Below are 56,863 nucleotides of genomic sequence, written 5' to 3' on the forward strand. Positions count from 1 at the left end.
CTCATGAAGCGCGACACGAAGACGATCTCCGTGTCGTCCAGCATGGTGAGGTTGATCGTCTCCTCGGTGGTCTTGCTGAGATGCATCAGGTAGGGCATCGAGCGCTCGAGCAGCCCGTTGCCACGCAGGTAATGGTGCCCGAGGTCGAGCGTCTTGACCGTCAGCTCGAACCGCTTCGTCTCCGGGTCCTTGTGCAGGTAGCCCAGCTTTTCCAGCGTGTGGGTGAAGCGCTGCGCCGCGCTCTTGTCCAGCCCGACGATGGACGCGATCTGGGTCAGGCTCATCGTCGGGCGCGCCGCGTCGAACGCGTTCAGCACGCGGAACGCCTTCTCCACGGACATCACCATCAAGGGATCGCCGGCGCGGGCGGCGCCCTCCTTCACCGACGCGCCCACGTCGACGGTTGCGGATTCCGTGTCTGACTGTCGGGAAGACGGACGGCGCGGAGCCATGGCGTTCGGTCCTGTGGTTCGTGTGCGAGAGATACCGTTGACAGGTCTAGCAAAGCAAGCCAAGCTATTCAATACCAAGTATCGTATTGCAATACGACGCGCCGCCCCGACGGGCGCCGGAACGTCCGCAAGGCGCGCGAAACGCCCCGCTTACAGGAGTGGTCCCGTGTTCAAATTCATCCTCACCGAGGTCCGCGGCCCGGTCGGCATCATCACGCTGAACCGCCCGGAGATCCTGAACGCCTGGAACGCCGCGATGCGCGACGAGCTGGTCGTCGCCTTCGACCAGTTCGAGAAGCAGGACGGTGTGCGCGCGATCATCCTGACCGGGGCCGGCGACCGCGCCTTCGGCGCCGGGCAGGACCTGAACGAGACCAAGACCTTCGACGCCGACCGCGCCGAGGAGTGGGTGGCGGAGTGGGAGCGCCTCTACCACCGCATGCGCACCCTGTCGAAGCCGCTGATCGTCGCGCTGAACGGCGTCGCCGCCGGCTCCGCCTTCCAGGTGGCCCTGCTGGGCGACTTCCGCATCGGCCATGCCGGGGTGCGCATGGGCCAGCCGGAGATCAACTCCGGCATCGCCAGCACCACCGGCCCGTGGATCATGAAGGAGATGATCGGTCTGGCCCGGACTATCGACCTGACCCTGTCGGGCCGTCTGATGGACGCCGAGGAGAGCCACCGCATCGGCCTGATCAACCGCATCGTCCCGCAGGACCGCGTGATGGCCGAATCCCTGGCCCTGGCCGAGGAACTGGCCGCCAAGCCGCCGGTCGCCATGCGTCTGGACAAGCAGCGCTTCCGCGAGATGACCGAGGCCGGCTTCCGCGACGCGCTGGCCGCCGGCGTGCGCATCCAGCGCGAGGCCTACGCCTCCGGCGAACCGGCCCGGATGATGGAGGAGTTCCTCGCCAAGCGCGCCGCGAAGCGCGCGTAAAGCAGACACCGAGTCCAAGGGCGCAACGATCCGCCCACCCGCGCCGCCACGGCGGCGCTCATCCACCGGGGCAAAAGAGACGCCCCGGCCGCAGAACAGGGAGTTTCACATGAGCAAGACCTCCGGCTTCTCCATGGACCGCCGCAGCCTGATGAAGGGGGCCGCCGGCGTCGCGCTGGGCGCCACCCTGCCCGCCGGGCTGCTCCGTCCGGCCTTCGCCGCCACCCAGATCACCGTCGCCGATCCGGGCGGCCCCTACAGCCCGGCCTTCCGCAAGGCCTTCTACGATCCGTTCGAGAAGGCCACCGGCATCAAGGTGGTCAACGTCGCCCGCGAGGCGGAGCCGACCGCCCAGTTCAAGGCCATCGTGGAGACCAAATCCTACACCTGGGACGTCTGCACGCTGACCCTGTCGGCCCGCGACATCCTGATGAAGCAGAATCTGCTGGAGCCGCTGAACTTCACCGCCGCGGACGCGCCCGGCCTGATGCCGGAGTCGCTGACCAGCCATTGGATGGGCACCGACGTCTATTCGACCATCCTCGGCTACCGCGCCGACAAGTTCGCCGCCAACGCGCCGCAGAGCTGGGCCGATTTCTGGAACGTCGAGAAGTTCCCGGGCCGCCGCTCGCTGCGCAAGAACCCGATCGACACGCTGGAGCAGGCGCTGCTGGCCGACGGCGTGCCGCTCGACCAGCTCTACCCGCTCGACGTCGACCGGGCCTTCAAGGCGCTCGACCGCATCAAGCCGCACGTCGCCGTGTGGTGGACCGGCGGCGCCCAGTCCAGCCAGCTCATCCAGAGCGGCGAGGTCGACATGATCGCCCTGTGGAACGCCCGCGCCCAGGCGGTGATCGACGGCGGCGCCCCGGTGAAGATCAACTGGAACCAGGGGCTCTACTCGATCGAGGGCTGGGGCATCCCGCGCGGCAACCCGCGCGCCGACGCCGCCCGCCAGTTCATCAAGTTCTGCGCCGACCCGACCCGTCAGGCCGTCTTCACCGAGGTTCTGGCCTACGGCCCGACCAACCTCGACGCCTACAAGAGCATCCCGAAGGAGCGCGCCCCGGCGCTGCCGACCTTCGAAGACAATCTGAAGGTGATGACCATCGCCAAGGAAGATTGGTGGGGCGCCAACCGGTCGAAGATGAACGAGCGTTTCAACGCCTGGATCCTCGGCTAAGCCCGCCTGTCGGAAAGGAGACCCGCCGCCATGCTCTCACCGCTCGCACAGGCGCGGACAGCGCCGGTCCAGGCCGGAGCCGCCGCCACGCCGAAGCTGCTGGTCGACGGCCTGACCAAACGGTACGGCGCCATCACCGCGCTGGAACCCACCCGCCTGGAGGTTCCGGCGGGCGAGTTCCTGACGCTGCTCGGCCCGTCGGGGTCCGGCAAGACCACGCTTCTGCAGATGATCTGCGGGCTGGTGGAGCCCAGCGGCGGGCGCATCCTGATCGACGGGCAGGACGAGACCCGCACCCCCGTGCACAAGCGGGACATCGGCCTCGTCTTCCAGCATTACGCCCTGTTCCCGCACCTGACGGTGGCGGAGAACATCGGCTTTCCCCTGCGCATGCGCGGCGTCGCCCCGGCGGATCTGGCGCGGCGCGTGAAGGAGGCGCTGGAGATGGTCCATCTGGGCCATCTCGCCGCACGCTTCCCCAAGGAGCTGTCCGGCGGACAGCAGCAGCGCGTCGCCCTGGCGCGCTGCTTCGTCTACCAGCCCTCGGTCATCCTGATGGACGAACCGCTGGGCGCCTTGGACAAGAAGCTGCGCGAGCACATGCAGTACGAGATCAAGCGCCTGCACCGCGAGACCGGCGCCACGATCATCTACGTCACCCATGACCAGGAGGAAGCCCTGGCCATGTCGGACCGCATCTGCCTGATGAACCACGCGCGCATCGAGCAGCTCGGCACCCCGCACGACATCTACGCCCGCCCGAAGACCGCCTTCGCCGCCGACTTCATCGGCGTGTCGAACATCTTCCGCGGGCCGGTCCGGCGCGACGGCAACGGGACGCCCATGCTGGTCACCGGCAACGGCAGCTTCCGCCTGTCCGCCGACACGCCGGAGAGCCAGGACGGCGCCCTGGTCGTCCGTCCCGAGCAGCTCGACATCGACGGCGAGGGCGACAACGAGGTGCGGGGCGAGGTGGTGGACACCGTCTATGCCGGGTCCGAAACCCGCGTCCTGGTGTCGCTGGGCGGCGAGGAGACGATCACCGTCCGGCTGCGCCGCGGCACCGCTCCGCCGCGGCTGGGCGAGGTGGTCGCGGTGCGCTGGCGCGCCGACGCCGGGGTGCTGGTGTCATGAGCGCCGCCACCATGCACGACGGGGCCTTCGCCGCGGCACGGCGGCGGCTGCGCTTCGGCCCGCTGTGGCTGGCCGCCCCCGGCCTCGCCTTCCTCGCCATCTTCTTCCTGTTCCCGGTGCTGCGCCTGCTCGGCCTCAGCGTCCAGGACCTGGAGACCTCGGCCTGGACCGGCGACCATTACGCCCGCATCGTCGCCACGGACGTCTATTTCCGCGTCCTGATGAGCACCTTCCGCATCGCCGGGCTGACCGCCCTGCTGTCGCTCCTGTTCGGCTATCCGCTGGCCTACTGGCTGGCGCAGCTGCCGGAGCGGCAGCGCGGGCTGGCGATCCTGGCGGTGATGGTGCCCTTCTGGACCAGCTATCTGGTGAAGACCTTCGCCTGGATGGTCATCCTCGGGCGCACCGGAGTCATCAACCAGATCCTCTCCGGCACGGGGATGCCCACCCTGCCGCTGCTGCACAACGAGTTCGGCGTGATGGCCGGCATGGTCCACGCCATGCTGCCGCTCGCCGTGCTGACCATGCTGCCGGTGATGACCACCATCGACCGCCGGCTGGTCCAGGCGGCGGAAACGCTGGGCGCGCCGCCGGCCAACGCCTTCTGGCTCGTCTACTTCCAGCTCTCCTTGCCCGGCGTGGCCGCGGCCGGGCTGCTCACCTTCATCTCCTCGCTGGGCTTCTTCATCGTGCCGGCGCTGCTCGGCGGTCCGCAGCAGACCATGCTGGCGCAGCTCATCATCACCCAGATCCAGGAGATGCTGAACTGGGCCTTCGCCGGCGCGCTGGCCACCTTCATGCTGGTCGCCGCCCTGGTCACCTGCTGGGTCTACGACCGGCTGTTCGGCCTGTCCTCCCTCTCGGGGGAAACCTCCGGACGGGCCGGCGGCGGCCAGGGCCGCCTGCGCAGCGCCGGGATGACGGTCCTGTCGGCGCTCGCCAAGGCGTCGGCGGCGCTGGGCGGTCCGGTGGGGCGCGTCCTGGGGCCGAGGATGATGGACCGGCTGCTGCCGCTCTATTCCGCCCTGGTGATCGTCTTCCTGGTCGCCCCGGCGCTGGTCGTGGTTCCCATCGCCTTCACCACCTCGCCCTTCCTCGACTTCCCGCCGCCGGGCTATGGGCTGGAGTGGTTCCGGGTCTACTTCAACTCCGATCTGTGGGTGTCGGCGACCATCCGCTCCTTCGCGGTGGCCTTCGCCACGGCGATCCTGGCGACGCTGGTGGCCGGTCTGGCCGCGCTGGCGCTCGCCCGCTCCTCCTCGCGCTGGCGGGGGGCGATCTTCGCCTTCTTCCTGGCGCCGATGATCGTACCGCGCATCGTCATCGCGGTCGGGCTGTTCTACCTGTTCGCCCAGATCGGGCTGGTCGCCACCGACCTCGGCCTCATCATCGGGCACACGGTGCTGGCCCTGCCCTTCGCCTTCGTCGCCATCTCCGCGGTGGTCAAGGGGCACGACTGGCGGCTGGACCAGGCGGCGGCGACGCTGGGAGCGAACCGCTTCAAGACGCTGATGCTGGTCACCGTTCCGCTGATCCGCGGCGGTCTGGTGGCGGCGTTCCTCTTCGCCTTCATCACCTCCTTCGACGAGCTGACCGTGGCGATCTTCGTCAGCGGCGGCGTCAAGACCACGCTTCCGAAGCAGATGTGGGACGACATGATCCTCCAGTTGAACCCGACGCTGGCCGCCGTGTCCGTCGTGGTCTTCGCGATCGTGATGGCCCTGCTGCTGATGGCGGAGTGGCTGCGCCGTCCGGCGCGCTGATCCGCCCCCCATTCGGCCGTAACCAACCGACCAAACGCATTCGAGATACGCATCATGTCCGATTTCGAAGAAGGGTTCGTCCGCCTGTTCACGCAGGCGGCCCGGACCGGACGCGCCCGCCTGTTCGCCCGCTTCAACGGCGAGGCGCTGAGCTTCGCCACGCTCGACCGCCAGTCCGACGGCGTGGCGGCGGAGCTGCGGCGGCTGGGGCTGAAGCCCGGCGACCGCGTGGCGCTGATGCTGCGCAACAGCCCGCTGGTGCTCTCCACCCTGTTCGGCCTCGCCAAGGCGGGTCTGGTCTGGGTGCCGATCAACGCGCAGCAGCGCGGCGAGGGCCTGCGCTACATCCTGGAGCATTCGGAGCCCGGCGCCATCGTCGCCGAGGCCGAGTTCCTGCCGGTGATCGCCGAGACGGGCGCTGTGCCCGCCGGCACGCCGCTGATCGTCCAGGGCGACCCGGCGGCGGCGCTGCGGCTGGAAACCCTGCTGGAGTCCGACGCCGCCTTCGAGGAGGCGCCGCCCGCCCCCGACGACACCTTCGCCATCATGTACACCTCCGGCACCACCGGGCGGCCCAAGGGCGTGCTGGTGTCGCACCGCATGATGCGGCTGGCCGGCGAGGCGGTGGCCCGCGTCTCCGCCGCCCGCGACGGCGACGTGCTGTTCGTGTGGGAGCCGCTGTACCACATCGGCGGCGCCCAGATGATCGTCATGCCGCTGATCCGCAGCGTGTCGCTCGCCATGGTGGACCGCTTCAGCGCCAGCCGCTTCTGGGATCAGGTGCGGGAGTATGGGGCGACCCACATCCATTATCTGGGCGGCATCCTGCAGATCCTGCTCAAGCAGCCGGTCTCCCCGCGCGACCGCGACCATCCCGTGCGCATCGCCTGGGGCGGCGGCTGCCCCAAGGAGACCTGGACGCCCTTCGAGGAGCGGTTCGGCGTGCAGATCCGCGAATGCTACGGCATGACCGAGGCGTCGAGCATCACCACCTGCAACGACGAGGGCGTGGTCGGCGCGGTCGGCCGCCCGATGCCCTGGTTCACCGTCGAGCTGCTGGACGGCGCGGGCCAGCCGGTGCCGCAGGGCGAACGCGGCGAGATCGTCGTCCGCACCGACCGTCCCGGCGCCATCTTCGCCGGCTATTTCCGCAACCCGGAGGCGACGGCCCGCGCGCTCAAGGACGGCGCCCTGCACACCGGCGACCTCGGCTCGCTCGATGAAAGCGGCACGCTGCTGTTCCACGGCCGGATGACCGACAGCGTCCGCTGCAAGGGCGAGAACGTCTCGGCCTGGGAGGTCGAGCATGTCGCGGCCACCCACCCCTCCGTCGAGGACTGCGCGATCATCGGCGTCGCCGCCGACGTGGGCGAGCAGGACATCAAGCTGTTCGTGAAGCCGAAGGCCGGGGCGACCCTGGACATCCCGTCGCTCTCCGGCTGGCTCGGAAAACAGCTCGCCCCCTACCAGAATCCGCGCTACATCGCCGTGGTCGAGGAGTTCGAGCGCACCCCCAGCCAGCGCATCATGAAGCACAAGCTGTCCCCGGCCTTAGACGGCTGCTGGGATCGGCTGGCCGGCTGACGGCGCGTCTCACCTCCCCCCGCATGCCGCAAGGCTGCGGGGGAATTTTTTTGGACCCGGCTCCCGGCGCCGCCCCTGCCGTCCCGCCGATCGAGCCCGTTTTACTGGAAAGCCTTGGACATGCCGCTGCACCGCTGGTTCTCGAACCGCAAGTTATTGCACAAGATTCTCGTTCCGGTCCTCGTCCTCCTGATCGTCATCGCCAGCCTCGTCTGGACCGCCCGGAGCGCGATCTCCGACCTGACCCGGTCGACCGCCCGCATCACGGACGTGGTCGCCGACCGGCTCGGCGCGGCGATCGCCGTCCAGTCGGCGCTGGGCGACGCCATGGACACCGAGGCGAACGCCATCGTCGCCTCCTCCCGCGAGGCCATCGACGCCGCCAACGCGCAGCTCACGGCCAACATCGCCAAGGCCCTGTCCGCCATCGACACGCTGGCCGAGGCCTACGACGACCCGGCGGAGCGCGAGAGCATCCAGGCCATCAAGTCGATCGTCGGGGAGTATGAGCGCGTCGCCCAGACGACCGTGCAGCTGGCCCGCGGCTTCGACACCGACGGCGCCATCCGCGTGTCCATCGACGTCGGCCGCCCGGTCCGGCAGAAGCTGACCGCGGCGCTGGGCGAGCGGGTGGAACAGAGCATGGCCGAGACGCGGGAGGCCGAAAAGCGCGCCACCGCCCTGTCCCAGCAGGTCATGACGCGGCTCTACACGGTCGCGGGCGCCGGCCTGCTGTTCGCCTTCGGCCTGCTGGGGTCCATCCTGCTGTTCTTCGTCGTGCGTCCGCTGCACCGCCTGACGTCGGAAATGACCTCCATCGCGGCCGGCGACCTGACCGTCGCCATCCAGGGCACCGAGCGCTCGGACGAGGTCGGCCTGCTCGCCCGCGCGCTCCAGGTCTTCAAAAACAACGGGCTGGAGATGCGCCGCCTCCAGGAGGAGAGCGACGCGCACAAGCGCCAGATGGAGGCCGACCGCCGGGCCGCCATGCTGGCCCTGGCCGACCAGTTCGACGCCAACGTGCAGGGCGTGGTCCAGGCGGTCTCGCTGGCCGCCCGCCAGCTTCAGAGCAACGCGCAGACGATGACCGGCGCCGCCGAGACGACGACCGAACAGGCCTCCTCGGTCGCCGCCGCGACGGAGCAGGCGTCGGCCAACGTCGCGACGGTCGCCGCCGCCTCGGAACAGCTCGGAAGCTCCATCGGCGAGATCGGCCGTCAGGTGAACGGCGCCGCGACGGTCGCCCGCGACGCGGTGGTCGAGGGGGAGCGGACCAACGCGCTGGTCGAGCGGCTGTCCACCGCCGCCCAGAAGATCGGCGATGTCGTCAACCTGATCCAGAACATCGCCTCCCAGACCAACCTGCTGGCGCTGAACGCCACCATCGAGGCGGCGCGCGCGGGCGAGGCCGGCAAGGGCTTCGCCGTCGTCGCGGGCGAGGTCAAGGCGCTGGCCACCCAGACCTCCCAGGCGACCGAGGAGATCGCCAGCCAGATCACCGAGATCCAGGCGATCACCGAAGGCACCGTGACGGCCATCCGCAACATCGCCCGGACCATCGCGGACGTGGACGCCATCGCCAGCGCCATCGCCGCCGCCGTGGAGGAGCAGACCGCCGCCACGCACGAGATCGGCCGCAACATCCAGCAGGCGGCCCAGGGCACCCAGCTGGTGTCCGGCAACATCGGCGGCGTCAGCCAGTCGGCCACCGACGTGCGCGAGGCCGCCGCCGAGGTGCTGGACGCCGCGAACAGCCTGTCCCGCGATTCCGACCTGCTGCGCGACGAGATCCAGGGCTTCATCGCCCGGGTCCGCGCCGGCTGACACCTTTGCACGAGCGTGCCCCCCGCGTGACCATTTTTGCGTCGCGCGGGGGCGGCGCCCCCAACGGCCGAATTCGTGGTAGGATGGCGCTCCACAGTCGGAAGCCTTGGAACCCATGCCGAGCCTGTCCAGCGGCCTCAACGCCCTCATCGACACGGTCCTGCGCAGCCACCCGTCGCTGCGGGTGCTGCCGGTGTCCCGCTACACCCGGGACCAGGCCGCCGCCTACGCCGCGGCCAACGGGCGGGCCATCGCCCACGCCGTCGACGAGCGGGGTCGGCAATCGCTTCTGGTCGCCCTGGCCGGGCTGGACTATGTGAGCGTCTGCGACCTCGACCACGTCCTGACGGTTCCCGCCGAACAGCCGGTGTCGCTGGTCGTGCCCGAGCTGCGCGGCGGGCTGCTCGCCCGCTTCACCCCGCGGACCGCCGGGGACGTGTGCCGGATCGTCGAGGCCGTCTGCCCCTGATCCGCCGCGACAGGCCCTCGCGGCGGCCTCCACCCGACCCTCCCCCGCGGCGCGGGGGAGGGCATCGGGACCTCAGGCCGGCTGCATGCTGCCCGTCTGCTGGAAGCGCTGGTGCCAGGAGAAGGCCTCCTCCAGCAGATGCGGGGTGTGGCCGCCGCGCTGGAGCGCCCGGCGGTGATAGTCCAGCGCCAGCTCGCGGTAGCTGGGATGGACGCAGTTGCGGATGATCGTCTCCGCCCGCTCGCGCGGGGCGAGGCCGCGCAGGTCGGCCAGACCGGTCTCGGTCACCAGCACGTCCACGTCATGCTCGTTGTGGTCGGTGTGGGTGACCATCGGCACGACGCTGGAGATCCGGCCGTCCTTCGCCAGCGACTTGGTGACGAAGATGGCGAGGTGGGCGTTGCGCGCGAAGTCGCCGGAGCCGCCGATGCCGTTCATCATCTGCGTGCCGTTGACGTGCGTCGAGTTCACGTTGCCGTAGATGTCGCACTCCAGCGCCGTGTTGATGCCGATCACGCCCAGCCGCCGGATGACTTCGGGGTGGTTGGAGATTTCCTGCGGGCGCAGCAGCAGCCGGCCCTTGTAGCTCCCGATCTTCGGCAGGACCTCCGCGTATTTCCCGGCGCTCAGCGTGATGGAGGAGCCCGAGGCGAAGGTCAGCTTGCCCGCGTCGAACAGCTCGAAGGTGCTGTCCTGCAGGACCTCGCTGTACATGGTCAGGTCGTGGAACGGGCTGTCGATCATGCCGTGCAGCACGGCGTTGGCGATGGTCCCGATCCCGGCCTGGAGCGGATTCAGCGAGCGGCCCAGCCGGCCCTGCCGCACCTCGCAGTCGAGGAACTCGATCAGGTGGCCGGCGATGTCCCTCGTCTCGGCGTCCGGCAGCAGGATGGTGGCGCTGCTGTCCTGCTTGCGCGTCACCACGATGGCCGCGATCTTCGACGGGTCGATGGGGATGTAGGGCAGGCCGGCACGGCTCTCCGCCGTCACCACCGGGATCGGTTCGCGGAAGGGGCGGCGCGTCGGAATGTAGACGTCGTGCATCCCCTCCAGGTCGAGCGGCTGGGTCAGGTTCAGCTCGACGATGATCTTCTCCGCCAGGATGGCGAAGGTCGCGGAGTTGCCGATGGAGGTGGTGGGGACGATCCCGCCCGTCTCGGTGATCGCGCAGGCCTCGATCACCGCCACGTCCACCGGCCCCATCTGGCGGGAGCGCAGAAGCTCCACCGTCTCCGACAGGTGCTGGTCGACGAACATCACCTCGCCGCGGTTGATCGCCTTGCGCAGCACCGGGTCGGCCTGGAACGGCAGGCGGCGGGCCAGAACCCCGGCCTCCGTCAGGATGCGGTCGACGTCGTTGCCGAGCGAGGCGCCGGTCATCAGCGTGACCTTCAACTGCTCCGTCGCGGCGCGTTCGGCCAGCGCCAGCGGAACCGCCTTGGCGTCCCCGGCGCGGGTGAATCCGCTCATGCCGATGGTCATGCCGTCACGGATCAGCAGGGCCGCCTCCTCCGGCGTCACCACCTTCCCCCACAGGGACTTCAGGCGAATACGGTCGCGGTACATGGTTATCCTTTGCACGTTCTCGGGCGTTTGTTGCCTGTTGAAATTGTTCGGCAGACGATTCACTCGTTTTATTGTTGGGATCCGTCATAGGCCCGGCTTTCGCAGCGCTGCAATTGCCGGTCGGTCATATCAGGGTGTCCTAATGGGCATGAATGGCCGCCTTGCGCCGCCACCCCTCAAACGCCCGGTTGTGCCCCGGCACCGCCCTGGGGCATATGGATGGGTCTTGCCGCCGCGGCTGCGCCGCGGCCAACGAAAGAGCCTGTCAGGGAGCCTCCGCCGATGCGTTTCTCGTCCCTCACCGACCGCATCCGCGGCGACCGCGTCGCGGCCTGGGACATCCATTTCGCCGCCTGGGCCGCCAAGGGGCGCGGGGAGGACGTGATCGTGCTGAGCGTCGGCGACCCGGATTTCGACACGCCCGCCCCGGTGCGCGACGCCGCCATCGCCGCCCTGCACGCCGGCGACACCCACTACACCCCGATTCCCGGCCGTCCGGAGCTGCGCGCCGCGCTGGCCCGCGACGTCGGCCGCCGCACCGGCCTGCCGGTCGAGCCAGAGAACGTCATCGTCTGCGCCGGGGCGCAGAACGGCCTGTTCAACGCCACCCTCTGCCTCGTCGAGGCGGGGGACGAGGTGCTGGTGCCGGAGCCGATGTACCTGACCTACGAGGCCTGCGTCCGCGCGTCCGGCGCCACGCTGGTCCCGGTGGCGCCCGACGCCGCCACGCTGCGGCTAGACCCGGCGGCGCTGGCCGCCGCGGTCACCCCGCGCACCCGCGCCATCTTCCTGGCGACCCCCGCCAATCCCACCGGCATCGTCATGTCGGCGGAGGAGTTGGAGGCCGTCGCCGACCTCGCCCGCCGCCACGACCTGTGGGTGGTCGCCGACGAGGTCTACGCCAGCCTGACCTTCGACCGGCCGCACATCAGCATCGCCACCCTGCCCGGCATGGCGGAGCGCACGGTGACCATCAACAGCCTGTCCAAGTCGCACGCCATGACCGGCTGGCGCGCCGGCTGGGTGGTCGCCCCGGCGCCGCTGGTCGCCCATATGGGCACGCTGGCGCTGTGCATGCTCTACGGCCTGCCGGGCTTCGTGCAGCAGGCCGCGCTGGTCGCCGTCGAGCAGGGCGACGAGGCGGTGGCGGCGATGCGCGAGGGCTACCGCCGCCGCCGCGACATCGCGCTGGCGGCGCTCGGCTCCGTTCCCGGCCTGCGCTGCCTGAAGCCGGAGGCCGGCATGTTCATGCTGGTGGACGTGCGCGGCACCGGCCTGCCGACCATGGAGTTCGCGTGGCGGCTGTTCCGCGAGACCGGCGTGTCGGTCCTCGACGCCGGCGCCTTCGGCCCGGCGGCGGCGGGCTGCGTCCGCCTGTCCTTCGCGGTCGGCGAGGCGGAACTGGCGGAGGCCTGCCGCCGCATCGCCGCCTTCGTGACGGGGCTTGGGCCGGCGGCGTGACGCAAGCCCGCCACGCTCAACCGCGCGGCAGGTAGCCGAGCTGGTGCGAGATCGCGTCCGCCGTCTCCACCACCTTGGTCCGCAGATGGTCGAGCGTGGCGGGCTGGTCCATCACGGCGCTGGGGCCGGACAGGTTGATCGCGGCGATGACCTCGCCCCGGTGGTCGCGGATGGCCGCCGCGATGGCGACGATCCCCGACACGAAGGAGGAGCGGTTCATCGTCCAGCCGCGCTTGCGGTCCTCCGCCACCTCCTGGATCAGCGAGGTCAGCGTGACCGCCGTGGTGTCGCTGTAGCGGTCCAGCCGCACGCCGGTGTAGAGCTGCGCGATGGCCTCGTCGGTGAGGCCGCTCAGCAGCATCCGCCCCATCGCGGTGGCATGGGCCGGCAGGCGGTAGCCGACCGCGATGTTGCTGGACAGCGTCATGTGCGAATGGGCGCGGTAGACGTAGACGATCTCCGTCCCGTCGCGCACCGCCATGTGGGCGGAGATCTGCGTGCTGTCGCGCAGCCCGTCGATGTAGGGGATCGCCACCTCGATCCCGTCCAGCCCCGACAGGTAATGGTAGCCGAGCTGCATCGACCGCGGCGCCAGGCGGTAGGACTTGCCGTCCCCCGCCCGCCCGATGTAGCCGAGATGCTCCAGCGTGAAGACCAGCCGGTAGGCCGAGGCCCGTCCGATCCCCAGCGCCTTGGCGATGTCGGTCAGGGACAGGGTCCGGCGCTGCGGCGTGAACAGCTCCAGGATGGCCAGCCCGCGCTGCAGCGCCGGGGCGATGTAGGTGTTCGGATCGGTCTCGCTCATGTGTCCCGGCGCAACCCCTCGATGGCGCGCCGGTAGGCGGCCCGGATGGCGTCCTCCCGGACGTGGCGGCCCTCGCGCACCACGGTCCGCCCCGCCGCGACCACGTCGCGCACGGCGTGCCCGTCGCTGGCGAAGACATAGGCGTCCAGAAGGCTGTCGTCGGTGCGAGAAAGCAGTTTCGGGTTGTCGGCGTCAAGCACGACGAGGTCGGCGGGCTGGCCCACCTGAATACCGCCGCCGGTCACCGGCTGGCCCAGCGCCTGCGCGCCGCCGGCCACCGCCGCCCGGTAGAGGCCGCCGCCGATGGACGGGCAATCCCCGATGCGCAGCACGTTGCGCCGCCGCTGCACCAGCCGCTGGCCGTATTCCAGAAGCCGCAGCTCCTCCGCCGCGGACACGCTGATGTGGCTGTCCGATCCGACGCCGAAGCGTCCGCCCTGCGCCAGGAAGGGGATGGCGGGGAACAGCCCGTCGCCCAGATTGGCCTCGGTCGTCAGGCAGAGGCCGGCCACGGCCCCGCTCGCCGCCATGCCGTCCACCTCCGCCGGAGTCACGTGCGTGGCGTGGACGAGGCACCAGCGCGGCCCGACCGGGGCGTTCTCCAGCAGCCACTCCACCGGGCGCTTGCCGCTCCAGGCGACGCAGTCGTCCACCTCCGCCGTCTGCTCGGCGATGTGGATGTGGATGGGCGCGCCGGGGTCGAGCGCGTCGAGGCCGGCCAGCGCGTCGCGCATCTCCTCCGGCGTCACCGCGCGCAGCGAATGCAGGGCGAGGCCGGCGCGGCGGCCCGCCCGTTCCGTCCCCATCGCCGTCTGCATGGCGGCGACGATGGACAGCAGCCCGTCCACGTCGTTGATGAAGCGCTTCTGCCCGTCGGACGGCGGCTTGCCGCCGAACCCGCTGTGGGCGTAGAGCACCGGCAGATGGGTCAGCCCGATCCCCGCCGTGTCGGCGGCGGCCAGGATGCGGCGCGACATCTCCGCCCGGTCGGCGTAGGGGCGCCCGTCGGTGTCGTGGTGCAGGTAGTGGAACTCCGCCACCGCCGTGTAGCCCTGCTTCGCCATCTCCATGTAGAGCAGCGCCGCGACGGCCTCCGCCGCCTCCGGCGTCATGCGGCGGACGAAGCCGTACATGGCGTCGCGCCACGTCCAGAAGCTGTCCTCCGACGCGCCGGCGTATTCGGTCAGCCCGGCCATGGCGCGCTGGAAGGCGTGGCTGTGCAGGTTGGGCATGCCGGGAATCACCGGCCCGGCGGCCTGCGGGAGGCCGTTCGCCTCCGCGTCCCGCTCCACAGCCGTCAGCGTCCCCCGCGCGTCGAAGCGCAGCGCCACGTTCGAGGCCCAGCCGTCGGGCAGCAGCGCCCGTTCGCAGAAAAGCCCGTTCATGCCGTCCATGCCGTCCATCGCCGCCCCCATCACGCCTGTTCCTCAGCCCAATCGGCCATCGCCCCGACGAAGCGCCGCAGAAGCGGGCGAATCCGCGCGGCGCGCGCCTCGTCGAAGGCGAAGGGCGCATCCTCCTCCATGTAGGTCACCTGCGCCATCTCGAGCTGCACGGCGTGCCAGCCCTCGGACGGGCGGCCGAAATGGCGGGTGATGTGGCCGCCCTTGAAGCGCCCGTTGAGGACATGGGTGAAGCCGTCGGCCCCGGCGTCCGCGCCGACCGCGACCAGCCGGTCGCTCAGCACGGGATCGGCGCTGCGCCCGTCGTTGGTGCCGATGTTCAGGTCCGGCAGCCGCCCCTCGAACAGCCGCGGCACGACGGAGCGGATGGAATGGGCGTCGAACAGCACCGCCCGCCCGAACTCGTCGCGCAGCCGGGTCATCTCCGCGGTGATGGCGTCGTGGTAGGGCGCCCAGTAGCGGGTGACCCGCTCCGCCACCTCCGCCGCGTCCGGTTCCGCGCCCGGCCGGTACAGCGGCGCCCCGTCGAACAGGGTGGTCGGGCACAGGCCCGTGGTGGCGCCGCTGTAGAGCGGCGTGTCGTTGCTGGGGCGGTTCAGGTCGACGATGTAGCGCGAGAAGCGCGCCTGGATCACCCCGACTCCGAGATCCTCCAGGAAGTCGTAGAGCCGCGGCAGGTGCCAGTCGGTGTCGGGCAGCCCCTGCGCCTCCGGCACCAGCCGGCCGATGAATCCGTCCGGCAGCGCGGTGCCGACATGGGGCAGGCTGACCAGCACCGGACGGCGCGCGGCGCGAAACCCGAAGACGTCCATATCCTCTCTCCCCTGCGACATGTGTTTTGTCAGCAAAACTTTTTGCGTCCCTGTTGTGGCGCCCCCGGCCCCGGCGGCGGTCGCGGTACACAGCCGCAATACCGGCGTTGCCATAAGGCGTCCGTCATGCTCCAGTATGACAAACGGCGTTGACGCGACTGTTTTCCCTGGGCAACATATGTTTTATAGGCAAAACACGGCGCTGCCAAGCCGCTCGCTGCGCAAGGGGGTTCCCCGGCGTCCGAGACTGGCAACGCAGGCGCAACGAACAGGGAAATTTCGACCCATGAAGTCCTTTGGTAAGTTTCTCGCCGCCGCCGCCGTCGCGGTTGTCACGGTGGTCGGCGCCGGGTCCGTCCCGGCGCGCGCCCAGGACGCGGTGATCGCCTCGATCAAGCAGAACGGCACCTTCCGCGTCGGCGTGGACGCCACCTTCGCGCCCTTCGAGTTCTCGCAGGACGGCAAGAAGACCGGCTTCGACATCGAGCTGGTCGAGGCCATCGCCAAGGAGCTGGGCGCCACCAAGGGCGTCGAGTGGGTGGACATCGACTTCAAGGGCCTGATCCCCGGCCTGATGGCCAACCGCTTCGACATGATCGCCTCGGCCATGTACATCACCGAGGAGCGCCGCAAGGTCGTCGCCTTCTCCGACACCTACTATCCGGGCGGCCTCGTCATCATGGTCAAGGCCAACAACGCCGCCGTGAAGGGCCCGGCCGACCTCGAGGGCAAGACCGCCGCCGTGCAGATCGGCACCAAGTCGGTCGTCCATCTGAAGGAACATTTCCCGAAGACGAAGATCGTCGAGGTCGAGACCAACGCCGAGATGTTCGGGCAGGTCGAGACCGGCCGCACCGACGTCGCGGTGACCGGCAAGCCCGCCGCCAAGCTCTACGCCCAGACGCATCCGACCGTGAAGGTGCTGGACGACCAGCTCACCACCGAGGATTACGGCTTCGCCATGCGCAAGGAGAACACCGAGCTGGTGACCAAGGTGAACGCCGCCATCGCCAAGCTGAAGGCCGACGGCACCTACCAGAAGCTCATCGACAAGTGGTTCGAAGCCAAGAAGTGATCGATTCTTTCGTGAACGGAGGACCCCTCCCGTGACGCTCGACTTCGCCCCCGTCTGGGGAGGGTTGCCGGAGCTGCTGAAGGGCACCGTGGTTACCATCGAGGTGACCGCGGCGGCCTTCCTGCTCAGCGCCGTGCTTGGCCTGCTCGTCGGCATCATCCGGCTCAACCCGGCGCGGCGCGTGCTGTACGGCATCGCGTCGGCCTATGTCGCCTTCATCCGCGGCACGCCGCTGCTGGTGCAGCTGTTCCTGCTGTTCTTCGGCCTGCCGCAGTTCGGCATCCTGCTGCCGGCGTGGCTGTGCGGCGTGATCGGGCTCGGCATCTACAGCGGCTCCTACGTGTCGGAGGTGGTGCGCGGCGCCATCCAGTCGATCGACCGCGGCCAGATGGAGGCCGCCCGCTCGCTCGGCATGTCCTACCGCGAGGCGATGTGGGAGGTGGTCCTGCCGCAGGCCTTCCGCCGCATGCTGCCGCCGCTGGGCAATGAGACCATCGCGCTGATCAAGAACTCGGCGCTGGTGTCGCTGCTGACCATCGACGACGTGATGCGCGAGGGGCAGCGGATCATCTCCACCAGCTTCCGCGCGCTGGAGGTCTACATCGCCGTGGCGCTGATCTATTTCATCCTGACCAACGCGGCCACCTGGATCCTGCGCCAGATCGAGAAGCGCATGACCGTGGAAAGAGGGTAAGCCGGTGATCGAGATCCGCAACGTCTACAAGAGCTTCGGCAGCACCGAGGTGCTGAAGGACGTCAGCCTGACCGTGCCGCCGTCGCGCACCACCGTGGTCATCGGCCCGTCCGGCTCGGGCAAGAGCACGCTGCTGCGCTGCTGCAACTGCCTGGAGGTCGCCGACCGCGGCGAGATCCGCATCAACCACCGCACCATCATCGCCGACGGCAAGCCGCTGCCCGACAAGGAGCTGAACGCCCTGCGCGCCGAGACCGGCATGGTCTTCCAGTCCTTCAACCTGTTCCCGCACATGACCACGGTGGAGAACGTCATGCGCGCCCCCGTCGTGGTGCGCGGCGTGGCGAAGGCCGAGGCGCGGGAGCTGGCGATGGAGCTGCTGCGCAAGGTGGGGCTGGGCGACAAGGCCGACGTCTATCCGTCCACCCTGTCGGGCGGGCAGAAGCAGCGCGCCGCCATCGCCCGCGCGCTCGCCATGAAGCCGAAGGTGATGCTGTTCGACGAGCCGACCTCCGCGCTCGACCCCGAGCTGGTCGGCGAGGTGCTCCAGGTCATGAAGACGCTGGCCGAGGAGGGCATGACCATGATGGTGGTGACCCACGAGATGGGCTTCGCCCGCGAGGTCGCCGACACCGTGGTCGTGATGGCCGACGGGCGCATCGTCGAGTCCGGCCCGCCGGAGCAGATCTTCACCAACCCGACGCAGGAGCGCACCCGCGGCTTCCTGCGCGCGCTGGTGGACGGTCATCTCGCCGGCGCCCGCCCGCAGCCGGCGGCGGACGACCCGCTGGACGCCCTGCCCGGCAACCACTGACGCTTCGTCCATCTTGCCCCGCACCCATCGGGCGCCCGCCTCGCCGCTCACGGTGCTGGCCGCGCTGATCCTCGGCGTCTGCGTCATCCAGGTCGCCAACGGCATCCTGCAGATCCTGCTGCCGCTCCGCCTCGCCGAGGCGGCGGCCCCGCCGCTGGTCGTCGGGGCGGTGGCCTCGGCCTATTCGGTCGGCTTCGTGCTGGGCTGCTGGGCGGCGCCCTGGATGATCCGCCGGGTGGGCGGGGTGTGGTCCTTCGCCGCCTTCGGGCTGCTCGCCGCCGCCGCCACGCTGCTGCTCAACCTGCTGCCCGACGCGCGGGCCTGGGTGGGGCTCAGAATGCTGATGGGGGTGTCCTATGTCGGGATGCTCACCGTCGCGGAAAGCGGGCTGGCCGGCCTGTCGCCGCCGGGATCGCGGGGCAGCGTCTTCTCCCTCTACATGATCGCCTGCAAGGTGGCGGTGATCGGCGGCCAGATGCTGCTCGCCAGCCCGGACCTGTCGGCCCTGTGGCTGACCGTCCTGGCGGCCGGCTGCTACGGCCTGTCGCTGGTGCCGGTTGCGGTGATCCGCCCGCCGGCCAGCGCCGCGCCGAAGGGACCGACGCCGTCGCCCTGGCAGTATGTGCGGCGGGCGCCGGTGGCCTTCGCCGGCTGCCTGATGGTCGGGCTGTGCAACACCGCGGTCACCGGCATCGGTCCGGCCTGGCTCGCCGGGCTGGCCCTGCCCGCCGCGGGGGTCGCGCTGATCATGTCGGGCATCCAGGTGGGCAGCGTGGTTCTGCAATGGCCGATCGGGCGGTTTTCCGACCGGCACGACCGGCGGCTGGTGATCTTCGCGGTGTCCGCCGTGGCGACGGTCGCCGCCTTCCTGATCGCCGCCTTCGCCAACCCGCCCGGCGGGGCGGCGCCGCAGACCGTCCTGCTCGGCCTGTTCACCCTGTGGGGCAGCGCCGCCCTGTCGCTCTACGCGATCTGCGTGGCCCACGCCAACGACCATGTGGCGGTGGAGGAGACCGTGCCGCTGGCCAGCGCACTGCTGCTCGCCTGGGCGTTGGGCGCCGCCCTCGGCCCGCTGCTGGCGACGGCGGCCATGGAATGGTTCGGGCACGACGCGCTGTTCGTCTATGTCGGGGTGGTGTCGGGCGGGCTGACCCTGTTCGCCGGCCTGCGCCGTCTCATCAGCGGTCCCTTCCGGGCGGAGCCGTAGGGCTTGGCCGGGGGCTGCCGGGCGGGCTATTGTGGCCCGCCCGGCAGCCCCCTCCCCCACGCTCCATGCCCAGCACCTCCGACACCCCGACCGACGAGCAGTTCCGGGCGATCCAGGCCATCGACGCCTGGTACGCCGACCCCGCGGCCCCCCAGATGTTCTGGCTGGCCGGGGAGGCCGGGACCGGCAAGACCAAGACCACCGTCTTCGCGCTGGACCATCTCCAGGACCGCCGCAACCTGGAGAATTTCGTGGTCGGGGCGCCCACCGGCAAGGCCGCCCAGGTGCTGCGCCGCAAGGGCATCGACCGGGCGGCGACGCTGCATTCGCTGATCTACGCGCCGCGGCAGGACGACGACACCGGCGAGCTGTTCTTCGCCCGCAAGTCGGAGGGCAAGTTCGCCGAGGCCGACCTGATCGTCTGCGACGAGGGCTCGATGGTCGGGGACGACGTGGCGGGCGACCTGCTGCGCTCCGGCAAGAAGATCCTGATGATCGCCGACGACTACCAGCTCCCCCCGGTGACCGGCCAGGGCACGCTGACCCAGGGCGAGCCGGATTTCCGGCTGGTCGAGCCGCACCGCACGGCGCGGGAAAGCCCGGTGATCCGGCTCGCCCATCTGCTGCGCCGGCAGGAGTTGCCGCGCCGCTTCGGCACCGCCGGGAACGCCCATGTCCTGCCGCTGAACCGGGTGACCGAGCCGCTGGCCCTGCGGGTGGACACCCAGACCATCTGCGGCACCCACCGCGTGCGCACCGACTTCACCCGGCGCATCCGCACCCGCCACGGCTTCGACACGGTGATGCCCCAGGCCGGCGAGCGGGTGATCTGCCGCCGCAACGACCGCGAGGAGGGTCTGTTCAACGGCATGATCGGCACGCTGACCCGCCCGGCGGCCGAGGGGCGGGGCCGCCAGGACGGGCTGTGGTCGCTCGGCGTCCATATGGAGGACGAGGTGCGGCCCCGCGGCAAGCTGATGGTCCATCCCTGGATGTTCCAGGCCCACTACAGCGGCGAGACCAAGGCGCCGCGGGTGGAGCGCGACGTGCAGCAGTTCGATTGGGCCTGGATGATCACCTGCCATTCCGCCCAGGGCTCGGAGTTCCCCTCCGTCACCGTGCTCGACGATTCCGCCGCCTTCCGCGAGCACAAGTGGCGCTGGCTCTACACCGCCGTCACCCGCTCGCAGGACGAGCTGTTCCTGCTGCTGCGCAACGCCGATCTCGGCGGGAACTGGCGGATGCCGGATCTCGACGCGTGATGGTGCAGCCCTCTCCCCCCCGGGGAGAGGGAGGGGACCCGCGCCGTAGGCGTGGGGAGGGTGAGGGGGACCGGTGCGCCAAAGGCGCACCGTCAAGGGGCATGCTGCCCCTTGGCAATCCCCTGGCGTGGGCTTGACGCCCACGCTGCCCCCTCACCCTGACCCTCTCCCCGGAGGGGAGAGGGAATTTTAGCCGTGATTACCGGACGGAAGGCTCACGCCGCCGCGGCCACCCGCTCCAGCTTGGCGGGGAGACCCTGGCGCACCGCCGTTCCGGCGATGGGATCGACCCAGACCGAGGCGCCCGGACGGGTCGGGTCGTGCAGGCCCAGGTCGTTGATGTTCACCCCGGCCCCGATCTCCGGCACCACCGGCTGGCTGTGGCCGCCGATGACGTGCGGCCGCGCGCCGAACTCCTTGTGGCCGAAGCCGTGCTCGACGGCGAGCACGCCGCGCATCACGCCGTGCCGGACGATGGCCGTCGCCAGCTCCGACCCGCCCGGCGTGGCGACGCGGATGCGGTCGCCGGTGGCGATGCCCAGCCGCCGCGCGTCCTCCGCGTTGATGCCCACCGGGTTCTCCGGGTGCAGGTGGCGCAGGCGGCTGGCCGCGATGGTGTAGGCGCTGACCAGCACCGATTTCGAGCTGATGAGCTGGAAAGGCCAGTCCTCCGCCCTGTGGACCTGCCGCATCGGCGTGCCGTCGGCGAAGGCCGGGGGCGTCCAGGCGGCGGTGCCGGTCCAGCGCTTGCCGGTGACGCTGCTCTTCGCCGCGCCGACCGCCTCGTTGTAGACCAGCAGCCCGTCCTTGAAGCGGTGGGTGGCCTTGTCGCCCTCGAAGCCTTCGGACTGGTTCTGGTAGCGCCCGCCGCGCGCCAGGATGAAGGCGACCTTGCGCCATTCCTCCTCCTTCAGCACCGCCTGGAGCGCCGGGAGAACGCGGGCGACGCCGGACAGGGCGATGTCCTCGTCCGTGGCGTCGGGCACCGGCTGCTTGCCCAGCCACGCGATGTTGGCGCCGCCGCGCAGGTACCAGTCCTCCGGCCGCTCCAGCGGGTGGGTCCTCCCGTCCATGTCGGCGATGGCGTCCGGGCCGAAGCCGGGCAGGCCCAGCCGCTTCGCCAGTGCGATGAGGAAGGTCTCCATCTGGACGTGCCGGCCCTCCGGCAGCGGTTCCGTTCGGGGCGTCACCACCGGCCAGCGCGCCGTCGAGGTCTTGGTCGGCACGCCCGCCCAGGGGGAGGCCCAGCCCCAGGTCTCGTACAGCACCGTGTCGGGGATGATGTAGTCGGCGAAGGCCGTGGATTCGTTGATGAAGGGATCGATGGCGACGACCAGCGGCAGCGCCTTCGGGTCGCGCAGCGTCGCCTCCACCTGGGCGCGGACGCCGGGGATGCCGTAGACCGGGTTGCTGTTCCACAGGAACAGGGCCTTCAGCGGGTACGGGTAGCCGTCCACCACGCCGCTGGTCAGATATTCGGTGGTGAGCTGCGGGGCGTTCGGATACCAGGGCGCCTTGGCCGGATAGGGCTTGCCCGCCTCCTTCCGCGCCTTGAACTCGCTGGATTTCTCGTAGGGGACGGGGCGGCTGATGGCGGTGCCGGAGGGCTTCACCTGTCCGGGGAAGCTGGCCAGCTTGTAGCGCGGGCCGTCCTGCTCGTCCGGGAAGCGCCCGCCGCCGAAGATGGTGCCGCCCTTCCAGTTGAGATTGCCGATCAGCGTGTTCAGGGTCACCACGCCGAAGGCGTTGTAGAAGCCGTTGCCGGCCATCATGCCGCCGTGGGCATTGGCGGCGGCCTTCTTGCCGTGGCTGGTGAACTCCCGCGCCAGACCGGCGATCACGTCGGCGGGGATGCCACAGGCGTCGGCGTAGCCGGCGAGGTCGAGCCGCATCGCCTGCTCGCGCAGCAGGGTGAGGCTGGTCTTCACCGCCACGTCGCCCGCCGGGGTCGCCACCGTGCCGCCGTGGAACAGCGCGGCCGGTCCCATCAGCACGTCGTGGGCGACCGGCGTGCCGGACGGGTCGAGCACGACGAAGGCGTCCTTGGCGCCGTAGCGCTCCTTCTCGTCCAGCGTCACCCAACCGAGGTCGGAGGCGCGCAGCATCCGCCCGTCGCGCGGGTGGCCCGCCTGCTGGATCACCAGATGGGTGGCGTTGCACCAGCCGGCCTCGCCCGCCGCCTCCGCCGCCGTGCCGTTGGGCTGGGACAGGTAATTGGTGTCGATGCGCCCGTTCTCGAACATCCAGCGCATCATGCCCATGACCAGGGCGCCGTCGGTGCCGGGGCGGATGGGAATCCAGTTGGACCGCTCCGCCGCCGCGCGGTTGTCGGCGTTGGTCAGCACCGGGTCGACGACGACGTAGTTCAGGACGCCGTCCGTCCGCCCCTTGGCGAGCAGCATGGCCTGCCGCTTGAACGGGTTGCCGGCGTTCGACGGAGCGGTGCCGATGAACAGCACGAACTCCGCATTCTGCAGGTCTGGCTTGGCGTGCGGCATCTTCTTGGCGTCGCCGAACACCGCCCCCGATCCGGAGCGGTAGGCGCCGCCGCAGTAGGAGCCATGGCCGACGAAGTTGATCGTGCCCAGCGCCTGGTTGAAGAAGCGCCGCACGAAGGGTTCCCGCCCGTCGTTGACCGACGACAGCAGGGCCACCTGGTTGACCTTCGGCCCCAGCTCGGGCGCGGCCGGGTCGATGGGCGTCTTCAGGTCGCGCAAGCTGCGCAGGCCGGGCACCGGGCCTTCGCCGAACAGGTCGCCGCCCTCGGCGATCTCCTCGATCAGCCGGTCGAAGGCGATGGGTTCCCATTGGCCGGAACCGCGCGGGCCGACGCGCTTCATCGGGGTGGCGACACGGAAGGGCGAGGTCAGCATCTCCAGCGCCGCGTTGCCCCGCCCGCAGGCGGTCGAGCGGCCCTTCAGCCCCTTCTCGTCCAGCCGCGACAGGGACGTGAAGCTCTCCCTGATCGGCGTGCCGTAGGGCAGGAAGGGGTCGGTGGACAGCGGGCTGTAGGGGTTGCCGGCGACCCGCAGCACCTTGTTCTTCTCCACGTCCACCCGGACGCGGACGCCGCACAGGGTGGTGCAGCCGAGGCAGGCGACGTTGGCGACGATCTGGCCCGGCGTCGGGGTGAGGTCGCCGGTCGCCGGATCGACGCGGAATTCGGGGGCCGGGGCGTTGCCGGAGATGGCGTGGTCGGGCGTGTCCCCGGCCCAGGCGCCCTTCACGAGCTTGCGTCCGGTGTCGGAGAAGCCGCCCGCGAAGGCGGCGAGCGCGCCGCCCGCGGCGCTGGTCTTCAGGAGAAGGCGACGGGAAATCGACATGATGGGTGCTCCGTTCACTCGGCGGCGGCCACGGTTCCGGCGGGCGCGTGGGGCGCGCGGGCCGGAGCGGGCGCCGGGCGGCGCGGGGAAGGCAGGATGGCGGTGAGGGCGATCAGCAGGAACAGCCAGAGTCCGGCCGTTCCGACGATCCCCAGCAGCCCCTCCGGACCGGCGGGCAGCGCGTAGTCGTAGAAGCCGGCGCCGGTCTTCGGCACGGTCTGGCCGCCGATGAACACGGTCCAGCGGAACATCCAGGCGCCGTGCAGGGCGATCAGCCCGGTCAGCAGCCCCGTCCCGGCCGGCTTGGCGACGGCGATGGCGAAGGGAATCGCGGTGGCGGCGACGGCCCAGACGGCGGTGACGCGCCACGCCTTCGACCCGGCGACGCTGCCCAGCGCCTCCGCGTGGGTGGCGTCCAGCCCGAACAGGCCCAGCGCCAGCCACAGCGCGCCGACCAGCATGACGCCGCCCAGGACGCCGGCGAGCAGCCGGTTCGCCCGCACCTCCACCGCGCGGTCGTTGCCGGCGGCGAAGCGGTTGAGCAGCAGCACCAGCCCGGCGGCGCCGGCCAGCGCGGTCATCAGGAGCTGCACGGGCAGGAAGGGCGTGTGCCACAGCGGGCGGGCCTTCACCACCGCGACCTCCGCCCCGGTGTAGAGGGCGACCAGCAGCGCGCCCGCCAGGGCGAACAGACCGGCGGCGCGGATCAGCGCGTCGTTGCGCCCGCCGCCCAGCGAGGCCAGCCGGTAGAGCGCGGCGAGGCGGCTGTCCACCCGGCCATGGGCCTGCAACTCCTCGCGGAAGCACGCCCAGCCGTAGACCAGCAGGCCGGTGACGTAGAGGGGGATGAAGATCGACCCCCACCACATCCAGGAGGTCGGACGCAGCACGACGTAGAAGTGCCAGAAGCGGCCGGGCTGGTGGAGGTCCGACAGAAGCGCCACCGGGGCGGCCAGCCCGCAGGTCAGCGCCACCAGCAGGGCGGTGCGGCCCAGCGCGCGCCAGTCCTCCTTGGCGAAGGCATAACCCGGCAGGCTCAGCAGCAGGCCGCCGACCGACAGGCCGATCAGGAAAAAATACTGCACGGCCCAGGGAAGCCACGCGACCTCGCGGGTCACGTTGATGACCTCGACGATGTGGTTGTCCATCACGCGTGCTCCTTTTGGGCGTGGGTCTCGCTGCTGGGCCGCCAGAGCGTCGGCGTGCCGTCGACCTTCCCTTGGAAGCGGGGGTCGAGGCCGAGGTAGAAGACGCGCGGCTGGGTCCCCTGCTCCGGCTTCAGCACCTTGGGGTTCTCCTCGCGGACCAGGGTGGAGACGGCGCTGTCCGGGTCGTTCAGGTCACCGAAAATGCGGGCGCCGCCGACGCAGGTCTCCACGCAGGCGGGCAACAGACCGGCCTCCACGCGGTGGACGCAGAAGGTGCATTTGTCGGCGGTCTGGGTCTCGTGGTTGATGAAGCGCGCGTCGTAGGGGCAGGCCTGGACGCAGTAGGCGCAGCCGACGCAGACAGTGTTGTCCACGACCACGATTCCGTCGCGGCGCTGGAAAGTCGCACCGGTCGGACAGACGGGGATGCAGGGTGGGTCCTCGCAGTGGTTGCACAGGCGCGGCAGCATGTAGCTGCCGGCCTTGCCCTGCTCCGTCACCTCATAGGTGGAGACGATGGTGCGGAAGCTGTTTTCCGGAACGTCGTTCTCCATGATGCAGGCGACCGTGCAGGCTTGGCAGCCCACGCATTTGCGCACGTCCACCACCATCGCCCAGCGGTGCGCCGGATCGCCGTCCCGGCGGAGCGACGCACCATTGGGCGCGGCGGCGGCGGGCATCGTCGCCCCCGTCGCGACGCTCATGGTCGCGGCGCCGATGGTCGCGGCGCCCGCGCCGAGGCAGAAGTTGCGCCTTGATCGGTCCATGGCTGGCCTCTTCGCACCTGACTCCTTCGGCCGCGACGAACCGCGGCCCTACGGTGCGAAGGGTACCGGCCCCCTGTCCCCACTCCCATTGGGGGCATCCCTACACTTCTTAGGGTAAACCCCAGTGACGACATGCCGCAGCGGCCGGTCGGTCAAACGCGATCAGCCCTTGAGAGCGTCGGCGACCGCGCGGGCCACGCCGGCGTGGGTGGCGTCCCGGTCCTTGAAGCTGTCGGCCGTCTCGGTCAGGTAGCTGGCGATCAGCAGCGGCGCCCTCCCCTCCGGCCAGACGATGCCGATGTCGTTGGCCGTGCCGCGCACGCCCGTGCCGGTCTTGTCGCCGACGCGCCAGCCCTTCGGCAGCCCGGCCCGCAAACGCTTGTCGCCGGTCCGGTTGGCGACCATCCAGGCGATGAGCTGCTCGCGCGACGCCGGGGTCAGCGCGTCGCCCAGCATCAGCCGCCCCATGCTGTGGACCATCGCCGCGGGCGTGGTGGTGTCGCGCGGATCGCCGGGAATGGCGCTGTTCAGCGACGGCTCGTTGCGGTCCAGCCGGGTCTTCCGGTCGCCCAGCGTGCGCAGGAAGGCGGTCAGCCCGGCGGGGTCGCCCACCGCCGGCAGCAGCAGGTTCGCCGCCACGTTGTCGCTGAGCGTCATCGTCGCCTCGCACAGCTCGGCCACCGTCGGGGGCGGGCCGTCGAGGCGGGTTTCGGCGAAGGGGGCGTAGGGGACCATGTCCGCCTTGGTCACCCGAATGCGCCGGTCCAGCCGCTCCCGCCCCTCATCCACCTGTTTCAGGATGGCGCCAGCCAAAAGAAATTTGAAGGTGCTGCACATCGGGAACCGCTCGTCCGCGCGATGGCCGAAGCGCTGCCCGGTGCCGGTGTCGAGCACCGCCACGCCGAGCCGCCCGCCGCTGCGCGTCTCCAGCGCGGCGATCGCGTCGGCCAGCCGCTTATCCCCGAATGTCCTGGGTTTCTCCGCCTTCACGCCGGTTGCCGCCAGCAGCGTCATGCCGCCCGTCGCGGCCAGGAAAGCCCGCCGTCCGATCATCGTGTCCTCGTGTCATGCCGTGTCGATGGACGGACGATAAAAAGCTCCCGGCGTCGGAACAAACGATGATAGTTTTCACAAGCCACAAGAAAAACTAATGGCTCACCATGGCCCGTCCGCAGCTTCCGCTCAACGCGCTGCGCGCCTTCGAGGCGTCGGCCCGCCATCTCAGCTTCACCCGCGCCGGTTTGGAGCTGTGCGTCAGCCAGGCGGCGGTCAGCCAGCAGATCCGCACGCTGGAGGCGCGGCTGGGCGTCACCCTGTTCCGCCGCCTGCCGCGCGGCCTCGCCCTGACCGACGAGGGGGCGGCGCTGGTGCCGGTGCTGATGGACGCCTTCGAGCGGATCGGCGCGACGCTCGACCGCTTCGCCGACGGGCGCTATCACGAGGTGCTGACGGTCGGGGTGGTGGGGACCTTCGCCACGGGCTGGCTGCTGCCGCGCCTGCCGGCCTTCACCGCGGCGAACCCGGCGGTCGATCTGCGCATCCTGACCAACAACAACCGGGTCGATCTGGCCGGCGAGGGGCTGGATGTCGCCATCCGCTTCGGCGACGGCTCCTGGCACGGGGTGGAGGCGGTGCCGCTGCTCGACGCGCCGCTGACCCCGCTTTGCGCCCCGGCGCTGGCGCAACGGCTGTCCTGTCCGGCGGACCTCGCGCGGGAGGTGCTGCTGCGCTCCTACCGGGTCGAGGAATGGCAGCGCTGGTTCGCGCTGGCCGGGGTGCCCTGCCCGGCCATCCGCGGTCCGGTCTTCGATTCCTCGCCCACCATCGCCGCCGCCGCCGCGATGGGCGCCGGGGTGGCGCTGCTGCCCGCGCGGCTGTTCGGGCATGATCTGGCCACCGACCGGCTGGTCCGCCCCTTCGCCATCGAGGTGCCGGCGGGCCGCTACTGGCTGACCCGCCTGCATTCCCGCCCCGAGACGGCGGCGATGCAGAGCTTCCGCCACTGGATCACCGCCGCCGTCCGCATGGACGATTAGATCAAGGTGTCAGGCCGGCGTTGGGGCCTGCTCCGGCAGGACGCCGGCTTGTTTCAGCTCTCGCCAGAAATCCGCCGGGATCGGCTGCTTCATCAATGCGACATTCTCATGCACGCGCGGCGGGTTCTTGGTGCCCGGAATGACCGAGGCGACGACCGGGTGCGCCGCGCAGAATTGCAGCGCCGCCGCCCGCAGGTCCACGCCGTGCCGCTTGGCGATCTCGGCCAGACGGTCGCGCGCCGCCACCTTGTCCGGCGGAGCCTCCTGGTACTCGAAATTCTTGCCCCCGGCGATCAGGCCGGAGTTGTAGGGGCCGCCGACCACGACATGGACGCCGCGCTCCTGGCAGCGCGGGAACAGCGTGTCCAGCGCCGGCTGGTTCAGCAGGCTGTAGCGTCCGGCCAGCAGGAAGACGTCCGGGTCGGCCCGCTCCAGCGCCATCACGCAGGGCTCCACCCGGTTGACGCCAAGCCCCCAGCCACGGATCACGCCCTCCTCGCGGAGCTTGGTCAGCGCCACGGCGGCGCCCTTCATGGCGGTGTCGAACACCTCCAGCCAGCGGTCGCCGTGGGCGTCCTCCGCGCAGTCGTGGATGTAGGCGATGTCGATGCGGGCCATGCCCAGCCGTTGCAGGCTGTCCTCGATGGAGCGGCGCACCCCGTCGGCGGTGTAGTCGTAGTCCACCCGGAAGGGCAGTCCCTTCACGAAGGGGCCGTGCTGGCCACCCTTGCCGGCATCGGCGCGCAGCAGGCGCCCGACCTTGGTCGACAGGACGAAGTCGTCGCGCGGACGGTTGCGCAGGACATGGCCGAACCGGTGCTCCGAAATGCCGGGGCCGTATTCCGGCGCCGTGTCGAAATAGCGGATGCCGGCGTCCCAGGCGGCGGCCAGCGTGGCTTCCGCCACGTCGTCCGGCACCTCCTCGAACATGTTGCCGAGCGGAGCGCCACCAAATCCGATGGGTCCGGGCGGAGCGAAATGCTGGCTGTCCGGCATGATCGACCTCTCGTTGTTCCATGCGTGCGCGGGAAGTCCAGTCTGCGCCCTGACGGCGCGACTCTCAACATCGGCCCTCAACATCGGGATGGCCGCGGTGTTCCCATTCGCAACCAGCCGGCGCCGGCGTGGCAATTTGCGACGCGGATGGGAGCGCGTTGGCAAATTGCAACGGTTGGGAAGGAACAACCGCGCGGCCCGCTCGGGAATTTTGCTGGGTGGAACAGCAATTGCGCGGGGATTGGGAGTTGGCCCGGTTTTTGAGAATGATTTGATCCGACGCGGGCGACCGACGCCGAACAATAAATACCCCCAGGCAGGACATCCCATCATGACCACCTCCCTTCGCGCCTTCGCCAACTTGCGCACCGCAACCAAGGTCTACACCGGCTTCGGGGTCACGCTGGCCCTGCTGGTCACGTTGGGAGCGGTCTCCTGGAGCGGCCTTCGATCCAGCGACGCCGCGCTGCACAGCTATGCGGCGCAATCCGACGTCACGCTGACGCTGGGGGAAGCCGACACCGCCCTGTCCGACGCGCTGGGGGCCGCGGAGGAGTTTCTCGTCTCCGGGGCGGAGGGTGCGGCCAACCGCTTCCGCACCACCACCACGGACTTCCGCCGTCATCTGGACAAGGCGGCCCCCGGCATCGGCGATTCGGCTGACCGCCAAGCGGTGGACGAGATTCGCGGGCTGGAGCGGGATTTCCTGACCGGTTTCGACCGGCTGGTGGCCCTGCGCACCGAACGGGACGGCATCGTCGCGGAGGTCGTGAACAAGCTGGGCGCCGACATCCGCCGGACGCTGAGCGAGCTGGTGACAGCCGAACGGCAGACCGGCAATCTGGACCGCACCGTCCAGGCCGCGGGGGTCAGCGAGCAGTTTCTGCTGGTGCGCGTGCTCGTCGCCCGCTTCGTGACCGAGACGAAGCCCGAGGATCTGCTCCGCATCCGCCAGGATCTGGCGGCGGTGGCCGCCGACGTCGAGGGCGAAGCCAAGGGCTGGACCGACTCCCCGGGTGCCGCGAAGCGCACGGAGGTGCTCGCCAAGCTGCCGCGCTACACCGCGGGCATCGAGCGCATCGCCGCCATCGCCGAGGAGATGGCGCGCGTCAACTCCGACACCATGACCCGCGCCGGTGCCCAGATCAACGGGAAGATCGGGGCGATCCGCCAGCATTCCACCGAGATCCTGAAGGGGCTGGAGCGCAGCGCCGCCACCGCGGTGGCCGCCGCCGAGCGGCAGGGAGCCGCGGTGACCGCCGCCGCCGTGGCGCTGGGTCTGCTGCTGGCCTGGATGATCTCGCGGGCGATCACCCGTCCGCTCGGCGTCATCACCGGGGCGATGGGCCGGCTGGCCGAAGGCGACCGCACGGTGCAGGTGGACGAGGGCTGGCGGAAGGACGAGATCGGGGCGCTGGCCCGCGCGCTCCAGGTCTTCAAGTCGAACGCCGAGGAGATGGAGCGCATGCGCAAGGCGCAGGAGGACGCCGAGCGCCAGGCCGCCGAGCAGCGCCGCGCCACCATGATGCGCATGGCCGACACCTTCGAGGCGACCGTCCAGGGCATCGTCGAGGCGGTGGCGAGCGCCGCCGGCGGCATGCACAACGCCGCCAGCACCCTGTCCGGCACCGCGGCGGACGCCAGCGAGCGCTCGCTCCTCGTCGCCTCCGCCTCCGAGGAGGCCTCGGCCAACGTGCAGACCGTCGCCAGCGCGACGGAGGAACTGTCGGCCTCCATCTCCGAGATCGGCCAGCAGGTGGAGATCTCCACCCGCATCGCCGGGCAGGCGGTGACCGACGCGGAAGGCGCCGACCGCACCATGCGCGCCCTGGTCACCGCCGCCGAGCAGATCGGGCAGGTGGTGGAGATCATCAGCGGCATCGCCGCCCAGACCAACCTGCTGGCGCTGAACGCGACCATCGAGGCGGCGCGGGCCGGTGAAGCCGGCAAGGGCTTCGCCGTGGTGGCGGGCGAGGTGAAGGCGCTCGCCAACCAGACCGCCAGGGCGACCGACGAGATCCAGTCGAAGGTTCAGGAGATCCAGCAGACCACCGGCGGCGCGCAGAAGGCCATCGGCAGCATCGGCCAGACCATCGGCCGGATGAGCGAGATCGCCACCACCATCGCCGCCGCCATCGAGGAGCAGGCCGCCGCGACCCGCGAGATCGCCAGCAGCGTCTCCCAGGCCGCCCAGGGGACGGAGGAGGTGTCGCGCAACATCGCCGGCGTCAGCACGGCGGTGTCGGAGACCGGCGACGCCGCCAGCCGCGTCCACGGCACGTCGGAGGAACTGGCCGTCGAGGCGGAGCGCCTGCGCAGCGAAGTGCGCAGTTTCATCGCCACCGTCCGGGCCGCCTGACCCGGCGGGACGAGGGATCGCCGCTTGTCCCGGTTCCCGCCGGCCGGATTGGTGTTAGGCTGAACCGAGGCGCCTGAACGTCGGGCGCCTCGGGTGTGCGGCCGGGATGGTCGGTCATGGTGGAAAGGGTTTCCCTGAGGACCGCCTCCGGCTTCGTCCGGCGCTTCGCCGGGCTGGCCGGGGGCTACTGGTCGGGACGGGACCGCTGGTCGGTGCGGCTGCTGGCGGCGGCCCTGCTGGCCCTGACGGTGGCGCAGGTGTCCGTCCCGGTGATGATGAACCTGTGGAGCCAGCGCCTGTTCGACGCGCTGGAGCAGCGGGCGATGGACCTCTTGCCGGTCATGGCCGCGACGGCCGGCGGCATCCTTCTGTTCAACATCGCCGTCTCGGTGACGCATCTGTGGGTGAAGCGGCGCCTCCAGTTCGGCTGGCGGGCGTGGCTGACCCGTCGGCTGATCGGCGATTGGGTGTCGGACGGGCGGGAACAGGCCCTCCCCTCCCTCCCCGGCGACCACGACAATCCGGACGGGCGCATCGCCGAGGACGTCCGCATCGTCACCGAACTCGCCATCGATCTGGGCCATTCGCTGACCTACTGCCTGCTGCTGCTGGTCAGTTTCGCCAGCATCCTGTGGCGGCTTTCCGGCGTCGTGGAGATCACGGTCGGAGGGACGAGCGTCCCGGTCCCCGGCCATCTGCTCCTCCTCGCCCTGGCCTTTTCCGCCGCCGGGACCGCCGCCGCCATCGCCGTCGCCCGGCCGCTGGTCCGCGCGGCGGAGCGGCGGCAGGGGCTGGAGGCCGATTTCCGCTTCGGGCTGGCGCGGGTTCGGGAGAACGCGTCGGTCATCGCCCGGCAGCATGGCGAGGCCGTGGAGCGCGGCCGCATGGCCCTGCTGTTCGGCGGGGTGCGCCGCGGCTGGGAACGGCAGACCGGCGCGCTGGTCCGCGTGATGGCCTTCGGCGCGTCCTATTCGGTGCTGTCGGCGGTCTTTCCCATCCTGGTGGTGGCACCGCGCTACGCCGCGGGGGTTATCACGCTGGGGATGATGATGCAGACCGCGCAGGCCTTCCAGCAGGCCGTCGCGGCGCTGTCCTGGCCCATCGACAATCTGGCGACCGTCGCCCAGTGGAAGGCGTCGGTGGAGCGGGTGCTGGGCCTGAAGGAGGCGCTGGACGGGATCACCCCCTTGCCCCCGGTCAAGGCGAACGCGCGCGATTTTCTGTCCGATGGCGGCACCACCGCGCGGAAACGGTGACGAGGCCCGGCACTTTCCGTTTGACCTCAACTTAGCTTGAGGTTCTATCCTGCCGCCGCACGCCGAAACCTTGGGAGGGACCGGGCCGAATGCACCGCGAGATACGGCTCCTGCTGCGCCGCTGGAAAATCACTCTGCTGAAGAAACACGAAAACCGCCGCCGCCTTGCCATGTTCAGGCCCATCCTGCCCGGCGCCAACCTGAAGGACCGGCTGATCGCCTGCTGCGGCGCCATGATCGGCCTCGCCGCGACAGGGCTGCTCTGCCACAACCTGCTGACCCACATCACCAGCGCGCCGGCCCTGGTGGCGCCCATGGGGGCGTCGGCGGTCCTGCTGTTCGCGGTGCCGGCCAGCCCGCTCGCCCAGCCCTGGTCGATCATCGGCGGCAACACCTTGTCGGCGCTGGTCGGGGTGATGGTGGCGGCGCTGATCCCCGATCCCATGCTGGCCGGCGGCGTGGCGGTGGCGCTGGCCATCGCAACCATGTCGATGACGCGCTGCCTGCACCCGCCGGGCGGCGCCGCCGCGCTGACCGCGGTGATCGGCGGACCGGCGGTCGCCGCGTCAGGGATGCAGTTCGTGTTCTATCCGGTGGCCGTCAATTCCATCCTGCTGGTGCTGGCGGGCTGGACGTTCCATCGCTTCTCCGGCCATTCCTACCCGCACCGGGCGCCGCCCAAGCCGGCCAACAGCCACGGCACCGCCGACCCGCCCGCCCGTGCGCGCTCCGGCCTGACCGCCAACGACCTGGACGAGGCGATCCGCGATTTGGGGGAAGCGCTGGACGTCAACCGCGACGACCTGAGCGCCCTTCTGGAGAAGGCCGAGCTTCACGCCATGGAGCGCATGCACGGCGGGATCACCTGCGGCGACATCATGGCCCGCGACGTGGTGACGGTGAGCGCGGAGGCCCATCCGGAGGTGGCCCGCGCCCGCCTGATCGAGCACGCCTTCCGCACCCTCCCCGTGGTGGACCGGCGCAACGTGGTGGTCGGTCTGGTCGGGCACCAGCATCTGGTCGGGGATGCCGCGACGGTGGCCGCGGTGATGGCCGCGCCGGTGACCGCCGGCCCGGAAACCCCGGCCTTCCGCCTGCTTGGTCCGCTGTCGGACGGGGGCACGCACGAGGTCGCCATCGTGGATGGGAACGGCGGGCTTCTGGGGGTGGTCACCCAGACGGACCTGCTGCTGGTGATGGCCCGCACGACCTTGTTGCAGTCGTTGGACAGCGCCCGGACGCCGGCCGCGCTGGTGGCGTCGGCAAGCCGCTGAGCCGCAGCGGAAGCCACGGCTCCGCGAGAAAATTTTCTCGCGGAGCCGGCTCTTTCACTCCCCTCCCCTGCCCTGCCCGGCGTTGAGGATCGCGTCGATGTCGTCGCGGATGGCGCGGAGCGTCTCCCGGTCGATGTCCGCCAGGGCCAGTCCCTGTTCGCGGACGGCGGCGACGGTCTGGCGCGCCCCGAACACCGCCTTGGCCAGCGGCTTCGGCAGGGCGCTGCCGGTCGGAACCGCGTTGCTGCGGGGCTTTGCCGCCGTGGGCGCCGAAGCCTCCTCGTCGGCGGAGCGCCGGGTCATCTCCGTGACCAGCGCGTCCCAGCCGCGCAGCTGTTCGCCATCCCCTTTCAGCCGGGCGATCTCCACCAGCCGGTAGCGCGCCGGGCGGTGCAGCGGATACTCGTCGCGGATGCGCTGCGGCAGGCGGCTGATGAGGAGCGCGCGGGAAATGTCCACCCGGTCCTTGCCGACGATCCGTCCGACATCCTCCTGCCGGTAGCCGTGGCGCTCCATCAGCCGGGCGTAGGCGTCGCCCTCCTCGAAGGGGGACAGGTCGGCGCGCACGACATTCTCGATCAGCGCCAGCTCGTCCGACGCGCCGGTGACGGTCACGGCGTAGATGGTCGGATGGCCGAGCGCCCGCACCGCGCGGAAGCGCCGCTCCCCGAAGACGAGCTGGAAGCGCCCGTCGCCCAACTGCTGCACGCCGACCGGCTGGGCCAGCCCGTGCTGCGCGATGGAGGATTTCAACGCCTCCATGTCCGCCTCGTCGAAGTGGCGGCGCGGCTGGTCGGGGTTGGTGACGATGCGGCCGACGTCGATCTCCACGACGACCGGGCCACGGCGGTTGAAGCCCTGCCCGTCCTCGCGGGCCTGGCGCTCCGCCGCCGCGGTGGTCAGCACGCCGGTGTTCGTCCGGGCCAGTTTACGCGACATGGGCCATCACCTCCGGCATGCGGGCACGTTCCTGGATCAGCGCGTCGGCGACGGCCTGATAGACCTCGTAGCCCGGCGCGTCCGGCACCGCCTCCAGCGCGGCGCGCCCGGCGGCCACCGCCTGGGCGTAGACGGTCGCCCGCGGGATCGGGCCGAAGACGCGCAGCTTCGCGCCGAACAGGTTGCGGATGTCGTCCAGCGACGCCTGGTCCTGGGTCAGCCGCGCGTTGAACATCGTCGGCAGGATGCCCAGCACGCTGACCCCCGGATTGGCCCGGCGGCGGATCATGTCCAGGTTCTCCAGCAGGAACTCCACGCCCGCGACGCTCAGCATTTCCGTCTGGCAGGGAATGGCGACGGTGTTGGCGGCGGTCAGCGCGTTGCGCGCCAGCATGCCGAAATGCGGCGGGGTGTCGACGAAGATGAAATCGTAGCTCTGCCGCGCCCCGCCATCCAGGCATTCGCGCAGCGCGCAATCCCCCGACGACTGGCTTTGCAGCTCCGCCTCCGCGTCGCCCAGCCGCATCCCGCTGGGGATGACGTCGAGCCCGCTGTCGGTGGTCACGATGTAGTCGCCGAGGTCGAAACCTTTCCCCCGCGATTTCAGTGCCTCCACCGACGCCTTCAGGGCGTAGTAGAGGGTTTTCTCCTCGCGCTCGCGCTCGATGGAATTGATGCCGAGATGGATGGTGGCGTTGGCCTGCGGGTCCGCGTCGATCAGCAGCACCTTGAAGTGCCGGGCGAGCAGGGTGGCCGTGTTGACGGTGAAGGCGGTCTTGCCGACACCGCCCTTGCGGTTGGCCGCAGCACAGATCAGCGCCGGGCCATGCTGCGTCACCGTCCCGATCTTCTCCTGCAGCAGCAGGGAGATGACCGGGGCGGGGATCTTCTCGCTGCCGTTCTCCCAGCGCGAGATCTTCGCCTTGTCGTATTTCCGGCCGAGTTTTTCGTTCAGCCAAGCCGCGAAATCCGGCTGGTTCAGCGTCCGGCCTTCCCGGAACGCCTTGATGTCCTCGCCGCGCATGGTTCAATCCCCTGCCTTGCCCCGAGGCCACTTTTGCGCGGCGGTTGAGCCCGGTCAAGCCGGAATGTTGATTCGGGGGCAGGGCAGGGGAGTCAACATTCGGCGAGAAAATTTTCTCGCGGGAAAAGCGTTCGGCGGAGGCGCCATGCGCGCCCCCGCCGGTCCGCTCAGCCCGGCTTGTAGGCCGCCTTCGCTTCGGGCATCAGCTTCTGCAGCGCGGCGATGCGGTCCGCCGTGCCGGGGTGGGTGGACATGAAGGTCGGCTGCTCGCTCCCGGCCTGCTTCATGTTCTGCCACAGCTCGATGGCCGCCTGCGGGTCGTAGCCGGCGCGGGCCATCATCAGCAGCCCGGCGCGGTCCGCCGCAAGCTCCTGGTTTCGGGAATAGGGCAGCAGCAGGCCGTACTGCGCGCCGGTGCCCAGCGCCGCGGCGATCATCTCGCTGCCGCCGACACCGCTCGCCCCGGCCACGGCGCCCAGAATGCTCGTGCCGGCGTCGGTGGCCATCTGGGTGCTCACCCGCTCGGCGGCGTGGCCTTCCAGATTGTGGGCGATCTCGTGGCCGATGACCGCGGCAAGCTGCGCGTCGGTCTTGGCGTACTTGAAGAGGCCTTCATAGACGCCGATCTTCTGGCCGGGCAGGGCGAAGGCGTTGGCCTCCTGGCCCTGGAACACGCGCACCTCCCAACCCGCGGGGTCGAGCGAGGCGGCGCGCAGCAGGCGGGCCGAGATCTGCTCGGCGCGGCGCTGGTAGCTGGCGTTGGCGGTGGCCGGGGTCGATTGGATCAGGCGTTGCCAGTCCTGCTGGCCGAGTTCGACGAGTTGCTCCTGCGAGACGAGGTTCAGCCCGAGCCCCGTCGAGTTTCCGGCGCATCCGGCCAGCGCCAGGGACCCGGCCAGCGCCGCGGCAAGGCACAGGGGTCGGACGGTCATGGTCGGCATTGGTGTTCCTCCGTTGTGGTTCTGTCCGCCGCATCCTATCCGATGGCGGATGGGCTGTGCCGGGGCAATTCGGTGGCCGTGTCGTGAGAGCCGCAACGTTTCACGGGGCGGGATGTTGCCTCCGATCACCGCAGATGCGGAACGGGCGATGCGGAACGAACCGGGAGAACAGCATGCCGATCAAAGCCTTCGTGCTCAACTGCACCCTGAAGCCGTCGGGGAAGCCCTCCTCGACCGACGCGATGATCGGCTTGCTCCAGAAGGACCTCGCCGCCCACGGGGTCGAGGTGGCCGCGCCGGTCCGCGTCGCCGACCATGACGTGAAGCCCGGCGTGACCTCGGATGAAGGGCCGGGCGATGCCTGGCCGGAGTTGCGCCGCCGCGTGCTGGAGGCCGACATCCTCGTCCTCGGCACGCCGATCTGGATGGGCCAGCCGTCCAGCGTGTGCAAGCGGGTGCTGGAACGCATGGACGCTTTCCTGGGTGAGACGGACGACCAGGGCCGCATGGTGTCCTACGGCAAGGTCGCGCTGGTCGCCGTCGTCGGCAACGAGGATGGCGCCCACCATGTCTCGGCGGAGCTGTTCCAGGCGCTGAACGACGTGGGCTTCACGCTCGCCGCCAACGCCGTCTGCTACTGGGTGGGGGAGGCGATGCAGAAGACGGATTTCCAGGATCTGGACACGGTGCCGGACAAGGTGGCCTCCACCTCCGCCATGGCCGCGCGCAACGCCGCCCACCTCGCGCGCTTTCTGAAGGAGAAGCAATATCCCGGCGAATGACGGGAGCGCATGATGGGCCGGGTGATTAGACGTCTAATAGCGTCGCATCGCCCTTGGCCCTCCCGGCCGTGCCATTCTGTGGATATCCACGCAAGAGCCTTCTCAACCGCCCGCGCGATTCCATGTATAGTCGGCGGTGCGATGACATCGCTGCGGGTGGATGGTGGCAGGAGGAACGGGTGACGACGCTCAAGGAATTCGAAGAAGCCTTGAAGACGGCGGGCAACACGGAGGCCCTGGAGATCCTGGGCAAGCTGCGGGAGCGTGACAAGGCCCAGCGGTCGATCCGCCCGGCGCGGCGCGTCGTCGGCAAGAAGATGACGCCCGAACTCGCCGCGCAGATCCTGGAGCTTCACCGCACCACCGACATGACGCAGCAGGAGATCGCCTTCCAGCTCGGCGTCAACCAGGGCCGCGTGAACGAGGTCATCAAGCGCGGCAAGTGGCTGAACGACGACCCCAACGCGCCGGAGGCCGTCGCCCGCGACAAGGCCAAGGCCCGCGCCAAGGACGGGGTGGGCATCGACCCGCGCCCGACCCGCCCGAAGAAGAAGAAGAAGGCGGCTGAGCCCGCCGCCGAGCCGGCTGTCGAGCCGGTTCAGGAGATTGTCGCCGAACCGGCCGTCGAGCCGGTCCAGGAGGTCGTGGCGGAGGATGCGCCGCCCGTGGCGGCTCCGGCCGCGAAAGAACCCGCGCCCGAACCGGCTCCTCTGGAGCGGGTGGAAATGGCATTGAACCCGGACGCACAGGATACTGTGGCCCCGGATCAATCGGCCCAGGACGACAAGCCGGCTCCGGAGAAGGCGCCCAAGGAGAAGAAGAAAAAGCGGAAGGCCGAGCCGCCGGCGCAGCTTCTCTTCGACGGCCTGTAACGCGCCGATCAGCCGCGGCGGGGCTGCCACCAGCGGGCCAGGAAGCCCAGCCCGGCGAAGCGCACGACATGATGCGTGCCGACGAAGGCGGTGTCGAGGCCGAGCACGAAGGCCACGATGGTCATCGCCTCGACCCCGCCCGGCGCGTAGGCGAGCCAGAGCTGGCCGAAGGGAAGCCCGAGCAACCACGCCCCCGCCCAGGCGAAGGCCGAGGACAGGACGAGCGCCAGCGCCACGCTTTCCAGCGACGGACGCAGCGCCGCCCGCAGGGACGCCAGCGTGACCCCGGCGAAGCGCGACCCGATCAGCGCCCCCGTCACCACGAAGCCCGCGTTCAGCAGCCAGTTCGGCAAGCGGTGGTCCACGAGGCCGCTGCCGTGCAGCACAGCGCTTCCCAGCATGGCGCCGAGCAGCACGCCGCCGGGCACGCGCAGCTTTTGGAACAGCAGCCCCGCCAGGGCGCTGGCCCCGACCAGAAGAGCCAGCTCGGGCAGGGCGTCCGCCGCGTCGGACAGGGCAGGGCGGGGCGGCAGGCCGGGCGTGGACGACACCAGATCCAACAGCCAGGGCATGGCGGCGACCAGGACGAACAACCGCAGGCTCTGCGCCAGCGCGACCCGCGGCAGGTCGGCCCGGCTCTCCGCCGCCAGCACCAGAACGGCGCCCAGCGCGCCGGGAACCGCGGCGTAGCGCGCGGTCGCCGGGTCCCAGCGGTGCACCCGCTCCAGCCACGCCGAGCAGGCGTACAGGCAGGCCATCACCGATCCGGCGAGCAGCGCCATGCTGAGCGGCCAGGAGGCCATCTGGTGCAGCGTGTCCGGTGTGACCCCGGCGCCCATGGAGATGCCCAGCAGCACGAAGGCGGCGGTGCCGAGAGGGGAGGGCAGGCGCAGCGTCAACCCGCCGAGCGCCCCGCCGGCCACCGCGGTCATCGCCCCCATCAGCCACGCCGCGGGCAGCCCCGCCAGAGCGAACAGCCCGCCACCCAGGGCGGCCAGAAGGAGGGTCAGGGCGGTGGAGGCGAGTCGCTTCATCATCCGTCGGGTCCGGCTTCGGCAAGGGCCGTGCACTGTGCGTGTCACCCGCAATCGTGCGCAACCGGTATGGGCGGTAACCTGACAAGCGTGTGCGGCATAGGCCGGCGATTGTCCGGACCGTCGGCCTGCTGCATTGTCGGAACAACCGGCCGCAGCGGCGGCCCAGACGAAGGGGAGGGGGCCATGCCCACGATAGCCAGGGGACGGACGCCATGAGGTTCGCCGCCAACCTGTCCATGATGTTCACCGAACGGCCTTTTCTGGAGCGGTTCGGCGCGGCGGCGGCAGCCGGCTTCGACGCGGTGGAGTTCCTGTTCCCCTACGACGTTCCGGCGGAGCGGATCAAGGCGGCGCTGGACGGTCATGGCCTGACCCAGGCGCTGTTCAACCTGCCCCCCGGCGACTGGGCGGCGGGGGAGCGCGGCATCGCCAGCCTGCCGGGCCGCGAAGCGGAGTTCCGCGAGGGCGTGGCGACGGCCATCGCCTACGCCAAGGCGCTGGGCAACCGGCTGCTGCACTGCATGGCCGGCATCCCGCCGCAGGGGCTGGATCGGGAGGAGGCGCTGGCAATCTACACCGGCAATCTGCGCCACGCCGCGGCGGCCTGCGCGGAGGCCGGGTTGACGCTGCTGGTGGAGCCGATCAACAACCGCGACATGCCCGGCTATCTGATGAACGGCACCGCGCTGGCCCGCCGGGTGATCGGGGAGGTCGGGGCTCCGAACCTGAAGCTCCAGCTCGATCTCTACCATTGCCAGATCAGCGAGGGCGACCTCGCCACCCGCATCCGGGACAACGCCGACCTCACCGCCCATGTGCAGATCGCCGGCGTTCCCGACCGTCAGGAGCCCGACCGCGGCGAGGTCCACTATCCCTATCTGTTCGAGGTTCTGGTGGCGACCGGCTACCGCGGCTTCATCGGCTGCGAGTACCGGCCCCGCGCCCGGACGGAGGACGGGCTGGGCTGGTTCCGCACCGCAAGCAAGCAGGCTGCGCGCTGACCATGGAGCTGCTCGCCCCCCTGTCCAGCATCGCCGCCGTCGTCGTGCCGGTGTTCCTGATCGCCGCCCTGGGCTTCGGCTGGAGCCGCGCCAAACTGCCTTACGACAGCGCCTTCATCACCACCTTCGCAATCAACGTCTCCACCCCCTGCTTGGTCTTCTCCTCGCTGGCCCGCCTGACGCTGGGCGGGGACGACCTGCTGACCATGGCGGCGGCCTCGGTCGGCAGCATGGCGCTGGCCGGGCTGATGGCGACGCCGATCCTGCTGGCCAGCCGCTTGCCGCTGCGCGTCTATCTGCCGGCGCTCAGCTTCCCCAACGGCGGCAACATGGGCATTCCCGTCTGCCTGTTCGCCTTCGGGGAAACCGGGATGGGGCTGGCGGTGCTGTTCTTCGCGACGCTGGCCGTCCTCCAGTTCACCATCGGCCCGGCCCTGGCGGCGGGGCGCACGGACGCCAAGCAGGTGCTGCGCACCCCGGTGATCTACGCGGTGGCGCTGGCCGTTCTGGTCCTGATGACCGGCTTCCAGCCGCCGCAATGGGTGACCAACACCACGACGCTGCTCGGCAACTGCGCGGTGCCGCTGATGCTGTTCTCGCTGGGGGTGGCTCTGGCGGGCCTGCGGATGCAGGGGATGCTGCGGTCGCTGGCCATGTCGGCGCTGCGCCTGCTGCTCGGCTTCGCCGCCGGTCTGGCGGTGGTGGAGGTGCTGGGCCTGGAGGGCACGATGCGCGGCGTCGTGCTGCTGGAGAGCACCATGCCGGTGGCGGTGTTCAACTATCTCTGGGCGCTGCGCTACAACAACGCGCCGCAGGAGGTCGCCGGGATGGTGCTGGGGTCCACGGCGCTGTCGTTCCTGACTCTGCCGCTTCTGCTGGCGGCGGTGATGTGAAGAGGGGAGGGGGATGCGTTTGCCCCCACCCCGGCCCTCCCCCGCTTCGCAGGGGAGGGAGAAACAGTCCCCTCCCCTGCGAAGCGGGGGAGGGTTAGAGTGGGGGCAAAACTTCGCAACGCCTGAACTGGCCTCACGCCGTCGCGGCGTCCGAATGGGTCGCCGCGCGCACCCGGCGGTGGAAGGACGGCGGCACGACGCAGGTTCCGAAGAACATCAGGTAGTGCCGCATCTTCGGGTCGCCCGCCCGCGTCGCCTCGGCCAGCAGGCGGCGGACGGCGTTCCAGTCGCCCTCGCGGCGGGCCATGCCGACGACCTTGGTCATCAGGAAGGCGGCGTAGGCGTTGCCGGTCATCAGCGGGCGATGGGTCCGCGCCCACTCGAACGCCTGCCGCCAGTCGTCCACCGAGTGCAGCGAGGCGCGGCCCTCGTCGATCTCCACGAAGCACAGCGGCTCGTCCACGAAGACCAGCTCCGCGCCCGGCTGGTCGAGCGCGCGGAACAGCCAGCCCCAATCCTCGAAATGCCGGTAGTCCGGCATCGGCACGGCGAGCGCCAGCGAGCGCGGCACCATGATGGTCGGGGTGGCGAGATAGCCGGGGCGGGACAGCGGGCTGCGGCGGTCGATCAGGTAGTCGCTGATCGGCTCGCCCGGCTCCGGCCGGCGCTGCGGCCAGACGTAACGGCGTTCGCCGATGCTGACGCTGGTGCTGCAGGACACCACCGGCAGCTTGGCGCCCGACGCCTTGGCGGCGGCGAGCTGCCGTTCCAGCTTCTCCGGCGCCCAGGAATCGTCGTCGTCCAGGAAGGCGATCCATTCGCCCAGCGCCGCCTGCACCCCGGCGTTGCGCGCGCCCGCGGGGCCGAGCGACGCCGGGTTCTGCACGATGCGCAGGCGGCGGTCCTCCACCGCCTCCAGTGCTGCGACGGTGGCGGGGTCCGGCCCGTCGACGACGACGACGATCTCCAGATCCTGAATCGTCTGGGCGCGCACGCTCTCCACGGCGTTCAGCACCAGATGCGGGCGGTTGCGCGTCGGAATGACCGCGCTGACGGTGACGGGCGGGGCTTCCGCCGCCCTGCCTTCCGCCGCACCGCCCTTCATCTCCCCGCCTTTCGCCTCAAGGCCCTTCATCGCTTGTACTCCAGATATTGGAAGCCCATCAGGCCGTAGAGATAGCCGCTGCCCACGCAGATCTTCTGGAGACGGCGGATCGGCCAGCTGGTGTCGAAGGCCATCGCCATCGGCACCAGCGGCAGGGCGGCGAGGTTCAGCGCGATGTGCGCGAGGCCCAGCGTGGAGCGCTTGACGAGCGTGCGGCGCTGGCCGTTCAGCTTGGCCTCGGTCAGCGACACGCAGGTGCCCAGGCGGAAGGCGCGGCGCAGGATCCAGCGGGCGGTCATGCGGCTGGCCGGCACATGCTCCTCGATGGTCGCCTCGTCGCACCAGACGATGCGGTGGCCCTGGCGGCGGATCTGCTCGAAGAACAGCACGTCGCTGCCGCCGGACAGGCTCAGCTCCGGATCGAAGCGCACGCCGCCCTTCAGGATGGAGCGGCGGAACAGCACGTTGCCGGTGGCGCAATAGGCCGGCTCACTGCCCGTGGGCATGCGCTGCAGGTCGTGGAAGCGGCCCTTGGTCAGCCAATCGGGCGGGCGCTTCTCGTAGATCGGCAGGACCGGCCCGGCGACCACGGCGGCCCCGGTGCGCTCCATGGCCGTCACCAGCCAATCGAGCCAGCCGGGGCTCGCCACCTCGTCGTCGTCGATGAAGGCGATCAGGTCGGCGTCCGTGGTCTCGTCCAGGCAGCGGTTGCGGGCGGCTGGAATGCCCGGCACCGGTTCCGCCGCGTAGCGGATGGGGAAACGCCAGTCCTGTGCCATCTCCCGGCACAGGGGTTCGGCCGAGCGCGCCGGGTCGTTGTCCACCACCAGCACCTCGACGTCCAGCGGGGCGTCGGGGTTGAAGGTCAGCCCCTCCAGCGACAGCAGCGTGCGGTGAAGATCCTTCGGCCTGCGGTAGGTGCACACGCAAACCACCAGCTTTTTCGACATGGTGCCTGTTCCTTCCTCACGCCTGTTCATGGTGTTCATGCCGGGGATCGGGTGCGTTTCAGCCGGGCCAGCCCGATCCGCACCTGACCCATCAGGTTGGCGGGGTTGAGCACGGCCAGGGCCAGCAGATAGAGGCTGCCCGCCGGGGCGAGCTGGACGAGCAGCAGGTCGCTTTCCATCGCCGCGATCTCCAGCCCGGCGGCGAAGAGCAGGGCGGCGGTGGTCACCTTCAGAAGATCCTTCACCGGCACCGCCAGGACGCCGGCGCGCGGCATCAGGATGGCCGCGGCCACCACCCAGCCGAGCTGGGCCGCCAGCGAGCCGTAGGCCGCCCCGATCACGCCGAAACGCGGGATCAGGAACAGGTTGGCGCCGATGTTCAGCACCGCCGTCAGCATGGTCAGCTTCAGGATGTAGCCGGTCTTCTTGGTCAGGTGCAGCGACAGGTCGAAGTGGTAGATGCGCAGGATGCTGATGAAGACCGACAGGGCGACGATCGGCATGATCGCGGCACCGGTCTCGCGGTACGCCTCGCCGAGCAGCAGCCCGACGATGCCCTGGGCGGAGATGACCTCCATCAGCACCAGGGGCAGGCAGACCAGCAGCAGGATCGTCAGGTTCTGCGCCATGATCGGGCGCGCGGCGCGCGGGCCGGCGCTGTCATAGGCGCGCGACGCCATCGGCAGCGTGACCAGCGACGCCGCCGACGCCACCAGCATGATCGGCTGCTTGGCGAGGTCGAAGGCCATGGCGTAGGCGCCGGCCGCGGCCTCGCCGATGAACCAGTAGATCAGGAAGCGGTCGGCGAAATCGAGCGCCCAGCCGACCATCAGGCTCAGCATCAGCGGGCCGCCGAAGGTCAGCAGGAGGCCGACGCGCTCCCGCGCCGGCCAGCGCAGCGAGATGCCCTTCAGGTCGGAGCGCAGCCAGATCGCGGTGACCAGCAGGAAGCCGATGCTGGTGCCGAGCAGCAGCCCCTCCTCCTTCCAGCCGATCAGCACGAAGGCGGAGCCGAGCGCCAGCCCGAACAGCGCCTTGGCGAAGGACTTCGCCGCGAAGACGGAGCCCTTCAGCCGCGCCCGCGACATCTGGATCGACAGGTCGAACCAGGAGATCAGGATGGCGATGACCGGCAGATACAGCACATAGTCGATGCCGTTCATGCCGGGGTAGAAGGCCACCACCGTCCCCAGGATGGCGAGCACCCCGCAGGCCACCACCAGGAAGGCGGTGACCACGGTGGAGAGCCAGGCGTCCCGCTCCGCCGCGTCGCCGCCGCACTTGCGCAGGACGAACAGGCCCATCCAGGAGAAGCCGCAGGCGTTGATCGCCGCCGCCGCCGCCATCACCAGGGCGTAGTGGCCGTAGGCCTCCGGCGTGACGATGCGCGAGAAGACCGCGACCGCCGCGAAGCCCAGGATGCCGACGGCGATCCGGGTCGCGAAGAAGGCGAAGCCGCTCGACATCATGGCCGGGACTCCGCCACCGGGATGCCGTTCTGCAGCTTGGGCCGCCGTCCCGCCGCCGGACGCGGGGTCAGGGCGTGGGCGTGGACCGTCTTGGCCAGCCGCGTCTGGAAGGCGGTGAAGAGGAACCACAGCAGGCCGTTCTGGATCAGCAGGCTGCTTTCCGCGACGTTGCCCAGCAGGAGCATCATGGCGAAGACGATGTGCCAGCGCGCCGCCCCGCTGCGGTCGACCGGGACGATCCGGGCGATCCGCGACAGGTAGATCACATAGGCCACCAGGAAGAGGCCGAGGCCGAGCAGGCCGACGTCCAGCGTCGTCTGGATGAAGCCGTTGTGGGCGTGGATGTCGAAGCGCCCCGAGGTGCGCCAGAACAGCGCGCCCGGCGCGTCCAGCCCCGACCAGAAGGCGCTGAAGCCATAGCCCAGCACCGGCTGCTGCTCGATCATCCGGAAGGCGAAGTCCCAGATCAGCGTGCGCCCGGTCAGCGTGATGTCGCGGCCGAGCAGCGCGACGATGCTTTCCAGGTTCAGCAGCGCGAAGATGGCGGCCAGCATGATGACCATGGTGCCGCCGTACAGTTCCAGCGCCAGCGACCCGGCGTCCTGCCGGTGGGTGACCAGCATCACCAGGGTCATGCCGGCCATGGCGACGATCAGCGCCGTGGCGGAGCCGGACATGGCGAGACAGCCGGCCATGATGGCGAAGGTGCCCAGCCGCCAGACCAGCGCCATGGTATCGGTCACCGGGCGGGAGCGCAGGACGAACAGCCCGGCGGTCAGGCCGAAGGCCATGGCGTCGCCCAGACCGTTCTTGTGGGAGAAGACGCCGCGCCACTGCGATCCCTGCTCCGCCGGCATCAGGCCGTAGCTCGGCAGGCCGACCGCGAGCAGCGCGCTCAGCACCGCCAGCACGAAGACCGCGCGGTGGATCAGCCGGGCCAGCGCGACCTCGCCGTAGGACAGGCCGACATAGAGGCCGAAGATCGTCGTGCCGACCAGGGCCACGCTGCGGCGGATGGTCAGCGACGGGTCATGCGACCATTGGCTGGACGCGATGGCCAGCACCACCATGAGCGCCATGGGAATGCTGAGATAGCGGAAGGCCCGAACGCCGTGGAGCATGACGATCCGCAGCAGGGCCGTGGCGTAGAGGCCGGCGAAGATGAGCTGCTTGATGGTGTCGCCGGAGGACTCCGGCGCGCCGCCCGCGCGCAGGATGAAGCGCTGCGAGGGCGCGGACATCATCACCGACAGCAGCGCGTCCCACAGCAGGATCAGGCCGATCGCGCACACCACCTGATCGAACAGGCTGGGCGTGAGATCGGCCGCGCTGCGCAGGAGCGGCGGCGTCCGTGGCCGGGCGGGCGGCGCGTCCGCAGCGGGCGCCGCCGCCAGAGCGGCTCGGTTTCGCGGAAATGGCGTTGCACTCATCCTGTTCCCCCGATGAACCCGCATCCATTTCCCTCTCCCCTCCGGGGAGAGGGTCAGGGTGAGGGGGTTGCGCCGCTGCCGGACTTACCGCCATGCACAACCTCCTCACCGACCCTGCGGGTCACCCTCTCCCCAGAGGGGAGAGGGCTAAGATGACCAAACGCAATCGCGCCGGGCGTTTCCGCCGTCACGTCATGGTCAGCGCGTGTAGTAGCGGCGCGCCTCGTTCATGCCGTAGGCCTCTTCCGACGCGTCGGTGCGGGCCAGCTTCTTCAGGTCCACCCGGCTCAGCACGACGCTGGTCACGTCGCGGCCGAGTTCGGTCAGCCGGTCGATGGCCCGCTGGACGACGGCGCGCGGCGTCTGCTCCCAGCGCACCACGAACAGGCATTCCGTCGCCGACCGGGTCAGCACGCCCGCGTCCGCCACGACCGCCATCGGCGGGGTGTCGAGGATGACGCAGTCGTATTCGAGCGAGGCGAACTTGATGATGCTCGCCAGCTTCTCCGACCCCAGAAGCTCCTGCGGGTGGTCGCAATGCGGGCGGCCGACGACGTAGTGCAGCCCGCTGCGGCCATCCACCTGGACGACGTCCTGCCATTCCGCCTTGCCGACGATCAGGTCGCTCAGGTCGCCCGGGGCGTTGTCCCCCAGCACGGCCCCGATGCGCGGGCAGCGCAGGTCGCATTCCAGAAGCAGGACCCGCCGGCCGGACGCCGCCAGCATGCGCGCCAGGGTCAGGCAGACGGTGGTCTTGCCCTCGCCGGGAACGGCGGAGGTCACCATCACCACGGAGCCGGTGTTCAGGGCGCCGCGGGCGTAGAGCGACACGCCGATGGCGCGCACCGCCTCGCTGTACTCCGACCGCGGACGGTCGAGGACGTAATCCTCCGGCTTGGCGTTCTTGTGATGCGGCAGGGACGGCACCAGCCCGATGGCCGGCACGCCGATCGTCTCCTCCACATGCTGGGTGTTGCGGAAGGTCTTGTTCAGATGGTCGCGCAGGAAGGCCAGGAACATGCCGATCAGCAAGCCCACGGCCAGACCGCCGCCGACGAACAGCTTCTTGCCCGGCGTGGACGGCTCCAGCGGCGGTTCCGCCTTGGACACGACGCGGGCGTCGCGCTGCTGAAGGTCGTCCTGCTCGCGCGTTTCGACGAGACGCTGGAGCAGACCTTCATAGACGCGGCGGTTGGCGTCGGCCTCGCGCTGCAACTGGGCCAGGCGGACGTTGGCGCCCAGCTCGCCCGCGGTCTCGGCGGTCAGCTTCTTCAACGCGGCTTCAAGCTCGCGCTCGCGGGCGCGGGCGATCTCGACCTCGTTGTTGATCACCGCCATGATCTTGGTGGCTTCCTCGCGCATCTTCTGGCGCAGGTTCGTCAACTGGTTGACGTAGGCCTGCACCGCCGGATGCTGGTCGCCGTAGCGGGTGCGGTATTCGGCGAGCCGCCGCGCGATGCCCGACTCCTCCTCGCCCAGCCGCTGGATCAGCGGCGAGCCGAGGATCTCCGCCGCGTTGCCCTGGGTCGGGCTGCGCGCGACGATCCGGGCGTTCTGCGCCCGCGCCTCCGCCCGGCCGCGCTCCGTCTGGGCGACGACCAGGGCGCGGTTCAGCTCGGCCAGCTGCTGCGACAGGAAGGTCTCGCCGCCGGCGCCGCCGAGCACGAGGCCCTGCTGCGCGCGGTAGTCCTGCACCGCCTTGTCCGACACCTCGACCTGGGCGCGCAGCTCGTTGATGCGGTCCTCCAGCCACTTGTTGGCCTGCTGGTTGACCTCCTGCTTGGTCTGGAGCTGGTCGAGCAGATACTCGTCCACGAAGGCGTTGGCGATGCGCGCCGCCTTGTCCGCCTCCTTCGCCTTGAAGGAGACGAGGATGGTGTAGGACTGCGCGTCGCTGGTCGCCGACAGGCCGCGGCGGACGTCGGCGATGACCGCCGCCCGCTCCTTCTCCGGCGTCGTCGGCTCCTTCACGCCGATGCCGGCGGAGTTCAGGTAGCCGGTGATCTGCTGGCGCAGCGGCGACAGGTCGTAGCCGACGGTGTCGTTGATCCCGGCGATGGCCCGGTCGATGGCCGAAGGCCGCTCGATGGCGCCGTTGAACTCCGGGTCATGGACCAGCCCCAGCCGGTCCACCACCTTGGCGGCGGTGGCGGAGGAGGTGATCATGTCGATTTCGGTCCGGATCGCCGCCGCCTCGCGCGGCAGGTTGGAGATCACGGCGTTGATGTCCGTGACCTCCGTCGTGCGCGGGTCGATGATGAGCACGGCCTGGCTGGTGAACCGCGGCTCATAGAGCAGGGCACCGGTGGTGGCCAGCGCGGTGCAGCACAGGACGCTGGCGATGATCGTGCTCCGGCGCCGGCGCAGCACCTGGAGGAGGTCGCGGAGCGCGACCTCCCGGGTGCTGGCTTCGGACCCCAGGGCTCCGTCTACATGAGTGTACGCGGCCATCCCATTCTCCTGAGGATCGGTCGTTTAGGGTCCAGGCCGGCGGTCAGCCCTTCACGATCTTCTCGTCGACGATGCCCGCCTTGCCGAAGGCGTTGCGGGTGTCGACGATCAGCGGCAGCCCGTCCAGGAAGGCCTTCAGATCGAAGGAGTCGTGGTCGGTGCACAGGATCGCGGCGTCGAAGGCACCGTCGCGGATCTCCTCCAGCGCGACCGACGGCGTGCCGGCCATGCGGGCGAGGCGGCGCGTCTCCGGCAGCTCCGGCACGTGCGGGTCGTAGTAGAAGACCTCGCAACCGCGGTCCTGCAGAAGATCGATGATCTTCAGCGCCGGGCTTTCGCGCATGTCCTCGATGTTCTTCTTGTAGGCGACGCCGAGCACGAGGATGCGCGACCCGCGCAGCGCGCGGCCCAGCTTGGAGTCCATGGCCTGGGACAGCCGCTCCACCACGTAATGCGGCATGCGGGTGTTGATCTCGCCGGCCAGCTCGATGAAGCGGGTGGCGACGTCGAACTCGCGGGCCTTCCAGGTCAGGTAGAAGGGGTCGATCGGGATGCAGTGACCGCCCAGGCCGGGGCCGGGGTAGAAGGGCATGTAGCCGAAGGGCTTCGTCTTGGCGCCCTCGATCACTTCCCACACGTCGATGCCCATCGCGTCGTAGACGACCTTCAGCTCGTTGACGAGCGCGATGTTCACGCAGCGGAAGATGTTCTCGGTCAGCTTCACCGCCTCGGCCGCCTCCAGCGACGAGACCGGGATCACGCGCTCCAGCGCGCGGCCGTACATCGAGCAGGCGATGCGCAGCGCGTTGGGGTCCTCGCCGCCGACGATCTTCGGGATGCGGGCGGTGGTGAAGGTCTCGTTGCCGGGGTCCTCGCGCTCAGGCGAGAAGGCCAGCAGGAAGTCCGTGCCGCTGACGAGGCCGGTCTTCTCCAGGATCGGGCGCACCACCTCGCGCGTCGTGCCGGGGTAGGTGGTCGATTCGAGGACGATCAGCTGGCCGGGGCGCAGCACCTGGGCGATCTGCCGGGTGGTGACCTCGATGCAGCTCATGTCCGGTTCGCGGTTGCGCGTCAGCGGCGTCGGCACGCAGATGACGATGGCGTCCATGTCGGCCAGCGACTGGAAGTTCGCCGTGGCCGTGAAACGGCCCTCCTCGATCATCCCGCGGACCTCGTCGGTCGACACGGTGCCGATGTAGGAGGTGCCGCCGTTCAGGCTGGCGACCTTTTCCGGATCGATGTCGAAGCCCGTCACCGAAAAGCCGGCCCGCGCGAACAGCCGCGCCAGAGGCAGGCCGACGTAACCCAGGCCGATGACGCCGACGCTGGCGGTGCCCGCCGCGATCTTCGACTCCAGCGCCGCCAGGGCTTCCGGAATGCCGGACGTGCCGACCGAACCCCCGCTCACCAACAGGTCGGCAAACTCATTGCTCGACATAAGACGTCTCCTTTCCCGACTCTCTCGCTCGTAGAGGTTTCACCGTTTTCCGCGCTGTACTGCAGAGACCAGATTTACCGACACAAAACCGAAGCCAAGGTCCGGTTCTGAAAACGGGCCTTGGCTTTTGCTGTTCATAGGACTGATCGATCGGCGTTTCCTCTCACCGAATACATTAGGCCGCTTTGTCTAAGCACCCAGCAATCGTGATAGAAAAAGGGGAAGCCGTAAACGTCGTAAAAGGCCGAACTACCGTCAGTTGACCGGGTGACCTTTCTTGTGAGACTTTCGGGATGACCATCCCGAAAGGTGCTTTATTAACCCCTTTTGAGTAACCACGGGCAGAATAGACGAAAGGAGCCGGACCGGCGCGTCAGCGGCCGGACGGCTCCTTCGCACCGCGGTCATCCCTGGACGGCGACTCCCTCCGGTTGCAGCCCGGCGGTCTCGGGCAGCGTGTTGTGCATCAGGAAGCTGGCGTCGCCGTCGCCCATGGTCAGCAGCCAGTTGCGCCGGTCGGCGAAGGCGTCCCGGTCGATGCCGGCGTCCGGCCCGGCGTGCGCCATCACCCGCACCGGGAAGCCCACGCGGTCGGGCACCTTCATCATGCCCATGGCGAGGAAGGTCCGCTCCGCCCGCGTGTTCAGCGTCCGGCAGATGAGGGCGGTCGCGCGCTCCGTCGCGGCGATGCGCAGCGTGTGGCTCAGCAGGACCCACAGCCATTTCGGATCGCACAGGTAATCCACGATGGCGAGGCAGGGCTCCTTGCGCCAGGTCTCGCGGCGCAGGACGACGTAGCCCAGCGGCTCGTCCCCGCGCGTCAGGATGAAGCGGCGGTAGGCCGAGGCGCAGGGAATCGCGTCGTAGCGCCAGCGCAGATGCGTCAGGTCGCGCAGCGCGATCAGCGGGTAATGCGGGGAGGCGCGCCGCCAGATGGCGTCGGCCCGCGCGTCGAACCGCCCGATCTCCTCGAACCGCGCCCCGGTCGCCCGGCTCAGCAAATGCCCGCCGATCCGCGCCCCGTGCAAGGCCGGGCCGGCGATCGTCCCGATGGTCCGCATGCGGCCCTTGAGCGAGGACGCCTCCAGGCAGCGCCGCGTGTCCAGCGGGAAGACGTAGGCGGGCAGGGCGCCGATGTCGATCCAGCCCGCCTTGCTGTAGGCCTTGTAGGCGGAATCGGAGATGTGGATGGCCATGGACAGCGGACGGCTGTCGAGCTGGGCCTCCGCCAAGGGCGTGAAGGCGCCGCGCATCCGCCATTCCGGCAGGACCATCAGGCTGTTGGCCCAGGAGGCCGGGATTTCCCGGTCCCGCGCCTTCAGGCGGAAGGGAATCCCGCATTGCTGGCCGACGATCTGCCCCTGCCGCTTGCACACCCAGACCTGCGGCCCGTCCGCGTCCCGGTCGGGCACCTCGTCGAAGAGCCAGCGGTTGTAGGCCTCGTCCACCTGCCAGACCCGTTCCCCGAACATCTTGCGCTGGAAGCCGCGCAGCTCCCCCTTATCGGAAGCGTCGAAACGGAAAACGGTTTTCTTCAGCCGGTCGGTGATCGACTGACCGACGGTGCTGCTGCTGGTGCTCACATGCCCCCCCTTGTTCGAACGCGCCGTCCCTTTGCCCGGCCCGCGGCTCGCCCGCGGACGTCGGGACCGAAGGTCAGCGCACGGATTCCGGCCGCATTCCGGATGCCTCCTGCACGCTCCCTCCTGGCTGTTGGATCGCGGTGGTCCCGGTCCGGGTTTCGGTTTTTGCGTCGTTGCTGACCCGGTTGCCGGTGACGGTTTTGCCGATGCTGTCGGCGATGATGATGGCGGCCCGCTTGCCGTTGCGGTGGAAGAGGTTGTCGCGCAGTTCCAGCGTGATCGAGCCGTTGCCCTTCTGGTGCTGCAGGACGCCGCCGTTGTTGTCGTAGAACTCGTTGTCGTAGACCCGGTAGGTCACGTCGATCCCGCGGTTCTGGCCGAGCGAGATGCCCGCGTCGGCGTTGCGGAAGATGACGTTGCGGTAGATCTCGGTGCTGGACTTGGCCAGGATGCCGGCGCCGCGCGGGTTGTCGTGGATCAGATTGTCGTGGATCCTCAGCGCGCTGCCGGCCTGCCCCTGGTCGTGGTAGAGGCCGTGGGACCGGCCCTCGCCGCCGTTGATGCCGTTGTTGAAGACCCGGTTGTGGGCGATCTCGCCGGTCAGGATGCGCCCGTTCCAGCCGGAATAGACGCCGCCGTCCTTGCGCCATCCGTTGTCGGCGATGGTGTTGCGCGTGATGACCTGGTCGGTGTTGTCCGCCGCGTAATGCACGATCCCGTAGGCGCCGTTGCCGGTGATGGCCGACCCGTCGATCCGCAGCCCGTCGGCGGTGCCGGCAACGACGATTCCGGAGCCGCCGTTGCCCGCGACGGTCACGTTCGTCACCGAGACGTTGCGCGCCCGCGGGCCGAGCAGCAGGCCGGTGTCGGCCGCGCCGGTGATGGTCAGCCCGTCGAAGGCGACGTTCACCTTGCCGTTCAGGCTGACCGCGACGGAGGCGCCCCGCGCGTCGATCACCGGAGCGTCGCCCTTGCCATAGGCGCCGTAGGTGACCGGCCGGTCCGCCGTTCCGGAGGAGGAGGCCAGGAGGCTGCCGCGCCAGCTCTCCCCGCGCTCGAACAGCACGCGGCTTCCCGGCGGGAAGGCCGTGGCGTTCACCTTCTCCAGCGATTTCCACGCCTCCTTCGGGCCGCGGCCCGACCGGCGGTCGTCGCCGTCCGTGGCATCGACGTAGAAGACCGGCGCGTCGTTGGCGCTCCGGCCGGCGTTTTGGTCGGCGTCCCGGCGCCCGCTGACGAGCAGCGACGGCTGGGCGGGACGCTCGATGGCGGGGGGAGGCGGGGGCAGGTGATCCATGGGTCCGGCTCGCGCGGCCTTACAGGGCGACGCGGATCAGCGCGTAGGCCAGGCCCCAGGCCGCCAGCGCGCAGCCGGAGCACAGCAGTGCCCAGCCGACCCGATGGAGATCGAGGATCGGGGGGGCGACGCGGTCCGTCGCCGTCGGGGCGGAGTCCGTCGGAAGGACGTCCGCGACCCCACCCAACAGGTTCGGGCTGGCCGGCGTGGCATGCTCGATCATGGCGATCTCCTCGCTGGGGGCCTGACAAGCGGGGGAACCGGCGACTGAAACCGCAACGTGTCCCTATTGTGGTATTTTGTGTTACGTCGCGGACAAATAAAGGGAAATGAAAAGGGATCACGCTTAAGCGATCACGACGCGATAAGGAGGCATTCCGAAGGGAGGAACAGACTTTCTCTTTGGAATTGCCGCTTCGATTTTATCCGCAATGCATATGACAACGGCAAGAACTCCCTCTCCCCGCGGCGGGAGAGGGAGCGTCTGAGAGACCGGACCGCTTATCCAGCCAGAGCGCGCTTCATGTTGCCGGCACCGCCGCGCAGCAGGCGCTTCACCAGCTGCTGCTTCGCGGGGGCCGGACCGTTCTCGAAGCAGATGCGCTGAATCCGCCGCTGCGGACCGCCCCGGCGCGGCCAGGAGGTGCCGAAGGTGAGGTCGACGCCATCGCCGTACAGCTCCCCGAACAGCGCCTCGGGCAGGCCCTCGTCCGAATAGGGGAAGGCGAAGGACCCGCAGCCGGGGCCGAACAGCTCCCGGATGCCGGCGACGCTGCCGGTCACCTCCTCCTTCCGCTGGTCCGGCGTCAGCAGGCGGTGGTTGGGATGGTCGAAGCCGTGGGCGCCGATCGACACCCCCTCCGTCATCAGGTCGGCGATCTCGTCGCGGGTCAGATAGGGCTTCCGGGTCGCCAGGAAGTCGGCCGTGTCGAACTCCAGGACGGTGGCGACCTCGTCCAGCACGGCGCGCTGATGCCAGCTCACCTTCATGACGGCGGCGGCGGGGTCGGCGGTGGCAGAATTGGCGGCGGCAGAATTGGCGGCGGCAGAATTGGTGGTGGCGCCCGCCCGCGCCAGGGTGGCGGCGCAAACGGCGCGGCGGGGATCGGCCTCCGCCAGCCGGCTCAGCCGCTCCGCCAGAAGGCTCGCCTTGTGGCGGTAGAAAAGCGTCTTGTTGTCGAGGAAGTTCAGGTTCAGGTACAGCGCCGGACGGATGCCCTTGCGGCGCAGGATGGGCATCGCCACCTCCGCCACCTCGCGCATGCCGTCGTCAAAGGTGACCAGCAGCGACGGGCGGCGGATCTCCGGCCCGCCCATCGCCGACCCGGTGACGGTGGGCAGGTCCGTCGGCTCGAAGTGCTTCAGGAGGAAATCAAGGTCCTCCGTGAACTCCTTGGGCGTGCGCGGCCGGTAGATGTGTTTCAGATGATCCGGCACCGTGTCGCAGACGGCGTGGTAGACGACGGCCAGCACCGGGCTGCCGTAGGCGTGATGGCAGGCGGTCCCCAGCGGGTTGCGCAGCGCGTCCATCCACCGAAGCCGCCGGCCCAGCCCGCCACCGGAAATCACGTCGGCAACGCTCATTCATGTCCTCCCGCAGAGGGTCAGAGGGCAGTGGGTCAGAGGGCGTCCGCGCCGTCGGGGGCGAGACGCTTGGGCTGCATCATGGCGGTGTGGATTCGGGCCATGGCCTGCGCCTCGGTCGGCGTGCGGACCAAGCGGTACAGCATCCTCTTCAGGCCCGGCGGCGTCAGCCGGAAGCCGATCTGAAGGGAGGCCGTCGCCAGGAACTCCGAATTGGTCAGGAAGCCCGACCGCCAGCACCAGACCCGGAAGGCCCATTCGTTGACGGCGTAGCGCAACCCGCCGCGGCGGACGCGCTGGGCCATGCTGGTGCGGAAGAGGAGAAGCGCCTCCTGCACCGTCTCCATGCGCGCCCCGGCCTGGAGCAGGCGGACATACAGGTCATAGTCCTCCAGATTCCCGAAGCAGGAGCGGTAGCCGCCGATGGCGGTCAGCGCCCGCCGCCGCACCATCATGGTGGGGTGCGACAGGACGCAGTGCCACTTCATGCCCTGGCTGATCTCCTCATGGGTCGCCGGGCTGCGCTTCACGCAGGTGATGGCGCCGGGGTCCTGTTCGAACTCCGCGTGCCAGGAGAAGGACGCGTCCAGCCCCCCCTGCTCGGCGAAGGCGCGCGCCTGCGTCTCGAAGCGGTGGGGCAGACAGATGTCGTCGCTGTCCATGCGGGCCACCAGATAGCCCGTGCAATATTGCAGCCCATCGTTCAGCGCGCGGGCCAAGCCCCCCTGGTTGCGCCGCCGCACCACCACCAGCGGGCAGGCGCGGGACGCCTGATAGCGGGCGATGACCTTCTCCTGCTCCTCCCCGATCCGTCCATCGACCACCAGCACGCATTCGCGCGGGAGAAGCGTCTGGGTATAGACGCTCTCCAGCGCGGCCTGAAGGTTGTCCGCCTTCTCGCCGGCGTAGGTGGCCATAAGCACGCTGATCGATTGAGTGTCCCGACCGTCCCTCGGTCCGCTCACGTGATTCATACCTGGTCTCCACCCCTCTTGTCGTGGCGACGCGGACGGCGTCCGGCGGTCCGGTCCTCGGGCGTCGCCCGAGTGCCGGACCACGGACACCGCGGCCCAGGGAATGGAGGCGTGTGCGTGCCGCCCACAGCCCCGCTTCCGCGGCACGCGCGCGGAAGCGGTTTCGGCGTTCCTTCCCCGGTGGCCGTCGGTCCGGCGCCTCTGCGGCGTCGGCCGTCCCGTCCTTGTCGTCGTTTTCAGTGCCGTTGTTGCCCTGTCTCGTCCCTTTCCTGGTCGGTTCTGCGGGGGCCTCCCTCCGGTCCGCATCCCGGACTAGGACACCCCTGGCCGTCGTATCGGCCGGTGCCGATGCACGCATAGGCACGGAATAGGTCTGTGGACGCTATCAAAGGGCGGATGGCGGGTAAACCTACATAAAGTGCAAGATAAATATCCCCTTCGCAGCGTCCCAAAGGGAAAGCCGTCTGCCACTTTGGTCGATCTCGGAGAAAGTGGGGGATGCCGCGCGCACTGTGGAGAAATAACGGCTGATCGTCATGAAAAGCCGGCGAACGGCGGTGACGATCGGGCGTCATCACTCCGATGACGCGCAGCCTATTGTGCGACGCACAAGAAATAGAGGCGAAGGCGGTGTCGCCGGCCGGGCTGTGCTTCCGATTATTGCCGTTCCGTGTCGCGAGCGGAAGCCGGAATCGACGTCGGGACGCGCCCCGGACTCGCCCCAGACACGCCAACGCCCGGCCAGAGACTGGCCGGGCGCGGACGTTGCCAAAGGGTATCCCGTCGTCAGACGATCGGGTTGGCCTTGGAGGCCGAGGAGATGGTGTTGTTGGTCACCGTCTGCTTGATGCTGTCGGCGATGTTGATCGCCGCGCGGCCGTTGTTGTTGTAGAAGGTGTTGTCGTACAGGCTCAGCGTGATCGACCCGCTGCCCTTCAGGTGCTCCAGGATACCACCGTTGTTGTTGAAGATCTCGTTGCCGTAGATCTTGTAGGTGACGTTGGTCGCCTGGTTCTGGCCGATGGAGATGCCGACGTTCGAGTTGCCGTAGATCGTGTTGTTGTAGATCTCGGTGCTCGACTTGGCGAGGATGCCGGCGCCGCGCGGATTCGAGTAGATCACGTTGTCGTGGATCTTCAGCGTGCTGTTGGCTTGGCTGTGGTCGTGATACAGCCCGTGCGACCGGCCGTCGCCGCCGCCGCTGCCGTTGTTGAAGATCGTGTTGCCGGCGATCTCACCGCTCAGGATGCGGCCGTTCCAGCCCGAATACACCGCATCGGTCCGCCAGCCGTTGTCGCTGATGATGTTGTTGGTGAAGTACTGGTTGGCGTTGTCGGCGGAATAGTGGACGAGGCCGTAGCCGCCGTTGCCGTCGATCGTGGAATGATCGATGCGCAGGTTGTTGGAGGTGCCGCTGATCACCACGCCCGAACCGCGGTTGTCGATGATCTGCGAATTGGTGACCTTCACATTGTTGGCGCCGCCGTTG

47 protein-coding genes (2 of these 47 running past the window's edge) are annotated in these 56,863 nt (G+C 69.8%); 21 read left to right on the forward strand and 26 right to left on the reverse strand.

The annotated features are described in order from the left end of the window. Positions 1-452, reverse strand: the 5' portion of a protein-coding gene (locus TSH58p_RS01825; RefSeq protein ID WP_109068824.1) for an IclR family transcriptional regulator. Its footprint begins 430 nt before the window's first position; the window shows 452 of its 882 coding nt (coding positions 1-452); its start codon is at positions 450-452; its stop codon lies off the left edge, out of view. A gap of 166 nt (positions 453-618) precedes the next feature. Here TSH58p_RS01825 and TSH58p_RS01830 point away from each other — a divergent pair, with 166 nt between their 5' ends. From TSH58p_RS01830 to TSH58p_RS01860, 7 genes are all read left to right on the forward strand, one after another. Next, complete coding sequence (locus TSH58p_RS01830) at positions 619-1,389, forward strand: enoyl-CoA hydratase/isomerase family protein (protein ID WP_109068823.1); 771 nt, start codon at positions 619-621, stop codon at positions 1,387-1,389. Between the two features lie 109 nt (positions 1,390-1,498). Next, positions 1,499-2,572, forward strand: coding sequence for a polyamine ABC transporter substrate-binding protein (locus tag TSH58p_RS01835; protein WP_109068822.1), 1,074 nt, complete (start codon positions 1,499-1,501; stop codon positions 2,570-2,572). Between the two features lie 30 nt (positions 2,573-2,602). Next, positions 2,603-3,706: an ABC transporter ATP-binding protein gene (locus TSH58p_RS01840; protein WP_109068821.1), complete on the forward strand. Its 1,104-nt coding sequence runs from the start codon at positions 2,603-2,605 to the stop codon at positions 3,704-3,706. Further along, complete coding sequence (locus TSH58p_RS01845; protein WP_109068820.1) at positions 3,703-5,469, forward strand: ABC transporter permease subunit; 1,767 nt, start codon at positions 3,703-3,705, stop codon at positions 5,467-5,469. The genes TSH58p_RS01840 and TSH58p_RS01845 overlap by 4 nt, the downstream gene beginning before the upstream one ends. Before the next feature lie 54 nt (positions 5,470-5,523). Beyond that, entirely contained in the window at positions 5,524-7,053 is a 1,530-nt protein-coding gene (locus TSH58p_RS01850; protein WP_109068819.1) for an AMP-binding protein, read from the forward strand. 120 nt (positions 7,054-7,173) lie between these two features. Then, positions 7,174-8,877: a methyl-accepting chemotaxis protein gene (locus tag TSH58p_RS01855; RefSeq protein WP_109068818.1), complete on the forward strand. Its 1,704-nt coding sequence runs from the start codon at positions 7,174-7,176 to the stop codon at positions 8,875-8,877. A gap of 115 nt (positions 8,878-8,992) precedes the next feature. Next, on the forward strand, positions 8,993-9,346 hold the full coding sequence (locus tag TSH58p_RS01860) for a hypothetical protein (RefSeq protein ID WP_109068817.1): 354 nt from the start codon (positions 8,993-8,995) through the stop codon (positions 9,344-9,346). Positions 9,347-9,418: 72 nt separating this feature from the next. Here the strand turns inward: TSH58p_RS01860 and TSH58p_RS01865 are convergent, their stop codons facing one another. Next, on the reverse strand, positions 9,419-10,912 hold the full coding sequence (locus TSH58p_RS01865; protein ID WP_109068816.1) for an acetyl-CoA hydrolase/transferase family protein: 1,494 nt from the start codon (positions 10,910-10,912) through the stop codon (positions 9,419-9,421). Positions 10,913-11,194: 282 nt separating this feature from the next. On the opposite strand from TSH58p_RS01865, the gene TSH58p_RS01870 reads away from it, so the two are divergent. After that, positions 11,195-12,373, forward strand: coding sequence for a pyridoxal phosphate-dependent aminotransferase (locus tag TSH58p_RS01870; protein ID WP_109068815.1), 1,179 nt, complete (start codon positions 11,195-11,197; stop codon positions 12,371-12,373). A 16-nt stretch (positions 12,374-12,389) separates the two neighbouring features. Here TSH58p_RS01870 and TSH58p_RS01875 read toward each other — a convergent pair whose 3' ends face one another. From TSH58p_RS01875 to hutG, 3 genes are read right to left on the reverse strand one after another with little or no spacing between them, the layout of a single operon-like run. After that, positions 12,390-13,178, reverse strand: a complete 789-nt coding sequence (locus TSH58p_RS01875; protein WP_109068814.1) for an IclR family transcriptional regulator — start codon at positions 13,176-13,178, stop codon at positions 12,390-12,392. Further along, positions 13,175-14,563, reverse strand: coding sequence for a formimidoylglutamate deiminase (locus TSH58p_RS01880; protein ID WP_199230058.1), 1,389 nt, complete (start codon positions 14,561-14,563; stop codon positions 13,175-13,177). Before TSH58p_RS01880 ends, TSH58p_RS01875 begins: the two co-directional genes overlap by 4 nt. 29 nt (positions 14,564-14,592) lie before the next feature. After that, the gene (hutG, locus tag TSH58p_RS01885) at positions 14,593-15,393 is read right to left on the reverse strand and encodes an N-formylglutamate deformylase (protein ID WP_109068812.1); all 801 of its coding nucleotides are present in this window, start codon (positions 15,391-15,393) and stop codon (positions 14,593-14,595) included. A gap of 286 nt (positions 15,394-15,679) precedes the next feature. On the opposite strand from hutG, the gene TSH58p_RS01895 reads away from it, so the two are divergent. The 5 genes from TSH58p_RS01895 to TSH58p_RS01915 all read left to right on the forward strand — a co-directional run bounded on the left by TSH58p_RS01895 (position 15,680) and on the right by TSH58p_RS01915 (position 20,445). Beyond that, positions 15,680-16,468: a glutamine ABC transporter substrate-binding protein gene (locus TSH58p_RS01895; protein ID WP_109068810.1), complete on the forward strand. Its 789-nt coding sequence runs from the start codon at positions 15,680-15,682 to the stop codon at positions 16,466-16,468. Positions 16,469-16,499: 31 nt separating this feature from the next. Next, positions 16,500-17,162 (forward strand): amino acid ABC transporter permease, encoded by a 663-nt coding sequence (locus TSH58p_RS01900; RefSeq protein ID WP_109068809.1) that lies wholly within the window; start codon positions 16,500-16,502, stop codon positions 17,160-17,162. 4 nt (positions 17,163-17,166) lie between these two features. After that, entirely contained in the window at positions 17,167-17,976 is an 810-nt protein-coding gene (locus TSH58p_RS01905) for an amino acid ABC transporter ATP-binding protein (RefSeq protein WP_109068808.1), read from the forward strand. Positions 17,977-17,989: 13 nt separating this feature from the next. Further along, positions 17,990-19,183, forward strand: coding sequence for an MFS transporter (locus tag TSH58p_RS01910; RefSeq protein ID WP_109068807.1), 1,194 nt, complete (start codon positions 17,990-17,992; stop codon positions 19,181-19,183). Positions 19,184-19,248: 65 nt separating this feature from the next. Then, positions 19,249-20,445 carry an ATP-dependent RecD-like DNA helicase gene (locus TSH58p_RS01915; protein ID WP_109068806.1) on the forward strand — a complete coding sequence of 399 codons (1,197 nt, stop codon included), beginning with the start codon at positions 19,249-19,251 and terminating at the stop codon, positions 20,443-20,445. Between the two features lie 215 nt (positions 20,446-20,660). On the opposite strand, the gene TSH58p_RS01920 is transcribed toward TSH58p_RS01915, so the two are convergent. The 4 genes from TSH58p_RS01920 to bla form a co-directional block, all read right to left on the reverse strand. Continuing rightward, on the reverse strand, positions 20,661-23,768 hold the full coding sequence (locus TSH58p_RS01920) for a molybdopterin dinucleotide binding domain-containing protein (RefSeq protein WP_109068805.1): 3,108 nt from the start codon (positions 23,766-23,768) through the stop codon (positions 20,661-20,663). 14 nt (positions 23,769-23,782) lie between these two features. After that, complete coding sequence (gene nrfD / locus TSH58p_RS01925) at positions 23,783-24,916, reverse strand: NrfD/PsrC family molybdoenzyme membrane anchor subunit (RefSeq protein WP_109068804.1); 1,134 nt, start codon at positions 24,914-24,916, stop codon at positions 23,783-23,785. After that, entirely contained in the window at positions 24,916-25,683 is a 768-nt protein-coding gene (gene dsrO / locus TSH58p_RS01930; protein WP_109068803.1) for a sulfate reduction electron transfer complex DsrMKJOP subunit DsrO, read from the reverse strand. Before dsrO ends, nrfD begins: the two co-directional genes overlap by 1 nt. 162 nt (positions 25,684-25,845) lie before the next feature. Further along, complete coding sequence (gene bla / locus TSH58p_RS01935; protein ID WP_109068802.1) at positions 25,846-26,736, reverse strand: class A beta-lactamase; 891 nt, start codon at positions 26,734-26,736, stop codon at positions 25,846-25,848. Positions 26,737-26,843: 107 nt separating this feature from the next. Between bla and TSH58p_RS01940 the strand changes: the two genes are divergently transcribed. Next, on the forward strand, positions 26,844-27,719 hold the full coding sequence (locus tag TSH58p_RS01940) for a LysR family transcriptional regulator (RefSeq protein ID WP_109068801.1): 876 nt from the start codon (positions 26,844-26,846) through the stop codon (positions 27,717-27,719). 9 nt (positions 27,720-27,728) lie between these two features. Here the strand turns inward: TSH58p_RS01940 and TSH58p_RS01945 are convergent, their stop codons facing one another. Then, complete coding sequence (locus TSH58p_RS01945; protein WP_109068800.1) at positions 27,729-28,715, reverse strand: aldo/keto reductase; 987 nt, start codon at positions 28,713-28,715, stop codon at positions 27,729-27,731. 331 nt (positions 28,716-29,046) lie between these two features. Here TSH58p_RS01945 and TSH58p_RS01950 point away from each other — a divergent pair, with 331 nt between their 5' ends. The 3 genes from TSH58p_RS01950 to TSH58p_RS01960 all read left to right on the forward strand — a co-directional run bounded on the left by TSH58p_RS01950 (position 29,047) and on the right by TSH58p_RS01960 (position 33,604). Continuing rightward, on the forward strand, positions 29,047-31,074 hold the full coding sequence (locus TSH58p_RS01950) for a methyl-accepting chemotaxis protein (protein ID WP_109068799.1): 2,028 nt from the start codon (positions 29,047-29,049) through the stop codon (positions 31,072-31,074). Positions 31,075-31,190: 116 nt separating this feature from the next. Next, complete coding sequence (locus TSH58p_RS01955) at positions 31,191-32,330, forward strand: SbmA/BacA-like family transporter (RefSeq protein ID WP_109068798.1); 1,140 nt, start codon at positions 31,191-31,193, stop codon at positions 32,328-32,330. Positions 32,331-32,500: 170 nt separating this feature from the next. Then, the gene (locus tag TSH58p_RS01960; RefSeq protein WP_204165710.1) at positions 32,501-33,604 is read left to right on the forward strand and encodes an HPP family protein; all 1,104 of its coding nucleotides are present in this window, start codon (positions 32,501-32,503) and stop codon (positions 33,602-33,604) included. 54 nt (positions 33,605-33,658) lie between these two features. On the opposite strand, the gene TSH58p_RS01965 is transcribed toward TSH58p_RS01960, so the two are convergent. From TSH58p_RS01965 to TSH58p_RS01975, 3 genes are all read right to left on the reverse strand, one after another. Then, entirely contained in the window at positions 33,659-34,543 is an 885-nt protein-coding gene (locus TSH58p_RS01965) for a ParB/RepB/Spo0J family partition protein (protein WP_109068796.1), read from the reverse strand. Next, entirely contained in the window at positions 34,533-35,567 is a 1,035-nt protein-coding gene (locus TSH58p_RS01970; RefSeq protein WP_094303587.1) for an AAA family ATPase, read from the reverse strand. The genes TSH58p_RS01965 and TSH58p_RS01970 overlap by 11 nt, the downstream gene beginning before the upstream one ends. 167 nt (positions 35,568-35,734) lie before the next feature. Beyond that, the gene (locus TSH58p_RS01975) at positions 35,735-36,499 is read right to left on the reverse strand and encodes a M48 family metallopeptidase (RefSeq protein ID WP_247895483.1); all 765 of its coding nucleotides are present in this window, start codon (positions 36,497-36,499) and stop codon (positions 35,735-35,737) included. Between the two features lie 182 nt (positions 36,500-36,681). Between TSH58p_RS01975 and TSH58p_RS01980 the strand changes: the two genes are divergently transcribed. Beyond that, on the forward strand, positions 36,682-37,290 hold the full coding sequence (locus TSH58p_RS01980; RefSeq protein WP_109068794.1) for a flavodoxin family protein: 609 nt from the start codon (positions 36,682-36,684) through the stop codon (positions 37,288-37,290). 179 nt (positions 37,291-37,469) lie between these two features. Then, positions 37,470-38,162, forward strand: a complete 693-nt coding sequence (locus TSH58p_RS01985; RefSeq protein ID WP_109068793.1) for a sigma factor-like helix-turn-helix DNA-binding protein — start codon at positions 37,470-37,472, stop codon at positions 38,160-38,162. A gap of 8 nt (positions 38,163-38,170) precedes the next feature. Here TSH58p_RS01985 and TSH58p_RS01990 read toward each other — a convergent pair whose 3' ends face one another. Next, positions 38,171-39,199, reverse strand: a complete 1,029-nt coding sequence (locus tag TSH58p_RS01990) for an AbrB family transcriptional regulator (RefSeq protein ID WP_109068792.1) — start codon at positions 39,197-39,199, stop codon at positions 38,171-38,173. A 212-nt stretch (positions 39,200-39,411) separates the two neighbouring features. Between TSH58p_RS01990 and otnI the strand changes: the two genes are divergently transcribed. After that, positions 39,412-40,200, forward strand: coding sequence for a 2-oxo-tetronate isomerase (gene otnI, locus TSH58p_RS01995; protein WP_109068791.1), 789 nt, complete (start codon positions 39,412-39,414; stop codon positions 40,198-40,200). Between the two features lie 2 nt (positions 40,201-40,202). Continuing rightward, positions 40,203-41,093, forward strand: a complete 891-nt coding sequence (locus TSH58p_RS02000; RefSeq protein ID WP_109068790.1) for an AEC family transporter — start codon at positions 40,203-40,205, stop codon at positions 41,091-41,093. Between the two features lie 133 nt (positions 41,094-41,226). Here TSH58p_RS02000 and TSH58p_RS02005 read toward each other — a convergent pair whose 3' ends face one another. From TSH58p_RS02005 to TSH58p_RS02060, 12 genes are all read right to left on the reverse strand, one after another. Next, a complete protein-coding gene (locus tag TSH58p_RS02005) occupies positions 41,227-42,228 on the reverse strand; it encodes a glycosyltransferase family 2 protein (RefSeq protein ID WP_109068789.1) in 1,002 nt (333 codons plus the stop codon). Further along, a complete protein-coding gene (locus TSH58p_RS02010; protein WP_109068788.1) occupies positions 42,225-43,148 on the reverse strand; it encodes a glycosyltransferase family 2 protein in 924 nt (307 codons plus the stop codon). Before TSH58p_RS02010 ends, TSH58p_RS02005 begins: the two co-directional genes overlap by 4 nt. Before the next feature lie 35 nt (positions 43,149-43,183). Further along, a complete protein-coding gene (locus TSH58p_RS02015; RefSeq protein ID WP_109068787.1) occupies positions 43,184-44,617 on the reverse strand; it encodes a lipopolysaccharide biosynthesis protein in 1,434 nt (477 codons plus the stop codon). Then, complete coding sequence (locus tag TSH58p_RS02020) at positions 44,614-46,047, reverse strand: O-antigen ligase (protein WP_109068786.1); 1,434 nt, start codon at positions 46,045-46,047, stop codon at positions 44,614-44,616. The genes TSH58p_RS02015 and TSH58p_RS02020 overlap by 4 nt, the downstream gene beginning before the upstream one ends. Positions 46,048-46,245: 198 nt before the next feature. Then, positions 46,246-48,498 (reverse strand): polysaccharide biosynthesis tyrosine autokinase, encoded by a 2,253-nt coding sequence (locus tag TSH58p_RS02025; protein ID WP_109068785.1) that lies wholly within the window; start codon positions 48,496-48,498, stop codon positions 46,246-46,248. Between the two features lie 43 nt (positions 48,499-48,541). After that, positions 48,542-49,936, reverse strand: coding sequence for a nucleotide sugar dehydrogenase (locus tag TSH58p_RS02030; RefSeq protein WP_109068784.1), 1,395 nt, complete (start codon positions 49,934-49,936; stop codon positions 48,542-48,544). 404 nt (positions 49,937-50,340) lie between these two features. Next, entirely contained in the window at positions 50,341-51,519 is a 1,179-nt protein-coding gene (locus TSH58p_RS02035; RefSeq protein ID WP_109068783.1) for a GNAT family N-acetyltransferase, read from the reverse strand. A 73-nt stretch (positions 51,520-51,592) separates the two neighbouring features. Then, positions 51,593-52,816, reverse strand: a complete 1,224-nt coding sequence (locus TSH58p_RS02040; protein ID WP_109068782.1) for a right-handed parallel beta-helix repeat-containing protein — start codon at positions 52,814-52,816, stop codon at positions 51,593-51,595. Between the two features lie 19 nt (positions 52,817-52,835). Beyond that, the gene (locus tag TSH58p_RS02045) at positions 52,836-53,039 is read right to left on the reverse strand and encodes a hypothetical protein (protein ID WP_109068781.1); all 204 of its coding nucleotides are present in this window, start codon (positions 53,037-53,039) and stop codon (positions 52,836-52,838) included. Between the two features lie 278 nt (positions 53,040-53,317). Beyond that, entirely contained in the window at positions 53,318-54,400 is a 1,083-nt protein-coding gene (locus TSH58p_RS02050; protein WP_109068780.1) for a polysaccharide deacetylase family protein, read from the reverse strand. A gap of 35 nt (positions 54,401-54,435) precedes the next feature. Then, positions 54,436-55,317: a glycosyltransferase gene (locus TSH58p_RS02055; protein ID WP_109068779.1), complete on the reverse strand. Its 882-nt coding sequence runs from the start codon at positions 55,315-55,317 to the stop codon at positions 54,436-54,438. Positions 55,318-56,160: 843 nt separating this feature from the next. Next, positions 56,161-56,863 carry the 3' portion of a carbohydrate-binding domain-containing protein gene (locus tag TSH58p_RS02060; protein ID WP_109068778.1) on the reverse strand. It continues 1,454 nt past the right edge of the window, so only the last 703 of its 2,157 coding nucleotides appear in the window; the start codon falls outside the window, past its right edge; the stop codon is at positions 56,161-56,163.

Origin of the sequence: Azospirillum sp. TSH58 (assembly GCF_003119115.1) — a bacterium.
Taxonomy (GTDB): Bacteria; Pseudomonadota; Alphaproteobacteria; order Azospirillales; family Azospirillaceae; genus Azospirillum.

Excerpts from the sequence above, each read along its gene's own strand:
- TSH58p_RS01835 (WP_109068822.1), top strand. The coding sequence starts at position 1,499 with ATGAGCAAGACCTCCGGCTTCTCCATGGACCGCCGCAGCCTGATGAAG.
- TSH58p_RS01840 (WP_109068821.1), top strand. The coding sequence starts at position 2,603 with ATGCTCTCACCGCTCGCACAGGCGCGGACAGCGCCGGTCCAGGCCGGA.
- TSH58p_RS01845 (WP_109068820.1), top strand. The coding sequence starts at position 3,703 with ATGAGCGCCGCCACCATGCACGACGGGGCCTTCGCCGCGGCACGGCGG.
- TSH58p_RS01850 (WP_109068819.1), top strand. The coding sequence starts at position 5,524 with ATGTCCGATTTCGAAGAAGGGTTCGTCCGCCTGTTCACGCAGGCGGCC.
- TSH58p_RS01855 (WP_109068818.1), top strand. The coding sequence starts at position 7,174 with ATGCCGCTGCACCGCTGGTTCTCGAACCGCAAGTTATTGCACAAGATT.
- TSH58p_RS01860 (WP_109068817.1), top strand. The coding sequence starts at position 8,993 with ATGCCGAGCCTGTCCAGCGGCCTCAACGCCCTCATCGACACGGTCCTG.
- TSH58p_RS01865 (WP_109068816.1), bottom strand. The coding sequence starts at position 10,912 with ATGTACCGCGACCGTATTCGCCTGAAGTCCCTGTGGGGGAAGGTGGTG.
- TSH58p_RS01870 (WP_109068815.1), top strand. The coding sequence starts at position 11,195 with ATGCGTTTCTCGTCCCTCACCGACCGCATCCGCGGCGACCGCGTCGCG.
- TSH58p_RS01875 (WP_109068814.1), bottom strand. The coding sequence starts at position 13,178 with ATGAGCGAGACCGATCCGAACACCTACATCGCCCCGGCGCTGCAGCGC.
- TSH58p_RS01880 (WP_199230058.1), bottom strand. The coding sequence starts at position 14,563 with ATGAACGGGCTTTTCTGCGAACGGGCGCTGCTGCCCGACGGCTGGGCC.
- hutG (WP_109068812.1), bottom strand. The coding sequence starts at position 15,393 with ATGGACGTCTTCGGGTTTCGCGCCGCGCGCCGTCCGGTGCTGGTCAGC.
- TSH58p_RS01895 (WP_109068810.1), top strand. The coding sequence starts at position 15,680 with ATGAAGTCCTTTGGTAAGTTTCTCGCCGCCGCCGCCGTCGCGGTTGTC.
- TSH58p_RS01915 (WP_109068806.1), top strand. The coding sequence starts at position 19,249 with ATGCCCAGCACCTCCGACACCCCGACCGACGAGCAGTTCCGGGCGATC.
- TSH58p_RS01920 (WP_109068805.1), bottom strand. The coding sequence starts at position 23,768 with ATGTCGATTTCCCGTCGCCTTCTCCTGAAGACCAGCGCCGCGGGCGGC.
- nrfD (WP_109068804.1), bottom strand. The coding sequence starts at position 24,916 with ATGGACAACCACATCGTCGAGGTCATCAACGTGACCCGCGAGGTCGCG.
- dsrO (WP_109068803.1), bottom strand. The coding sequence starts at position 25,683 with ATGGACCGATCAAGGCGCAACTTCTGCCTCGGCGCGGGCGCCGCGACC.
- bla (WP_109068802.1), bottom strand. The coding sequence starts at position 26,736 with ATGATCGGACGGCGGGCTTTCCTGGCCGCGACGGGCGGCATGACGCTG.
- TSH58p_RS01940 (WP_109068801.1), top strand. The coding sequence starts at position 26,844 with ATGGCCCGTCCGCAGCTTCCGCTCAACGCGCTGCGCGCCTTCGAGGCG.
- TSH58p_RS01945 (WP_109068800.1), bottom strand. The coding sequence starts at position 28,715 with ATGCCGGACAGCCAGCATTTCGCTCCGCCCGGACCCATCGGATTTGGT.
- TSH58p_RS01950 (WP_109068799.1), top strand. The coding sequence starts at position 29,047 with ATGACCACCTCCCTTCGCGCCTTCGCCAACTTGCGCACCGCAACCAAG.
- TSH58p_RS01955 (WP_109068798.1), top strand. The coding sequence starts at position 31,191 with ATGGTGGAAAGGGTTTCCCTGAGGACCGCCTCCGGCTTCGTCCGGCGC.
- TSH58p_RS01960 (WP_204165710.1), top strand. The coding sequence starts at position 32,501 with ATGTTCAGGCCCATCCTGCCCGGCGCCAACCTGAAGGACCGGCTGATC.
- TSH58p_RS01965 (WP_109068796.1), bottom strand. The coding sequence starts at position 34,543 with ATGTCGCGTAAACTGGCCCGGACGAACACCGGCGTGCTGACCACCGCG.
- TSH58p_RS01970 (WP_094303587.1), bottom strand. The coding sequence starts at position 35,567 with ATGCGCGGCGAGGACATCAAGGCGTTCCGGGAAGGCCGGACGCTGAAC.
- TSH58p_RS01975 (WP_247895483.1), bottom strand. The coding sequence starts at position 36,499 with ATGACCGTCCGACCCCTGTGCCTTGCCGCGGCGCTGGCCGGGTCCCTG.
- TSH58p_RS01980 (WP_109068794.1), top strand. The coding sequence starts at position 36,682 with ATGCCGATCAAAGCCTTCGTGCTCAACTGCACCCTGAAGCCGTCGGGG.
- TSH58p_RS01990 (WP_109068792.1), bottom strand. The coding sequence starts at position 39,199 with ATGATGAAGCGACTCGCCTCCACCGCCCTGACCCTCCTTCTGGCCGCC.
- otnI (WP_109068791.1), top strand. The coding sequence starts at position 39,412 with ATGAGGTTCGCCGCCAACCTGTCCATGATGTTCACCGAACGGCCTTTT.
- TSH58p_RS02000 (WP_109068790.1), top strand. The coding sequence starts at position 40,203 with ATGGAGCTGCTCGCCCCCCTGTCCAGCATCGCCGCCGTCGTCGTGCCG.
- TSH58p_RS02005 (WP_109068789.1), bottom strand. The coding sequence starts at position 42,228 with ATGAAGGGCCTTGAGGCGAAAGGCGGGGAGATGAAGGGCGGTGCGGCG.
- TSH58p_RS02010 (WP_109068788.1), bottom strand. The coding sequence starts at position 43,148 with ATGTCGAAAAAGCTGGTGGTTTGCGTGTGCACCTACCGCAGGCCGAAG.
- TSH58p_RS02015 (WP_109068787.1), bottom strand. The coding sequence starts at position 44,617 with ATGATGTCGAGCGGCTTCGCCTTCTTCGCGACCCGGATCGCCGTCGGC.
- TSH58p_RS02020 (WP_109068786.1), bottom strand. The coding sequence starts at position 46,047 with ATGAGTGCAACGCCATTTCCGCGAAACCGAGCCGCTCTGGCGGCGGCG.
- TSH58p_RS02025 (WP_109068785.1), bottom strand. The coding sequence starts at position 48,498 with ATGGCCGCGTACACTCATGTAGACGGAGCCCTGGGGTCCGAAGCCAGC.
- TSH58p_RS02030 (WP_109068784.1), bottom strand. The coding sequence starts at position 49,936 with ATGTCGAGCAATGAGTTTGCCGACCTGTTGGTGAGCGGGGGTTCGGTC.
- TSH58p_RS02040 (WP_109068782.1), bottom strand. The coding sequence starts at position 52,816 with ATGGATCACCTGCCCCCGCCTCCCCCCGCCATCGAGCGTCCCGCCCAG.
- TSH58p_RS02045 (WP_109068781.1), bottom strand. The coding sequence starts at position 53,039 with ATGATCGAGCATGCCACGCCGGCCAGCCCGAACCTGTTGGGTGGGGTC.
- TSH58p_RS02050 (WP_109068780.1), bottom strand. The coding sequence starts at position 54,400 with ATGAGCGTTGCCGACGTGATTTCCGGTGGCGGGCTGGGCCGGCGGCTT.
- TSH58p_RS02055 (WP_109068779.1), bottom strand. The coding sequence starts at position 55,317 with ATGGCCACCTACGCCGGCGAGAAGGCGGACAACCTTCAGGCCGCGCTG.